The sequence below is a fragment of the Saccharopolyspora griseoalba genome (assembly GCF_042665275.1).
Lineage (GTDB): Bacteria > Actinomycetota > Actinomycetes > Mycobacteriales > Pseudonocardiaceae > Saccharopolyspora > Saccharopolyspora griseoalba.
In genome coordinates this window covers 229,054-286,724 of the sequence record NZ_JBHTCJ010000002.1, presented here as the reverse complement: position 1 = coordinate 286,724, position 57,671 = coordinate 229,054, and the positions used below count along the sequence as shown (strand labels likewise).

General features: G+C 71.8%; 50 protein-coding genes (2 of these 50 only partly in view). 39 read left to right on the top strand and 11 right to left on the bottom strand.

Annotated features, from left to right (window positions below; translation table 11 throughout):
- The 3 genes from ACFQRI_RS05460 to ACFQRI_RS05450 form a co-directional block, all read left to right on the top strand.
- A protein-coding gene (locus ACFQRI_RS05460; RefSeq protein WP_380665106.1) for a hypothetical protein crosses the window boundary here: on the top strand, positions 1-331 show its 3' portion. The gene continues 116 nt to the left of window position 1, outside the view; only the last 331 of its 447 coding nucleotides appear in the window; its start codon lies beyond the left edge, outside the window; the stop codon is at positions 329-331.
- Positions 332-401: 70 nt separating this feature from the next.
- Positions 402-2,630 carry an ATP-dependent DNA helicase RecG gene (gene recG, locus ACFQRI_RS05455; protein WP_380665104.1) on the top strand — a complete coding sequence of 743 codons (2,229 nt, stop codon included), beginning with the start codon at positions 402-404 and terminating at the stop codon, positions 2,628-2,630.
- 329 nt (positions 2,631-2,959) lie between these two features.
- Positions 2,960-6,337, top strand: a complete 3,378-nt coding sequence (locus ACFQRI_RS05450; RefSeq protein WP_380665102.1) for a pyruvate carboxylase — start codon at positions 2,960-2,962, stop codon at positions 6,335-6,337.
- A gap of 135 nt (positions 6,338-6,472) precedes the next feature.
- Here ACFQRI_RS05450 and ACFQRI_RS05445 read toward each other — a convergent pair whose 3' ends face one another.
- Both ACFQRI_RS05445 and araD read right to left on the bottom strand, forming a co-directional pair.
- Positions 6,473-7,375, bottom strand: coding sequence for a dihydrodipicolinate synthase family protein (locus ACFQRI_RS05445; protein ID WP_380665100.1), 903 nt, complete (start codon positions 7,373-7,375; stop codon positions 6,473-6,475).
- Positions 7,376-7,388: 13 nt separating this feature from the next.
- Positions 7,389-9,119, bottom strand: coding sequence for an L-arabinonate dehydratase (gene araD / locus ACFQRI_RS05440; protein WP_380665098.1), 1,731 nt, complete (start codon positions 9,117-9,119; stop codon positions 7,389-7,391).
- Between the two features lie 192 nt (positions 9,120-9,311).
- On the opposite strand from araD, the gene ACFQRI_RS05435 reads away from it, so the two are divergent.
- On the top strand, positions 9,312-10,055 hold the full coding sequence (locus ACFQRI_RS05435; RefSeq protein WP_380665096.1) for a ribonuclease activity regulator RraA: 744 nt from the start codon (positions 9,312-9,314) through the stop codon (positions 10,053-10,055).
- 3 nt (positions 10,056-10,058) lie between these two features.
- Positions 10,059-11,126, top strand: a complete 1,068-nt coding sequence (locus ACFQRI_RS05430; protein ID WP_380665094.1) for an Ldh family oxidoreductase — start codon at positions 10,059-10,061, stop codon at positions 11,124-11,126.
- A 38-nt stretch (positions 11,127-11,164) separates the two neighbouring features.
- Here ACFQRI_RS05430 and ACFQRI_RS05425 read toward each other — a convergent pair whose 3' ends face one another.
- On the bottom strand, positions 11,165-12,727 hold the full coding sequence (locus ACFQRI_RS05425) for a thiamine pyrophosphate-binding protein (protein ID WP_380665092.1): 1,563 nt from the start codon (positions 12,725-12,727) through the stop codon (positions 11,165-11,167).
- Between the two features lie 115 nt (positions 12,728-12,842).
- Between ACFQRI_RS05425 and ACFQRI_RS05420 the strand changes: the two genes are divergently transcribed.
- Complete coding sequence (locus tag ACFQRI_RS05420; protein WP_380665090.1) at positions 12,843-13,535, top strand: GntR family transcriptional regulator; 693 nt, start codon at positions 12,843-12,845, stop codon at positions 13,533-13,535.
- 46 nt (positions 13,536-13,581) lie between these two features.
- Here the strand turns inward: ACFQRI_RS05420 and ACFQRI_RS05415 are convergent, their stop codons facing one another.
- Together ACFQRI_RS05415 and ACFQRI_RS05410 are read right to left on the bottom strand one after the other, a co-directional pair.
- The gene (locus tag ACFQRI_RS05415) at positions 13,582-14,943 is read right to left on the bottom strand and encodes an MFS transporter (protein ID WP_380665088.1); all 1,362 of its coding nucleotides are present in this window, start codon (positions 14,941-14,943) and stop codon (positions 13,582-13,584) included.
- A gap of 226 nt (positions 14,944-15,169) precedes the next feature.
- Positions 15,170-17,230, bottom strand: a complete 2,061-nt coding sequence (locus ACFQRI_RS05410) for a HelD family protein (protein ID WP_380665085.1) — start codon at positions 17,228-17,230, stop codon at positions 15,170-15,172.
- A 168-nt stretch (positions 17,231-17,398) separates the two neighbouring features.
- Between ACFQRI_RS05410 and rsmD the strand changes: the two genes are divergently transcribed.
- The 12 genes from rsmD to ACFQRI_RS05350 all read left to right on the top strand — a co-directional run bounded on the left by rsmD (position 17,399) and on the right by ACFQRI_RS05350 (position 28,930).
- Entirely contained in the window at positions 17,399-17,959 is a 561-nt protein-coding gene (rsmD, locus tag ACFQRI_RS05405; protein ID WP_380665083.1) for a 16S rRNA (guanine(966)-N(2))-methyltransferase RsmD, read from the top strand.
- 68 nt (positions 17,960-18,027) lie between these two features.
- A complete protein-coding gene (gene coaD / locus ACFQRI_RS05400; protein WP_380665081.1) occupies positions 18,028-18,513 on the top strand; it encodes a pantetheine-phosphate adenylyltransferase in 486 nt (161 codons plus the stop codon).
- Between the two features lie 109 nt (positions 18,514-18,622).
- Positions 18,623-19,051: a guanyl-specific ribonuclease gene (locus ACFQRI_RS05395; protein WP_380665079.1), complete on the top strand. Its 429-nt coding sequence runs from the start codon at positions 18,623-18,625 to the stop codon at positions 19,049-19,051.
- Between the two features lie 257 nt (positions 19,052-19,308).
- Positions 19,309-20,040: a DivIVA domain-containing protein gene (locus ACFQRI_RS05390; RefSeq protein WP_380665549.1), complete on the top strand. Its 732-nt coding sequence runs from the start codon at positions 19,309-19,311 to the stop codon at positions 20,038-20,040.
- Positions 20,041-20,241: 201 nt separating this feature from the next.
- Positions 20,242-20,814 carry a YceD family protein gene (locus tag ACFQRI_RS05385; RefSeq protein WP_380665077.1) on the top strand — a complete coding sequence of 191 codons (573 nt, stop codon included), beginning with the start codon at positions 20,242-20,244 and terminating at the stop codon, positions 20,812-20,814.
- 2 nt (positions 20,815-20,816) lie between these two features.
- The gene (gene rpmF / locus ACFQRI_RS05380; protein WP_344134811.1) at positions 20,817-20,999 is read left to right on the top strand and encodes a 50S ribosomal protein L32; all 183 of its coding nucleotides are present in this window, start codon (positions 20,817-20,819) and stop codon (positions 20,997-20,999) included.
- Between the two features lie 14 nt (positions 21,000-21,013).
- Positions 21,014-21,814 carry a ribonuclease III gene (rnc, locus tag ACFQRI_RS05375; protein WP_380665074.1) on the top strand — a complete coding sequence of 267 codons (801 nt, stop codon included), beginning with the start codon at positions 21,014-21,016 and terminating at the stop codon, positions 21,812-21,814.
- Positions 21,815-21,856: 42 nt separating this feature from the next.
- Positions 21,857-22,738 carry a bifunctional DNA-formamidopyrimidine glycosylase/DNA-(apurinic or apyrimidinic site) lyase gene (gene mutM, locus ACFQRI_RS05370; protein ID WP_380665072.1) on the top strand — a complete coding sequence of 294 codons (882 nt, stop codon included), beginning with the start codon at positions 21,857-21,859 and terminating at the stop codon, positions 22,736-22,738.
- A 564-nt stretch (positions 22,739-23,302) separates the two neighbouring features.
- Entirely contained in the window at positions 23,303-24,547 is a 1,245-nt protein-coding gene (locus ACFQRI_RS05365; protein ID WP_380665070.1) for a bifunctional glycosyltransferase family 2/GtrA family protein, read from the top strand.
- On the top strand, positions 24,541-26,679 hold the full coding sequence (locus tag ACFQRI_RS05360) for a glycosyltransferase family 39 protein (protein WP_380665068.1): 2,139 nt from the start codon (positions 24,541-24,543) through the stop codon (positions 26,677-26,679). Before ACFQRI_RS05365 ends, ACFQRI_RS05360 begins: the two co-directional genes overlap by 7 nt.
- A 110-nt stretch (positions 26,680-26,789) precedes the next feature.
- Positions 26,790-27,494 carry a response regulator transcription factor gene (locus tag ACFQRI_RS05355; protein ID WP_380665066.1) on the top strand — a complete coding sequence of 235 codons (705 nt, stop codon included), beginning with the start codon at positions 26,790-26,792 and terminating at the stop codon, positions 27,492-27,494.
- Entirely contained in the window at positions 27,491-28,930 is a 1,440-nt protein-coding gene (locus ACFQRI_RS05350) for a sensor histidine kinase (protein ID WP_380665064.1), read from the top strand. The genes ACFQRI_RS05355 and ACFQRI_RS05350 overlap by 4 nt, the downstream gene beginning before the upstream one ends.
- A gap of 72 nt (positions 28,931-29,002) precedes the next feature.
- On the opposite strand, the gene asnB is transcribed toward ACFQRI_RS05350, so the two are convergent.
- The gene (asnB, locus tag ACFQRI_RS05345) at positions 29,003-30,832 is read right to left on the bottom strand and encodes an asparagine synthase (glutamine-hydrolyzing) (RefSeq protein ID WP_380665062.1); all 1,830 of its coding nucleotides are present in this window, start codon (positions 30,830-30,832) and stop codon (positions 29,003-29,005) included.
- A 327-nt stretch (positions 30,833-31,159) separates the two neighbouring features.
- Here asnB and ACFQRI_RS05340 point away from each other — a divergent pair, with 327 nt between their 5' ends.
- Genes ACFQRI_RS05340 through ACFQRI_RS05325 form a run of 4 tightly spaced genes read left to right on the top strand, consistent with a single transcriptional unit; the run spans position 31,160 to position 34,266 of the window.
- Positions 31,160-31,513: a hypothetical protein gene (locus ACFQRI_RS05340; protein WP_380665060.1), complete on the top strand. Its 354-nt coding sequence runs from the start codon at positions 31,160-31,162 to the stop codon at positions 31,511-31,513.
- Entirely contained in the window at positions 31,510-32,103 is a 594-nt protein-coding gene (locus ACFQRI_RS05335) for a DUF3558 family protein (RefSeq protein ID WP_380665058.1), read from the top strand. Before ACFQRI_RS05340 ends, ACFQRI_RS05335 begins: the two co-directional genes overlap by 4 nt.
- Before the next feature lie 8 nt (positions 32,104-32,111).
- A complete protein-coding gene (locus tag ACFQRI_RS05330) occupies positions 32,112-33,464 on the top strand; it encodes a PPE domain-containing protein (protein ID WP_380665056.1) in 1,353 nt (450 codons plus the stop codon).
- 1 nt (position 33,465) lies between these two features.
- A complete protein-coding gene (locus ACFQRI_RS05325) occupies positions 33,466-34,266 on the top strand; it encodes an ESX secretion-associated protein EspG (protein ID WP_380665053.1) in 801 nt (266 codons plus the stop codon).
- Between the two features lie 24 nt (positions 34,267-34,290).
- Here ACFQRI_RS05325 and ACFQRI_RS05320 read toward each other — a convergent pair whose 3' ends face one another.
- Positions 34,291-34,479 (bottom strand): hypothetical protein, encoded by a 189-nt coding sequence (locus tag ACFQRI_RS05320; protein WP_380665051.1) that lies wholly within the window; start codon positions 34,477-34,479, stop codon positions 34,291-34,293.
- Complete coding sequence (locus ACFQRI_RS05315; protein WP_380665049.1) at positions 34,479-34,979, bottom strand: hypothetical protein; 501 nt, start codon at positions 34,977-34,979, stop codon at positions 34,479-34,481. The genes ACFQRI_RS05320 and ACFQRI_RS05315 overlap by 1 nt, the downstream gene beginning before the upstream one ends.
- A gap of 156 nt (positions 34,980-35,135) precedes the next feature.
- On the opposite strand from ACFQRI_RS05315, the gene ACFQRI_RS05310 reads away from it, so the two are divergent.
- Positions 35,136-35,420 carry an acylphosphatase gene (locus ACFQRI_RS05310; RefSeq protein ID WP_380665047.1) on the top strand — a complete coding sequence of 95 codons (285 nt, stop codon included), beginning with the start codon at positions 35,136-35,138 and terminating at the stop codon, positions 35,418-35,420.
- A 170-nt stretch (positions 35,421-35,590) separates the two neighbouring features.
- Complete coding sequence (gene smc / locus ACFQRI_RS05305) at positions 35,591-39,232, top strand: chromosome segregation protein SMC (RefSeq protein WP_380665045.1); 3,642 nt, start codon at positions 35,591-35,593, stop codon at positions 39,230-39,232.
- Positions 39,233-39,277: 45 nt separating this feature from the next.
- On the opposite strand, the gene ACFQRI_RS05300 is transcribed toward smc, so the two are convergent.
- Positions 39,278-39,568 carry a zf-HC2 domain-containing protein gene (locus tag ACFQRI_RS05300; protein WP_380665044.1) on the bottom strand — a complete coding sequence of 97 codons (291 nt, stop codon included), beginning with the start codon at positions 39,566-39,568 and terminating at the stop codon, positions 39,278-39,280.
- Positions 39,569-39,728: 160 nt separating this feature from the next.
- Here ACFQRI_RS05300 and ACFQRI_RS05295 point away from each other — a divergent pair, with 160 nt between their 5' ends.
- Entirely contained in the window at positions 39,729-40,361 is a 633-nt protein-coding gene (locus ACFQRI_RS05295; protein ID WP_380665042.1) for a hypothetical protein, read from the top strand.
- Between the two features lie 52 nt (positions 40,362-40,413).
- Here ACFQRI_RS05295 and ACFQRI_RS05290 read toward each other — a convergent pair whose 3' ends face one another.
- Both ACFQRI_RS05290 and ACFQRI_RS05285 read right to left on the bottom strand, forming a co-directional pair.
- Positions 40,414-41,907 carry a sodium:solute symporter gene (locus tag ACFQRI_RS05290; protein ID WP_380665040.1) on the bottom strand — a complete coding sequence of 498 codons (1,494 nt, stop codon included), beginning with the start codon at positions 41,905-41,907 and terminating at the stop codon, positions 40,414-40,416.
- Positions 41,908-41,915: 8 nt separating this feature from the next.
- Entirely contained in the window at positions 41,916-43,067 is a 1,152-nt protein-coding gene (locus ACFQRI_RS05285; protein WP_380665038.1) for an anhydro-N-acetylmuramic acid kinase, read from the bottom strand.
- A 122-nt stretch (positions 43,068-43,189) separates the two neighbouring features.
- Between ACFQRI_RS05285 and ftsY the strand changes: the two genes are divergently transcribed.
- The 14 genes from ftsY to trmD all read left to right on the top strand — a co-directional run.
- On the top strand, positions 43,190-44,683 hold the full coding sequence (ftsY, locus tag ACFQRI_RS05280; RefSeq protein WP_380665036.1) for a signal recognition particle-docking protein FtsY: 1,494 nt from the start codon (positions 43,190-43,192) through the stop codon (positions 44,681-44,683).
- A 240-nt stretch (positions 44,684-44,923) separates the two neighbouring features.
- Entirely contained in the window at positions 44,924-46,141 is a 1,218-nt protein-coding gene (locus ACFQRI_RS05275; protein WP_380665034.1) for a CynX/NimT family MFS transporter, read from the top strand.
- 124 nt (positions 46,142-46,265) lie between these two features.
- A complete protein-coding gene (locus ACFQRI_RS05270) occupies positions 46,266-47,603 on the top strand; it encodes an ammonium transporter (RefSeq protein WP_380665032.1) in 1,338 nt (445 codons plus the stop codon).
- Positions 47,600-47,938 carry a P-II family nitrogen regulator gene (locus ACFQRI_RS05265; RefSeq protein ID WP_380665030.1) on the top strand — a complete coding sequence of 113 codons (339 nt, stop codon included), beginning with the start codon at positions 47,600-47,602 and terminating at the stop codon, positions 47,936-47,938. Before ACFQRI_RS05270 ends, ACFQRI_RS05265 begins: the two co-directional genes overlap by 4 nt.
- 522 nt (positions 47,939-48,460) lie before the next feature.
- Positions 48,461-49,042: a P-loop nucleotide/nucleoside kinase family protein gene (locus tag ACFQRI_RS05260; protein ID WP_380665028.1), complete on the top strand. Its 582-nt coding sequence runs from the start codon at positions 48,461-48,463 to the stop codon at positions 49,040-49,042.
- Positions 49,043-49,338: 296 nt separating this feature from the next.
- Entirely contained in the window at positions 49,339-51,075 is a 1,737-nt protein-coding gene (locus ACFQRI_RS05255; RefSeq protein WP_380665026.1) for a DEAD/DEAH box helicase, read from the top strand.
- 167 nt (positions 51,076-51,242) lie between these two features.
- The gene (gene ffh / locus ACFQRI_RS05250) at positions 51,243-52,793 is read left to right on the top strand and encodes a signal recognition particle protein (RefSeq protein ID WP_380665023.1); all 1,551 of its coding nucleotides are present in this window, start codon (positions 51,243-51,245) and stop codon (positions 52,791-52,793) included.
- Positions 52,790-53,866, top strand: coding sequence for a metal-dependent hydrolase family protein (locus ACFQRI_RS05245; protein WP_380665021.1), 1,077 nt, complete (start codon positions 52,790-52,792; stop codon positions 53,864-53,866). The genes ffh and ACFQRI_RS05245 overlap by 4 nt, the downstream gene beginning before the upstream one ends.
- Positions 53,867-54,131: 265 nt before the next feature.
- Positions 54,132-54,812 (top strand): CPBP family intramembrane glutamic endopeptidase, encoded by a 681-nt coding sequence (locus tag ACFQRI_RS05240; protein WP_380665019.1) that lies wholly within the window; start codon positions 54,132-54,134, stop codon positions 54,810-54,812.
- A 101-nt stretch (positions 54,813-54,913) separates the two neighbouring features.
- Complete coding sequence (locus tag ACFQRI_RS05235; RefSeq protein ID WP_380665017.1) at positions 54,914-55,663, top strand: CPBP family intramembrane glutamic endopeptidase; 750 nt, start codon at positions 54,914-54,916, stop codon at positions 55,661-55,663.
- A 183-nt stretch (positions 55,664-55,846) separates the two neighbouring features.
- A complete protein-coding gene (rpsP, locus tag ACFQRI_RS05230; RefSeq protein ID WP_380665015.1) occupies positions 55,847-56,305 on the top strand; it encodes a 30S ribosomal protein S16 in 459 nt (152 codons plus the stop codon).
- Positions 56,302-56,541, top strand: coding sequence for an RNA-binding protein (locus tag ACFQRI_RS05225; RefSeq protein ID WP_344134710.1), 240 nt, complete (start codon positions 56,302-56,304; stop codon positions 56,539-56,541). The genes rpsP and ACFQRI_RS05225 overlap by 4 nt, the downstream gene beginning before the upstream one ends.
- A gap of 7 nt (positions 56,542-56,548) precedes the next feature.
- On the top strand, positions 56,549-57,091 hold the full coding sequence (gene rimM / locus ACFQRI_RS05220; protein ID WP_380665013.1) for a ribosome maturation factor RimM: 543 nt from the start codon (positions 56,549-56,551) through the stop codon (positions 57,089-57,091).
- Between the two features lie 73 nt (positions 57,092-57,164).
- Positions 57,165-57,671 carry the 5' portion of a tRNA (guanosine(37)-N1)-methyltransferase TrmD gene (trmD, locus tag ACFQRI_RS05215; protein ID WP_380665011.1) on the top strand. The gene runs 294 nt beyond the window's last position, so 507 of the gene's 801 nt are visible here — the first part of the coding sequence; it begins with the start codon at positions 57,165-57,167; its stop codon lies beyond the right edge, outside the window.

The following is a 57,671-nucleotide window of genomic DNA, read 5'->3' as shown; positions in this document are numbered from 1 at the left end:
CGAGTGGTCGGTGGTGGGGGTGCCGGAGAGCTCCAGCTCGCTGCGGGATTTCCTGTTCGGCAAGGTCGTCTGGTGGGTCGTGGTCGCGGGGGTCTGGGCGGTCCTGGCGTGGCGTGGCGTGCTGCGCGGCCGCGGCCTGGCGCTGACCGGGGCGGTGCTGGCGGTGTTCGGCTGGGTGCTGCTGGGCACCGTCGTGCTGACCACGATCGCCAACCTGGACGCGCCGAGGTTCCGCGAGGCCTCCGAGCTCACCGGCACGGGCTGGCTGGCGCTCACCGCCGCGCCGATCGCCTGGTTCGGCTGGCGGATGGGAGCGCGGGCCGCCGACTGATCGGGTGTCGGTGCCGTTCGGTAGTTTCCCGGCGGCGTCGACCGGTGAAGACGCAGGCGGAGGACATGCAGTGACCACATTGGACGCGAAGCTCGATCGGGTGCTGGGCGCCAAGACCGGCAAGGCGTTGGAGTCGGCGCTGGGGCTGGTCACCGTGGGCGATCTGCTGCGCCACTACCCCCGCCGCTACGCCGAGCGCGGCGAGCTCACCGCCGTCGCCGGTCTCGAGCTCGGCGAGCACGCCACGGTGCTGGCGAAGGTCGACCGGGTCACCAAGCGCACCATGAAGTCCCGCCGCGGCACCATCGTCGAGGCCCGCATCACCGACGGGCACCGCTCGCTGAGCTGCACCTTCTTCAACCAGGCCTGGCGGGAGAAGGAGCTGGTGCCGGGCAAGCGCGGCATGTTCGCGGGCAAGGTCACCGCCTACCGCGGCCAGCTCCAGCTCGCCCACCCCGAGTACCAGCTCTTCGACGCCGAGTCCGACGTCGGTGCGGCCGCCGAGGAGTTCGCCGCCGCGCTGATCCCGGTCTACCCGGCCGCCCAGGGGCTGCCGTCCTGGTCGATCGCGCGCTGCGTCAAGCAGGTGCTCGACGTCTGGGACGGCACCGACGACCGGCTGCCCGCCGAGCTGCGCGACCGGCTGGGACTGACCAGCCTGGAGGGCGCGCTGCGCAAGATCCACCACCCGAAGGACTTCGGCGAGGTCGCGGCGGCTCAGGAACGCCTCAAGTGGGACGAGGCCCTCTCGGTGCAGCTGGCCCTGGCCCAGCTGCGCGGCGCGGAGACCGCCCACCCGGCGCCGGTGTGCGAGCCGCGCGACGACGGCGTGCTGACCGCCTTCGACCAGCGGTTGCCCTTCGAGCTGACCGCGGGGCAGCGGGAGATCGGCGAGCGCATCGCCGCGGACCTCACCGCCCCGCACCCGATGAACCGGCTGGTGCAGGGCGAGGTCGGCAGCGGCAAGACGGTGGTGGCGCTGCGCGCCATGCTGCAGGTCGTCGACTCCGGGCGGCAGGCGGCGATGCTGGCGCCCACCGAGGTCCTGGCCGCCCAGCACGCGCGCTCGCTGCGCGAGATGCTCGGCGACCTGGCCACCGCGGGCGAGCTCGGCGCGGCCGAGAACGCCACCCGCGTCACGCTGCTCACCGGTTCGCTGCCCGCCGCGCAGCGCAAGCAGGCGATGCTGGAGGCCGCCTCCGGCGAGGCGGGGATCGTGGTCGGCACCCACGCGCTCATCCAGGACAAGGTCTCCTTCGCCGATCTCGGCATGGTCGTGGTCGACGAGCAGCACCGGTTCGGCGTCGAGCAGCGCGACGCGCTGCGCGCCAGGGGAGGGGACGACGCGTCGCCGCACGTGCTGGTGATGACCGCGACGCCCATCCCGCGCACGGTCGCGATGACCGTCTACGGCGACCTGGAGACCTCGGCGCTGCGCGAGCTCCCGCAGGGACGTTCGCCGATCAGCACCAGCGTGGTGCCGGTGGCCGAGAAGCCGGCCTGGCTGGACCGCGCCTGGGCGCGGGTGCGCGAGGAGGTCGACGCCGGGCACCAGGTCTACGTGGTGTGCCCGCGGATCGGCGACGACGAGGAGACCGCGGCCAAGGGGAAGAAGGCCAAGAAGCCGGCCGTGGAGGACGGGGACGGGGAGGAGCCGCCGCCGGACGAGTCCGGTGATCAGCGGCGTCCGCCGGTGGCAGTGCTCGACGTCGCCGAGCAGCTGGGCGCCGGTCCGCTCGCCGGGCTGCGGCTGGGCGTGCTGCACGGCAGGCTCGCCTCCGACGAGAAGGACGCGGTGATGCGCGGGTTCGCCGCGGGCGAGGTCGACGTGCTGGTGGCCACCACGGTCGTCGAGGTGGGCGTGAACGTGCCGAACGCGACCGTCATGGTGATCATGGATGCCGATCGGTTCGGCGTCAGCCAGCTGCACCAGCTGCGCGGTCGCGTCGGTCGGGGCAGCGCGCCGGGGCTGTGCTTGCTGGTCACCGACGCCATGGGCGGCACGACCACCCGGGAGCGGCTGGACGCGGTGGCCTCCACCACCGACGGTTTCGAGCTCGCGCGGCTGGACCTGGAGCTGCGCCGGGAGGGCGACATCCTGGGTGCGGCCCAGTCCGGCAAGAAGTCCGGGCTCAAGGTGCTCTCGCTGCTCCGCGACGAGGACGTCATCGCGCAGGCCCGCGAGGAGGCCGAGCGCTACATCGGGGACGACCCCGAGCTGCGGGAGCACCCGGGCTTGGCCCGGATGGTCTCCGAGGTGGTCGACGAGGAGCGCGCGGAGTACCTCGAGAAGTCCTGACCCGGCTGCGCCGTCCCACTTCTCGGGAACCGACGCGTCGTCGGCGTGGCTGATCTTCGCTCGTTGACCGGGCGCGCCGGGCGGGTTCGTGCGACGGTTCCGGGGAATCGGTTCAGCGGGCGCCCGCGCATGACTCGAATAGGTGAGCGTTACTTCCCGGTAACGAAAAAATGCCACAAATTCTTTCGGTCGCTGCTTGTGCAGGGCGCCCGTTTGGGCTGGTCATAGCGCTCCGCGAGGTGTTCGTCACAACCGCGCTCTCCCGTTACGGGGAATTTTCGCGGTAGTGTCTGAGCACCGACCGACACCTGTACTCCGAGGGAGCCGGCATGTTCCGCAAGGTGCTCGTCGCCAATCGCGGCGAGATTGCGATTCGCGCGTTTCGCGCCGCCTACGAGCTGGGAGCGGGCACCGTTGCGGTGTTCCCGCACGAAGACCGCAACTCGCTGCACCGCCTGAAAGCCGATGAGTCCTACGAGATCGGCGAACCGGGTCACCCCGTCCGGGCGTACCTGTCCGTCGACGAGATCATCAAGGCCGCGCGCCAGGCGGGCGCCGACGCGGTCTACCCCGGTTACGGGTTCCTCTCCGAGAACCCCGAGCTGGCCAAGGCCTGCGAGGAAGCCGGGATCACCTTCGTGGGGCCCAGCAAGAAGATCCTCGAGATGACCGGCAACAAGGCGACCGCTGTCGCCGCCGCGCGCGAAGCCGGGGTCCCGGTGCTGGACTCCTCCTCGCCGTCGAAGGACATCGAGGAGCTGCTGGCGGCCTCCGAGCAGATGACCTTCCCGGTGTTCGTCAAGGCCGTCGCCGGCGGCGGCGGTCGCGGCATGCGCCGCGTGGACGACCCCGCGGCGCTGCGCGAGGCGCTGGAAGCCGCGATGCGCGAGGCCGAATCGGCCTTCGGCGACGCGACGGTGTTCCTCGAGCAGGCCGTGGTCAACCCCCGGCACATCGAGGTGCAGATCCTGGCCGACGGCCAGGGCAACGTGATCCACCTCTTCGAGCGGGACTGCTCGGTGCAGCGGCGGCACCAGAAGGTCGTCGAGATCGCTCCGGCGCCCAACCTCGACCCGCAGCTGCGGGAGCGGATCTGCGCGGACGCGGTCGCCTTCGCCCGCAAGATCGGCTACGTCAACGCCGGTACCGTGGAGTTCCTGGTCGACGAGCGCGGCAACCACGTGTTCATCGAGATGAACCCGCGCATCCAGGTCGAGCACACGGTCACCGAGGAGGTCACCGACGCCGACCTGGTGCAGTCCCAGCTGCGCATCGCCGGCGGCGAGTCCCTCGAATCGCTGAACATGACCCAGGACAAGATGCGCCTGCGCGGGGCCGCGCTGCAGTGCCGCATCACCACCGAGGACCCGGCCAACGGGTTCCGCCCAGACACCGGCATGATCAGCGCCTACCGCTCGCCGGGCGGCGCGGGCATCCGGCTCGACGGCGGCACCGCGTTCGCGGGCACCAGCGTCAGCGCGCACTTCGACTCGATGCTGGTCAAGCTCAGCTGCCGCGGTCGCGACTTCCCGACCGCGGTGTCCCGCGCGCGCCGCGCGGTGGCCGAGTTCCGGATCCGCGGCGTGTCCACGAACATCCCGTTCCTGCAGGCGGTCCTGGACGACCCGGACTTCGCCGAGGGGCGGATCACCACCTCGTTCATCGACGAGCGCCCGCAGCTGCTGACCGCCCGGCACTCGGCCGACCGCGGCACCCGCATGCTCAACTACCTCGCCGACGTCACGGTCAACCGGCCCAACGGCGAGCGCCCGAGCGCGGCGGACCCGAGCTTGAAGCTCCCGCAGACCGACCTGTCGGTGGAACCGCCGGCGGGCTCGAAGCAGAAGCTCACCGAGCTCGGTCCGGATGGCTTCGCCCGCTGGATGCGCGAGTCCACCAAGGTCGGCGTCACCGACACCACCTTCCGCGACGCCCACCAGTCCCTGCTGGCCACCCGCGTGCGCAGCAAGGACCTGCTGGCGGTGGCGCCGCACGTGGCGCGGATGACGCCCGAGCTGCTGTCCGTGGAGTGCTGGGGCGGCGCGACCTACGACGTGGCGCTGCGGTTCCTCGCCGAGGACCCGTGGGAGCGGCTGGCCAAGCTGCGCGAAGCCATCCCGAACGTCTGCCTGCAGATGCTGCTGCGCGGTCGCAACACGGTCGGCTACACGCCCTACCCGACCGAGGTGACCGAGCACTTCGTGCAGGAGGCCACCGACACGGGCATCGACATCTTCCGGATCTTCGACGCGCTCAACGACGTCGAGCAGATGCGCCCGGCCATCGAGGCGGTGCGCAACACCGGGAAGTCGGTCGCCGAGGTCGCGCTGTGCTACACCGCTGATCTGTCCAATCCGGACGAGAAGCAGTACACGCTGGACTACTACCTGCGGCTGGCCGAGCAGATCGTGCAGGCCGGTGCGCACGTGCTGGCCATCAAGGACATGGCGGGCCTGCTGCGCCCGCCGGCCGCGGCCAAGCTGGTATCCGCGCTGCGCCAGGAATTCGACCTGCCGGTGCACCTGCACACCCACGACACCCCGGGCGGGCAGCTGGCCACCTACATGGCGGCCGTGCAGTCCGGTGTGGACGCGGTGGACGCCGCGACCGCGTCGATGGCGGGAACCACCTCGCAGCCCGCGCTGTCCTCGGTGGTCGCCGCGACCGACTACACCGAGCGCACCACCGGGCTGGACCTGGATGCGGTGTGCGAGCTGGAGCCCTACTGGGAGTCGGTGCGCAAGATCTACAAGCCGTTCGAGGCGGGGCTGGCCTCGCCGACCGGCCGGGTCTACTCGCACGAGATCCCGGGCGGGCAGCTGTCCAACCTGCGCACCCAGGCGGTGGCGCTCGGGCTCGGCGACAAGTTCGAAGAGATCGAGAAGATGTACGCCGCGGCCGACCGGATCCTCGGCAGGCTGGTCAAGGTCACCCCGTCGTCGAAGGTCGTCGGCGACCTCGCGCTGCACCTGGTCGGCGCGGGCGTGGACCCGGCCGAGTTCGAGGCCGACCCGCGCAAGTTCGACATCCCGGACTCGGTGATCGGGTTCCTGCAGGGCGAGCTCGGCGAGCCGCCGGCGGGCTGGCCGGAGCCGTTCCGCACCCGCGCGCTGGAGGGCCGCACCTCGGTCCGCAAGGTCGCCGAGCTGTCCGCCGAGGACGTCGAGGGCCTGACCAACGACCGGCGGGCCACGCTCAACCGGCTGATGTTCGCCAAGCCCACCCAGGAGTTCACCGAGCACCGCGAGGCCTACGGCGACACCTCGCTGCTGCGCAGCAAGGACTTCTTCTACGGCCTGCGGCCGGGGGAGGAGTACTCGGTCGACCTCGAACCGGGCGTGCGGCTGCTCATCGGCCTGGAGGCGATCAGCGAGCCGGACGAGCGCGGCATGCGCACGGTCATGGCCACGCTCAACGGCCAGCTGCGGCCGATCCAGGTCCGCGACCGCTCGGTGGCCAGCGAACTGCCCGTCGCCGAGCGCGCCGACCGCTCCAACCCGGGCCACGTCCCCGCGCCGTTCGCCGGTGTGGTGACGCTGGCGGCCGGTGAGGGCGACAAGGTCGAGGCGGGCCAGACGATCGGCACGATCGAGGCGATGAAGATGGAGGCCGCGATCACCGCCCCGCAGTCGGGTCAGGTCAAGCGCGTGGCCATCGGCAAGGTCCAGCAGGTCGAAGGCGGCGATCTCATCATCGAGATCGGCTGAGCGTCCCGAAGCGGGCCGTCCCACCCCCGGGGCGGCCCGCGGAACTCGCAGTTTGGCCGGAAACCACACACCTCTGGGTGTGTGGTTTCCGGCCAAACTGCTTTGGTGACCGCCGCTCCGCGCGGAGCCGGTCGATCAGTAGCCGGCGTCGCGCCAGGAGTCCAGGATCTCGCCGACCTGCTCGCGCTGCCGATCGGTCAGCGCGCCCGCGGGCGCGCGCACCGCGCCGGTGCACAGGCCCTGCTGGGCCAAGGCCTCCTTGACCACGGCGACGTTGCCCGCCGTGGCATCGGCGGCGCGCAACTGCTCGAAGGGCGAGATCAGCGACCACAAGCGGCGCACCTCCGCGGCCGCGCCGGATCGCAGCGCCGCGAGGTAGTCCATGGACAGCTCCGGTGCGACGTTGACCCCGCCCGAGGTGAACCCGACCGCCCCCAGCGGCCAGAACGACGGTGCCCACCGCTCGGCCAGCCCGCAGGACCAGGCGACCCGCTCGGTTCCGACGGTCGCCACGATGTCGCCGAAGCGGAGCGGGTCGGGCACCGCGTACTTGATGCCCACCACGTTCGGGCAGGCGTCGAACAGCGAGGCCAGCGCCGCGGTGTCGATGCGGGCGTCCTTGACGTAGAGCACGAAGCCCAGATCGGGGGCGGACTCGGCGATCTCGCGGTTGTAGCCGACCCAGCCGGGCACCGACTGGTGCGGGTGCACCGGCTGGTGCAGCATGGCCAGCGGTGCACCGAGCCGGCGCACCGCAGCGGCCATGTCAGCGGCGGTGGCGACGTCGTAACCGATCCCCGGCATCACCACCGAGTCCCCCGCGGCCTCCACGGTGACCTCGTTGGCCCGCTGCCACTCGTCGCGGGTCAGCGAGTAGAACTCGCTGGTGTTGCCGTTCGGTGTTATTACCGGGACGTTCGCCTCGCCCATGCGCGCCACGATCGCCGCGTAGGCGGACCAGTCCGGCGCCCCCGCCTCGTCGAAGGGCGTCACGGTGATCGCCGTGACGCCGCGCAGCGCCCGTTCGTCCTCGCTCATCAGCTCTCCCGGGTCAGTGGATGGCCGGTTCCGGGGCGCCGCCGCTTCCCTCCAGGAAGTCGAAGTCGCAGCCCTTGTCGGCCTGGGTGATGTGCTTGCCGAACAACTTCCCGTAGCCGCGGGTGTAGGTGGGCTCGGGCGGCTTCCACTCGGTGCGCCTGCGCTCCAGCTCCTCGGGTTCGACGTGCAGGTCCAGCCTGCGCTCGGCGACGTCGAGCTCGACGACGTCGCCGTCGCGCACCAGAGCGAGCGGTCCGCCCGCGAACGACTCCGGGGCGACGTGCAGCACGCAGGTGCCGTAGCTGGTGCCGCTCATCCGGGCGTCCGAGATGCGCACCATGTCGGTGACGCCCCGCTGCAGCAGCTTCTTCGGGATCGGCAGCATGCCCCACTCCGGCATGCCCGGCCCGCCGAGCGGGCCCGCGCCGCGCAGGATCAGCACGCTGTTCTCGTCGACGTCGAGGTCCTCGGAGTCGATGCGGGCGTCCATGTCGTCGTAGTCGTCGAACACGATCGCCCTGCCCTCGTGCCGCAGCAGGTGGGGGCTGGCCGCGGTCGTCTTGATCACGCAGCCGTCCGGGGCCAGCGTGCCGCGCAGCACCGCGAGCCCGCCCTCGGCCGACAGCGGGTTGTCCCGGCGGCGGATCACGTCGTCGTCGTGGATCTCGGCGCCGTCCAGGTCCTCGCCGAGGCTGCGGCCGTTGACCGTGGTCGTGTCGCGGTGCAGCAGCTCGCCGAGCTCGGCCATCAGGCCGCGCAGCCCGCCGGCGTCGTGGAAGTCCTCCATCAGGTGCTCCCCGGACGGGCGGATGTTGGCCAGCACCGGAACCGCGCGGGCGAGCTCGTCGAAGGTCTCCAGCGGCAGCTCGACGCCGGCGCGCCCGGCCATCGCGATCAGGTGGATCACCGCGTTGGTCGAGCCGCCCATGGCCATCACCACGGCCACGGCGTTCTCGAAGGCCTCGCGGGTGAGCAGCTCGCTTGGCTTGACGTCCTCCCACACCAGGTCGACGATCCGGCGGCCGGTGGCCACCGCCAGCTGCGGGTGGTTCGAGAACGCCGCGGGCACCGACGAGCCGCCGGTGAGCGTCAGCCCCATGGCCTCGGCCGCGGCGGTCATCGTGGAGGCGGTGCCCATCGTCATGCAGTGCCCCGGCGAGCGGGCGATGCCGTCCTCGATCTCGCCCCACTCCCGCTCGCCGATGATCCCGGCGCGGCGCTGCGCCCAGTACTTCCAGGTGTCCGAGCCGCTGCCCAGGGTGGTGCCCTTCCAGCGGCCCTTGAGCATCGGTCCGGCGGGCAGGAAGATCGACGGCACGTCCACGCTGGCCGCGCCCATGATCAGGCCCGGAACGGTCTTGTCGCAGCCGCCCATCAGCACGCAGCCGTCGATGGGGTAGGAGCGCAGCAGCTCCTCGGTCTCCATGGCCAGCATGTTCCGGTAGAGCATGGTGGTCGGCTTCTGGAACGGCTCGGACAGCGACATCGCGGGCAGCTCCAGCGGGAAGCCGCCCGCCTGGTAGACGCCGCGCTTGACGTCCTCGGCGCGCTCCCGGAAGTGCGTGTGGCAGGGGTTGATGTCGCTCCAGGTGTTGACGATGCCGATCACCGGTTTCCCGGCGTAGTCCTCGGCGTCGAAGCCCATCTGCTTGGTGCGGGACTTGTGGCCGAAGGAGCGGAGGTTGTCGACGCCGAACCAGCGGTGGCTGCGCAGCTGCTCGGCGGTGAGCCTGGGACGGGCCATGCCGGCCTGCTCCTTTCCGGTAGCGGGTCTTCGCGGGTGAGCGGTCTTGCGCTGGCTCGCACGAGCGAGCAACGTCTCGACCGGCTCCCTTCGCGAAGGAACTGGAGCGATCACCGCCATGGTATATGATATCTCACGCGGTCACCAGGTCTCCGGGAGACCGCACCCGTCCGCCGAAGCGAAGGGCTGCCCATGGCCGAGACGCCGGAAACCGAACCGCTCGCCGAAGGAACGCTCAAGGCGCTGCGCTACGCCAGCACGGCGACCATCACCACGCAGCTGCTCTCCCGAGGGCTGCGCAACCAGCTCGTGCAGGGCCTCAAGCCGCTCAACCCCACGCGCGACAAGATGGTCGGCGTGGCCTTCACCCTGCGCTACATCCCGGCTCGGGAGGACCTCGACGAGCCGTCGGTGTTCCAGGACTACGACCACCCGCAGCGCAAGGCCGTGGAATCCGTGCAGCCGGGCCAGGTCCTGGTCATCGACTCGCGGCAGCAGCAGCGCGCCGCCTCGCTCGGGCACATCCTGGCCACCCGCCTGCTGCGGCGCGGTTGCACCGGCGTGGTCACCGACGGCTCGGTGCGCGACGCCGACGGGTTCGCCGCGCTGGACCTGCCGACCTTCGCGGCCAACCCCTCGGCCAACACCAACCTGATCCAGCACCACGCGGTGGACATGCAAGTCCCCATCGGCTGCGGCGAGGTCGCGGTGTACCCGGGCGACGTGCTGGTCGGCGACGTCGACGGGGTCGTGGTCATCCCGCGGCACCTGGTCGTCGAGGTCGCCGAAGCCGCCGCGCAGCAGGAGCACCTGGAGGTCTTCGTGCTCGACAAGATCGAGGCGGGCGAGGCGCTGCGCGGGGTGTACCCGCCGGACGAGCGCACCCGCGCGGAGTACCAGGAGTGGTTGCAGGACAACCCGCACCCCTGGAGGTGAGCCGTGCGAGTTCCCGCGCAGCGCCTCCGGCAGCTGATCGTCGACGTGCTCACCGCATGGGGGATGGACGCCGCCGACGCCGAGATCACCGCGGAGGTCATGGTCGACACCGATCTGGCCGGCATCGACTCGCACGGGGTGTCGATGCTGATGACCTACGAGAACTTCCGCGCCGAGGGGACCTTGCTGGTGGCCGAGCGGCCCGTGGTGCGCCGGGAGAACGCGGCGACCGCGCTGGTCGACGCCCGCCGGGGGCTCGGCCACCCGGCGAGCGCGACGGCCATGCGGATGGCCATCGACAAGGCGCGCTCCGGGGGCGTCGGAGTGGTGTCGGTGGTGAACTCGCACCACTTCGGGGCCGCCGGCTACTACGCCCAGATGGCCGCCGAGCGAGGCCTCGTCGGCCTGGTCACCAGCTCGGCGAACCTGCCGTGCTCGCCGCCGACCGGCTCGGTGCTGCCGCGGCTGGCCACCAATCCGATCGCCTTCGCCGCGCCCGCCGCGAGGAACCCCGACTTCCTGCTGGACATCGCCACCACCACGGCGGCGGTCAACAAGGTGAAGGTCCACGGATACCGGGGCGAACCGCTGCCCGAGGGGTGGGTCGTCGACGACGCCGGTGAGCCGGTGACCGATCCGGTGCGCGGGCTGCGCATCCTGCGGCACGAGGACGCCGGTGGCCTGACCCCGCTCGGCGGTTCGCCGGAGATGGGGTCGCACAAGGGGTACGGGTTGAGCATGATGGCCCACATCCTCGCCGCGACGCTGTGCGGCGGCACCTTCCCGGCGAGCCGGGATCCCGAGCGACCGCAGAACATCGGGCACTTCTTCCTTGCGGTGGATCCGACGTCGTTCCGCTCGCCGGGTCAGTTCGAGGACGACCTCGACGACGCGCTCGACGTGCTGCACGGAACTCCACCGCTCGACCCGGCGAAACCCGTTCTGGTGGCCGGAGATCCGCAAGACCGGGCGCGCCACGAGCGCGCCCGGGAGGGCATCCCGGTTCCGGGCCCGCTCGCCGAGCAGCTGCGGGAGCTGGCCGGGCGCGCTGGGGTGGACTGCGATTTGTAGTAGCGGGGCGGCGGTTTCGGCCGCCGCCCCGCAGCGGCTCACTCCTCCAGGAAATCGGCCAGGCGCGTGTCGGCGGTGAGCACGTCCGGATCGGTGCGCACGTCGAGCACGCACGGCCGATCCGACGAAAGCGCTTCGCGCACCGCCGGTTCCAGCTCCTCGCGGGTGTTGACCGTGCGCCCTTCGGCGCCCAGGCCGCGCGCCCAGCCCGCGAAGTCGATCGCACCGATGTCCACAGCGGACAGACGGAGGTCGCTCTTGGCCTGGTGCAGCGCGATCGTGCCGTAGAGCCCGTTCTGGAAGACCACGACCACGATCGGTGCGCGGTTCCGGACCGCGGTTTCGATCTCCTGGCCGGTCATCAGCGCGCCGCCGTCCCCGACTATCGCGATCACGGTGCGCTCGGGCGCGGCGAGCTTGGCCGACACCGCCGAGGGCACCGCGTAGCCCATCGCTCCGTTGCACGGGCCCAGCTGAGTTCGCGGCTCGGTGAAGCACCAGTAGCGGTGCAGGAACCCCGAGAAGTTCCCGGCGTCGTTGGTCACCACCGCATCGCGCGGCGCGAGCTCGCGCAGCGCGCGTACCACGTCGGTCGGGTGCACCGCGGGGCCGTCGTCGGTCTCCGGCGGGGTCATGTGCTCGCGGACCGCCTGGTGCGCGGCCGACCAGTCGCGCTGCCGCGCGGGCAGCGACTCGCGCAGCTCGCGCAGCACCTCCGCGGCGGCGGTGGGGATCTCCACGTGCTGCTGGCCGGGAAGCGGGAATCGGAAGCCCTGGCTGGTCACCTCGTCCAACCGCATTCCCGCGGTGATCACCAGGTCGGCGTCCTCCAAGGCCTTGCGCTGCGGGTCCGGCACGGTCAGCCCGAGGTGCCCGGCGTAGTTCGGGTGGTCCTCCGGGAAGGAGTCCTGGCGGCGGAACCCGGTGTAGACCGCCAGCCCCAGCGCCTCGGCCGTCGCGACCAGCTCGCGGTGCGCGGCGGTGTCCCGCGCACCGGCGATGACCACCGGGCTCCGCGCGCTCCGCACCTGGTCGGCCAGCTCCGCCACCGCCACCGGTTCCGGGGCTTCCGGCTGCGGGCGGGGGAGCTGGTCCTCGAACGGCTCGTCCCAGAAATCGCTGGGCACGGCGACCACCGCAGGCCCGGGGCGGGGGCCGGTGGCCCGGGCGACCGCATCGGCCACCGCGGCCGGCACCTCGGCGGCGGTCGCCGGTTGCACCGCCCAGCCCGCCAGCGGCCCGAACATCGCCGCGAGGTCGACCTCCTGGAAGCTCTCCCTGCCGAGCTTGCCGGAGGGGACCTGCCCGAGCAGCACCACCATCGGGGTGCGGTCCTGCCGCGCGGTGTGCACGCCGATGGACAGGTTGGTGGCGCCCGGGCCGCGGCTGGCCATCGCCACGGCCGGAACGCCGCGCAGCTTGCCGTGCGCCTCGGCCATGAACGCCGCACCGCTCTCGTGCCTGGTGGAGACCAGCGTCAGCTCGGGTGCCGCCTCGAAGGCGTCGAGCAGCCCGAGGAAGGACTCCCCGGGCACGGTGAAGCCGAAGCGGACTCCGGCGTCGGCGAGCACGCGGGTCACGGCTTGGGCGACCGTCCGCATGGTTGCACCTCCTGCGGGGCGACGATGTTGGTATATCATACACCACGAGCCGGTTCGGGTGGGAATCCGCTGGTCGCCCGGCCGGGGATCGCGGACTTGATATATCATGGGCGCCGTGACCGAGCTGGCGAGTGGTTCTTCCCGACTGCGTCCCCTGGGTGGGCCGTCCAGCCGCACCGACCTGGTCGCGGAGTCCATCCGCACCGCGATCCTCGCCGGTGAGCTGCAGCCCGGCGAGACGCTGGTCGAGCGCCGCCTCTCCGAGCTGCTCGGCGTGTCCAAGACGCCGGTGCGCGAAGCGCTGATCGGGATGGCGCACACCGGGTTGGTCACCGTCGTGCCGAACAAGGGCATCACCGTGCGCAGCCTCACGCTCGTGGACATCCGCAAGGTCTACGAGGTGCGCCTGCTGCTGGAGCCGTGGGCGGCGCGGATGACCGCGGGCAGCGCCGAGGTCGCCGATCGGCTGCAGCAGGCCCAGGAGGCGCTCAACGAGGCGGCCGGGCTGCTCAGCGCGGGCGACAACCACGAGCTGAGCATGGCCAACCGGCGCTTCCACCGGGCGCTGTACTCCGGGTGCGGCAACCGCCTCGTCGTCGACCAGCTCGACGACCTGCAGGACCTCACCGCGCTCGGCGTGGTCAACCTGCTCTGGGACCGCTGGCCCACCTGGCGCGAGGAGTTCGTCGAGCACGCCGAGATCCTCGCCGCGGTCAACGACGGCAACGCGGACGAGGCCGAGAACCTCGTCCGCAAGCACATCCAGCAGTCGCTGACCAACCTCTCCCAGGCCGAGGGCTCCGCCTGAGCGGGCCGCTGCCCGTCGCGCGCGACGGGCAGCGGCCGAAGGGGGATCAGGCCCGGCCGAACATCGGTCGCTGCTCGTCGAGGGGTTTGACCTGGACGGCGAACGCGTAGGTCAGGGCGCCCAGCACGCACATCGCCCCGGCGAACGCCAGCGGCCACACGTAGGCGAAGTCCCCGGTGCCGATCAGGAAGCCGATCGCGATCGGACCGATGATGCCGCCGAGCTGGGAACCGAAGTTCTGCACGCCGGTCAACGAGGCCACGTTGCGCGGCGTCGGCGCCACGTCGGCGGGCAACGACAGCAGCGCGCCGGTGGCCACCGCGGCGCTGCAGTAGGACACCGTCAGGCAGATCATCGCCACCACGGGGCTCTGCGCGATCGCGGCGAGCGCGATCGTGGAGGCGCCGAGCATGCCGATCACCAGCGGGATCTTGCGCGCCAGCGAGATCCGGGTCCCGCGGCGCACCAGCCAGTCGGAGAACAGGCCGCCCAACCAGTTCGCGACCATGGCCGCCAGGCCCGGGATCGCGCCGAACAGGCCGAGTTCCAGCATCGAGAAGCCCTGCTGGTTGACCAGGAAGTCCGGGTACCAGGTGATGAAGAAGTAGATGATCACACCGCGGCAGGTGTAGCCGGCCACCAGCGCCCAGGTGGTGGAGTAGCGGAACAGGTCGCGCCACTTCATCGGCTGCTTGCCGCCGTCCTCGAGCTCCTTCTCCACGGTGCGGCCACCGCCCTGCTCGATGTAGTCCACTTCGGCCTGGTTGGCCCGCTTGTGCTTGCGCGGGGAGCGGTAGAACGCCAGCCACACCACCACCCACACCACGCCGAGCGCGCCGGTGGCCACGAACGAACCCCGCCAGCCCACCAGCGCGATCAGCGCGGTCACCAGCGGCACCGACAGCGCGCTGCCGAACTCCGAGCCGGTGTCGAAGATGGACGAGGCGAAGGCGCGTTCCTTGCGCGGGAACCACTCGGAGACCACCCGGGCGTTGGCCGACTGGACCGGGGCCTCGCCGATGCCCAGCGCCAGCCTGCAGCCGAGGACGCCGGCGACGCCGCGGGTCAGCGCGGTCGCCGCGGTGCCGATCGACCACCACAGCACCGCGATCGCGTACAGCGCGCGGGGGCCGTAGCGGTCCACCAGCCAACCGCCGGGCAGCTGGAAGATCGCGTAGGTCCAGAAGAACGACGACAGCATGATCCCCTTGAACTCGTCGGAGAACTGGAGCTCCCGCTGCATGGATTCGCTGGCGACGCTGAGGTTGGCGCGGTCGATGTAGGCGATCGCGGTGGCCACCGCCACGAGCACGACCATCAGCCAGCGGACCTGGCTGCGCTTGGACTTCCGCTGCGTGCCGGCCTCCGCGGCGGTGCCGGGCTGCGCAGCGGGAGTGGGATCTTGCATGCCACCACCCCGTCGTGACGCATCATATATCAGACATCAACGTAGGTGACGCCGATCACCGCGGTCAATAGAACGCAGACCCCTCCCGCGTCCGCCGCCCGCCGACCCCGCCGCCGAATTCCAGGCGATTGCGCCGGCGAAGAACCCTCGAATTCCGCCCTCGAAATTCGAGGGCTTTTCGACGTTGGGCCGGTCGGGTGAGAGGAGTTCGGCGGGGTGGGGTGCGTCAGCGGGGTTCGAGCACGGTGAGCAGCTGGGTGGCGCGGCTGAGCGCGACGTAGAGCGCCCGGCGGCCGGTGCTCGACTCGGCGGCCAGGCCCTCCGGGTCCACCACGGCGACCGCGTCGTACTCCATGCCCTTCGCGTCGAGGCTTCCCACCACCCGCAGCCGCGGATCGCCGACACCGGAGAGCCACGACGCCACCTCGGCGCGGCGAGCCATCGTGGTGATCACCCCGACGGTTCCCTCGGCGCGCGCGAGCAGTTCGCGCACCGCCTCGTCGGTGACCCCGGCGAGTTCGGCCTCGGCCACCTCGCGCACCTCCGGCGCGACACCGGTGGTGCGCACCGCGCTGGGCAGGTCGCCGGGGACCACCAGATCGCGCACCGCCTCGGCTGCCACCTCGAAGATCTCGGCGGAGTTCCGGTAGTTCGTGCGCAGCGTGAAGCGGCGGTGCGAGTGCTGACCGCCGAGCGCCTCGGCCCGCGCGGTGTCGGCCTCGGCCGGGTCCGGCCAGGACGACTGCACCGGGTCGCCGACGATCGTCCAGCTCGCGTGCTTGCCGCGCCTGCCGACCATCCGCCACTGCATCGGCGAGAGGTCCTGGGCCTCGTCGACCACCACGTGGGCGTACTCGTCGTAGTTGAACGGGCGCCGCGGGGCCTCGGTCGACGGCTGCTCGGCCTCGGCGACCGGTTCCCGCCGCTTGGGCGGTGGGCCGGTCAGCACGCGCAGCTCGTCGACGAGCGCGATGTCGGCGACCGTCCACTCGGTCAGCTCCGCCCAGGACTTCGCCAGCAGGTCGACCTCCTCGGCCGACAGGAGCTTGCGGGCGGCCCTGGCCAAGCGCGCGGGGTCGGACAGCCAGCGCAGCACCTGCATCGGGTACAGCGCAGGCCACCAGGCGACCAGGAAGCGGTGGAACTCGATGCGCTCGCCGATCTCGGTGATCAGCTCCTCGCGGTCGGGCCGGAAGTGTTCGTCGGCGAGCTCGCAGGCCCGCTGCCACAGCGCTTCCAGCAGGGCGTCGGCGGCCTTCATCCGGTTCTTGTTCGGCGGCACGCCCTTGTTGTTCAGCCTGCGCCGGATCGCCCCGAGCTCCTCGGCGTCGAGCTTGAGCACCGCGCCCCGGTAGAAGATCCGCAGCTCCCCGGGTTCGTCCGGCGGCGGCAGGCGCAGCGCCCGGCGCAGCACCTTGACCATGCGGGAGGAGCCCTTGATCTCGGCGGTGCGCGGCTCGTCGACGCGGGCGGTGGAGATGCCGTCGAGCACCTCGCCGAGAGCGCGCAGCTCCACGTTGTGCTCGCCCATCGACGGCAGCACCCGCGAGATGTAGGACATGAACACCGGCGAGGGCCCGACGACCAGCACTCCGGGTCCGCCGAGCCTGCGCTGGTCGCGGTAGAGCAGGTAGGCCGCGCGGTGCAGGGCGACCGCGGTCTTGCCGGTGCCCGGGCCGCCGGTGATCTCGGTGACCCCGCCCTCGGGAGCGCGGATCGCGTCGTCCTGCTCCTTCTGGATGGTGGCCACGATGTTGCGCATCGTCTCGCCGCGCGAGCGGCTCAGCGCCGCCATCAGCGCGCCGTCGCCGATGACCTTCATGTCCTCCGGCGCGCGGTCCGGGTCGAGCAGGTCGTCGGAGACGTCGACGACCTGCTCCCGGGAGGAGCGGATCACGCGGCGTCGCACGACGTTCTCCGGGTGCTCCGGCGTGGCCTGGTAGAAGGCCGCGGCCATCGGGGCGCGCCAGTCGACGAGGAGGTTGTCGAACCGCTGGTCCCGGATGCCGAGCCTGCCGATGTGCACCGCGTCGCCGCTCGCGGTGTCCAGCCGTCCGAAGACGAGCCCTTCGGACTCCGCGTTGAGCGCCTGCAGCGTCCGGTTGGCGTGGTGCAGCATCACGTCGCGCTCGTTGAGCGCTTCCGGGGTGGCCTCGCGCCCGTACTCGTAGCTCTTGTCGCGCATCGCCGCTGCTTCGGCGCGCAATTCGTCGAGGCGGGCGTAGACCCGATCGACGTGGCGTTGTTCGAGCGCGATCTCGGCCTGCTTGTCGGAGCCTTCGGACACCTGTGCATTTCTCCCGGTCTGAGCGGTGGGCAGACCAAGGAGAATACGCTCGTGCCGACCGTCTCCTTCGGGTCCGGCCCAGGTCGGAAGGGGCGCGTGCGGGCCGTAAAATGGTCGGGGGCGGACCGCGGGAGCGCTGGTCCGGCCGGGTGCGCGACCATGGTCCGCGTGACTCGGATCGTTGCGGGAACTGCGGGTGGCCGACGCATCGAGGTGCCGCCGAAGGGCACGCGGCCCACGTCGGAGAAGGTGCGCGAGGCGGTGTTCAACTCGCTGGAGTCGCTCACCGAGCTCGACGGCGCGCGAATCCTCGATCTCTACGGCGGTTCCGGTGCTCTGGGCTTCGAGGCGCTCTCGCGCGGCGCCGGGCACGTGACGTTCGTCGAGTCCGACAAGCGCGCTGCCGGGGTCCTCCGCGGCAACGCCAGGTCCTTGGGCTTCCGCGACGTGCGCGTGGAGCAGGCCAAGGCCGAGACGTTGCTGGCCGCACCCGCTTCCGAACCCTTCGACGTGGTGCTCGCCGACCCGCCCTACGACCTGTCCCAGGAGCTGCTGCAGCGCGTGCTGAACGGCCTGGTCGCCGGCGGCTGGACCGCGCCGGGAAGTCTCGTGGTGGTCGAGCGCGCGGTGCGCAGCGGAGAACCGGAGTGGCCGGCCCCGCTGCGCGAGTTCCGGACGCGGCGCTACGGCGACACCGCGGTGCACTGGGCCGAGCACGACGACGCATGATCGACTCCCGGTGACCCGGGACACGTCGGACTGAGCGTTCGTTAACCGGGCTGCTAACGTCCCAGCACATGAGGCGTGCGGTGTGTCCAGGCTCTTACGATCCGGTGACCAACGGCCATCTGGACATCATCGAACGAGCGTCGAAGCTGTTCGACGAGGTCGTGGTCGCCGTGCTGATCAACAAGAGCAAGAAGAGCCTGTTCACCGTCGACGAGCGCCTCGAGATGCTGCGCGAGGTCACCGCCCAGTGGCCCAACGTCCGGATCGACTCCTGGCACGGCCTGCTGGTCGACTACTGCAAGGCCAACGAGATCGGCGCGATCGTCAAGGGGCTGCGCGCGGTCAGCGACTTCGACTACGAGCTGCAGATGGCGCAGATGAACCAGCAGCTTTCCGGGGTCGAGACGATGTTCATGTCGACCAACCCGCTCTACAGCTTCCTGGCGAGCTCGCTGGTCAAGGAGGTCGCCACCTACGGCGGCGACGTCTCGACCCTGCTGCCGCCGAAGATCGAGCAGCGGGTGCGCGAGCGCATCGCCGAGAACCGCGGTTAACCCGGTTCACACTTTCGGGTAACCTGCATTTCCGCTGATCGTCGGTGCTTCCCTTCGGGTTCTAGCCAGTCGCTCCGCGCCGCCGCGCGAGCTCGCTAGCGTGCTGGCCATGAAGCGGATCACCACCAAGTCAGTGCAGATCCTGCTGGCCTCTCTGCTCGCTGCGGCGGGGTTGGTCGGCTTCCAGTCCACCGCCTTCTCCGCCGCCCCCGCCCCGGCCGCGGTCGCCCAGGCGCCGTGCGGCGACACCTCCGGTTTCGAGCAGGTCGGCCTGTCCTCGCTGCCGCCCGAGGCCGCCGACACGGTCGAGCTCATCCAGCAGGGCGGCCCCTACCCGTACCCGGAGGACGGGCAGACCTTCGAGAACCGCGAGGGGATCCTGCCCGACTGCGAGACCGGGTACTACAAGGAGTACACCGTCGAGACCCCGGGCAGCGACGACCGCGGCGCCCGCCGCTTCGTCGTCGGCGAGGGCGGCGAGTACTTCTACACCGACGACCACTACGAGAGCTTCTCGCTGACCGACATCAACTCCTGACGCGCGGGTCGTCGAGAGGGGAACCTTCCCGCCACCGGTGTGGCGGGAAGGTTCCCCTCTCGACGTGGTGGCAGGAAGGTTCCCCTGCTGGGTTCGGGAGGGGAAGGATCGGTCCTTGACACGCGGGGAAGCGGATTTCCCCCGGTCGGAGCTTTGGTGCAGGCAGACTGTTGGTCGAACAGCCCGTGATCGGATGTCTCGGGGGTTCTGAGATGCTTGAGGCGGCGCGGCCGTTTTCGACTGCAGGGGAGGCCATGGTGTACCGGGTTTTCGAGGCCCTCGATGAACTGGTCACGATCGTCGAAGAGGCGCGTGGCGTTCCCATGACATCGGGCTGCGTGGTCCCGCGCGGCGACGTGCTGGAGCTGCTCGACGACGTCCGGGAGTCGATCCCGAACGAGCTCGACGACGCCCAGGACGTGCTCGACCACCGCGACGAGGTCGTCAACACGGCCCAGACCGAGGCGGAGAAGTCCCGGGGCGAGGCACAGACGGAGGCCGAGCGCACCCTGGCCGACGCCCGCGCCGAGGCGGAGCGGATGCTGGCCGAGGCCCGCGAGCAGGCCGACCAGATGATCTCCGACGCGCGCGGCCAGGCCGAGCAGACGGTCACCGCCGGTCGCCGCGAGTACGAGGACTACATCAGCAGCGCCCAGTCCGAGGCCGACCGCATGGTCCAGGCCGGCCGCGCCGCCTACGAGCAGTCGGTGCACGAGGGCAAGGCCGAGCAGGCCCGCCTGGTCACCGACACCGAGGTGGTCCAGGAGTCCAACGCCGAGGCCAAGCGCATCGTGGAGGAGGCCAACGAGGACGCCGAGCGCCTGCGCAGCGAGTGCGACGCCTACGTCGACTCGCGGCTGGCCGACTTCGAGGACCTGCTCAGCCGGACGCTGCGCACCGTCGGCCGCGGGCGCCAGCAGTTGCGCAGCCCGATGGGCGCGCCGTTCGACTACGAGGAATGGCAGCCGGGGAACACCGGTTCCAACTGATCCGAGCGCGACGCGCCCGCCCCCCGGGGCGCCGTCGTCGGTTGCCCCCCGGGGAAGGGGCAGGTCGGGTGTGCAGGGCCTGCTGTCGTCCTCGATGAGGTGTCACGTAGCCTGGGAAAGCTGGCTCGGTGCGGCCGCCGCTCGTGCGGTGAGCCATTCGCCGGAGCTTGAACCGTCCACCCATCGCGACTGAAACCTGTGATGTCTGAGAGCCACGAATCGCGCCCTGCGCAGGCCGGCCCCTGGGTCCTCGATACCCGGGAGATCGGTCAGCGAGCTGGAGCCAGCCGCTCCTACCAGCGCAACGCCCCGGCGCCCGCCGGGTTCGGCCTGGACATGATCAAGGTTCCGGAGGGCGAGCCCGTGGTGCTCGACCTGCTGGCCGAGTCGGTGGTGGAGGGCGTGCTGGTGTCCGGCACCGCCTCCGCCCGGGTGGCCGGTGAGTGCGTCCGCTGCCTGGACCCGGTCTCCGACGAGGTCGAGGTCGAGGTGCGGGAGCTGTTCGCCTACCCGGACAGCGCCACCGACGCCAGCACCGATGACGACGAGGTGGAGAGGGTCGTCGACGACCTGATCGACCTCGAACCGGTGGTGCGGGACGCGATGTTGCTGTCGCTTCCCTCCGCACCGGTGTGCTCGCCGGACTGCCAGGGGCTGTGCTCCGGGTGCGGCGTGAAGTGGGCCGAGCTCGCCCCCGAGCACACGCATGAGACCATTGATCCTCGCTGGGCCGCGCTGCAAGAGCGGTTCGGCGGTAGCGAAGAGGAGAAGTAGTCGTGGCCGTCCCGAAGCGCAAGATGTCCCGGGCCAACACCCGCACCCGCCGTTCCGCCTGGAAGGCTTCGGCGCCGACGCTGGTGCAGTGTTCGAACCGCTCCTGCCGTGAGCAGAAGCTGCCGCACGTCGTGTGCCCCGCCTGCGGTCAGTACGACGGCCGCCAGGTCGTCCAGCCCGCCTGAGTGGCGGTCGCGTAGTGGGGGGAAAGCAGTCACGGGCCCGGAAGATCGACCGGGCGCCGCTGTTGGCAGCGCTCGGCGTCGAACTCGACGCCGAGCTGCTCACCCTCGCTCTCACCCACCGCTCGTTCGCGTACGAGAACGGTGGCCTGCCGCCCAACGAGCGGCTGGAGTTCCTCGGCGATGCCGTGCTCGGCCTGGTGATCACCGATCACCTCTACAACGAGCACCCGGACCTGCCCGAGGGGCAGCTCGCGAAGTTGCGGGCCAGCGTGGTCAACATGCACGCGCTGGCCGGTGTGGCGCGCGGGCTCGGTGAGGGCGGTCTGGGTGAGTACCTGCTGCTGGGGCGCGGCGAAGAGCTCACGGGGGGTCGGGACAAGGCGAGCATCCTCGCCGATGGTCTCGAAGCCGTCCTCGGCGCCGTCTACCTGGAGAAGGGCATCGACGTCGCGCGCAGCGTGGTGCACCGGCTGTTCCAGCCGCTGCTGACCGAGGCGCCGCGGCGCGGTGCCGGTCTGGACTGGAAGACCAGCTTGCAGGAGCTGACCGCCTCGACCGGCATCGGCGTGCCCGAGTACCGGGTCGAGGAGGAAGGCCCGGACCACCGCAAGGAGTTCCGGGCGCAGGTCTCCGTCGGCGGCACGGTCTACGGGCGCGGTGACGGCAGCACCAAGAAGGAAGCCGAGCAGAAGGCCGCGGAGGCCGCTTGGCGCTACCTCGACGACCAGCAGCAGAACGCGGGCGTCGAGGCCGAGCAGCAGGCGAGCTCCGGCGACGAGCAACGAGCGGCCGTCGACGACACCCCGGCTTCCTGACCCGCCGGTCCTCGCTCGGCCCGCTTGGGACAGGATTGACCCGTGCCCGAGTTGCCCGAGGTCGAGGTCGTCCGCCGCGGTGTTGCGGAACACGCGGTGGGTCGCCCGCTGTCCAGCGTCGAAGTCCTGCACCCGCGTGCCGTGCGCAGGCACGTGCCCGGTCCCGAGGATCTCGCGAGCCGGTTGGCCGGTCGGGTGTTGACCGCCGCGCGGCGTCGCGGCAAGTACCTGTGGCTGGAGCTCGACGGGCTGCCGGAGACCGGTGGCGAAGCGCTCGTGGTGCACCTGGGCATGAGCGGGCAGCTGCTCGTGCAGCCCGCGGACGCGCCGGACGAGAAGCACCTGCGGGTGCGCATGCGCTTCGCCGACGGCGGTCCGGAGCTGCGCTTCGTCGACCAGCGAACCTTCGGCGGGGTGCACCTCGACGAGCTGGTCGTCGTCGACGGCGTCGCGCTGCCCAAACCGGTCGAGCACATCGCGCCCGATCCGCTCGAACCGGTCTTCGACCTGGCCGGGCTCACCGAGCGGCTGCGCGCGCGCCGCACCGGCATCAAGCGGGCGCTGCTGGACCAGAGCCTGGTCTCGGGGATCGGGAACATCTACGCCGACGAGGCGCTGTGGCGGGCCAAGCTGCACTGGGCGCGGCCCACGGCGACCATGACCCGGCCCAAGGTGCGCGAGCTGATGAGCGCGGTCACCGAGGTGATGGGTGCGGCGCTGGACGCCGGCGGGACCTCGTTCGACGCCCTGTACGTCAACGTCAACGGCGAGTCCGGGTACTTCGAGCGTTCCCTCGCGGTGTACGGGCAGGCCGGTGAACCGTGCCCGCGGTGCGGGGCGCCGATCCGGCGGGACGCCTTCATGAACCGCTCCTCGTACTCCTGCCCGGTCTGCCAACCCAAACCCCGCAACGCGCACGCCTAGCCGCCACGCGCGCCTCCGCGCACCGCGCCGCGCGGGAGGCCGTTCCCCGGCGGTCGTGGTGACGGGTCTCGGAGTCGGCCCCGCCTCCGTGGCCGTTGGCCTCGACGGCTCGGCAGTGCTGCGACCCAGGTCGTGGGGGCCTCCACGACCTGCGCGTCCACTTCGCAGCCCGTGCTCCGCACCCCGGAGAAACGCTGGTCCGGACGTAGCGGAGCCTGCCCTCGGCGATGTGCTCCCTCAGCTGTTCGACGGTCGGCCCCGGGGCGTTGTCGTTAGTAACCGCCGACGGTCATCGCCGGTGCCCGGCCCACTGCGCACTGCCCACCACGGATCTTCCCGCCACCTGGGCAACCGGCGCAGGCGTTCGGCTGCCATGAAGGTTCCCCTCCTCGTCCCGTTCTCCTTCCGGGCGTTCGCGGTGACCGGGTTCGCTGGGAGCTCCGCGTGCGTCGGCTGCGCTTCCGCTGGGAAGTCGGCTCCCAGCTGATTCCCAGCGAGCGTCAACGGCCCTCGCACCTCGGTTCGGCTTCATGGACGCCGAAGCCGGATGAGAGGTGGTGGGAGATGAGTGCCGTGCAGCTCGGCGCCGAGGAGACGCCCCGAACTCCGCGCCGGACGGCCAGCGTCGACGTGGTGGTGCCGGTGCACAACGAGGAACGCGCCCTTCCCGGGTGCCTGCAGGTGCTCGGCGAGCACCTCGGCGAGGACTGGCCGTTCAGCTGGACGATCACCGTGGTCGACAACGCCAGCACGGACGCGACCCTGCAGGTCGCGCAGGAGCTGGCCGATTCGATGCCCAACGTGCGGGTGCTGCACCTGGACCGCAAGGGGCGTGGTCTGGCGTTGCGCACCGCGTGGGCGCAGAGCGACTCCGATGTCGCGGTCTACATGGACGTCGATCTCTCGACCGGGCTCGACGCCTTGCTTCCCCTGGTCGCGCCCCTGGTGAACGGGCATTCCGACCTGGCCGTCGGTTCCCGGTTGGCGCCGGGTTCGCGGACCGTGCGCGGGGGTCGGCGCGAGATCATCTCGCGCTGCTACAACGCGATGGTCCGCTGGAGTCACGGTGCGCGGTTCTCCGACGCGCAGTGCGGTTTCAAGGCCGTCCGAACGGACGTGATCCGTCCCCTGCTGCACCGGGTCGAGGACGACTCCTGGTTCTTCGACACCGAGCTGCTGCTGCTCGCCGAGCACAACGGGTTGCGGGTGCACGAGGTCCCGGTCGACTGGGTCGAGGACGTCGACACGAGGGTCAACGTGGTCAGGACCGCGACCGACGACATCGCGGGGCTGGTGCGGGTGGCCCGCGCCAAGATCAGGGGAACCGCTCGCGTCGAGGGCCTGCCGCGGCGTCCCGAGCCGCGCGCCGCGCACCCGAGCGCGGTGCTGGCCGAGCGCGAGAACGGCTTGCTGTGGCAACTGGTCTCGTTCGGCGCGATCGGCGTGGTGTCCACGGTGCTCACCTCGGTGCTCTACGCGGTGCTGCGCACGTGGTGGCCGCCGCTGCTGGCGAACCTGGCGGCTCTGATCGCCACCACGGCCTGGAACACCGAGGCCAATCGCCGCTGGACGTTCCTGCAGCGCGGCACCTCGGGTCGAGTGCAGCTGCAGGGGCTGATCGTGTTCGCGCTGTACTACGTGGTGACCTCCGGCGCGCTGCTCGGGCTCCACCAGTGGGCGGGGGATCCGTCGCGCGGGCTCGAGGTCCTGGTGCTGGTGGTCTCGTCCGTGGTGGGAACCGCTCTTCGGTTCGTGCTGCTGCGGTCCTGGGTGTTCCGGGCCGGCGAAGGAAGGGAACCTTCATGCTGACCGTCGAGCAGACCGCCGCGGAGCGGGAGGAGGCGAACTCCGCTCCGCTGCTGAGAAGGCTGGCGCTGGTGGGAATCTGCGCGCTGGCTGCCGTGCTCTACCTCTGGGGGATCGGCGATTCCTGGGGGAACGGCTACTACTCCGCGGCTGTGAAGTCGATGTCGCAGAGCTTCGAGAACTTCTTCTTCGGCTCCTTCGACCCGGCCGGTGTGGTCACCGTCGACAAACCGCCGATGGCGCTGTGGCTGCAGGTCATCTCGGCGCAGATCTTCGGGTACGGCAAGTTCTCCGTGCTCTTCCCGCAAGTCGTGTGCGGCGTGCTGGCGGTGTTCGCGCTGCACCGCACCGTGCGCCGGTGGGCCGGTGAGCACGCCGCGCTGATCGCGGCGCTGGTGCTGGCCGTCAGCCCGATCACCGTGGTGATCAACCGGGACAACAACCCGGACACGCTGCTGGTGCTGCTGGTGCTGGCCGCGGCCTACGCGATGACGCGCGCCATCGAGACGCGGAGGTCGACGGGCTGGGTCGCGCTGGCCGCCTTCCTGATCGGCTGCGGATTCCTGACCAAGATGCTGCAGGCGTGGATGGTGCTGCCGGCCTTCGCGGCCGCCTACCTGATCTGTTCTCGCCACGGTTGGGTCCGGCGACTGGCCGACCTCGGCGTGGCGGCCGCGGTGCTGTTCGTCAGCTCGTTCTGGTGGGTCCTGGCGACGGAGATGTGGCCTTCTCCCAAGCCCTACATCGGTGGTAGCACCGACGGATCGGCGCTGGACCTGGTCTTCGGCTACAACGGCTTCGGCCGGATCCTCGGCGGCGAGGGCAACGGTGCCGGCGGCGGACCCGGGGGTGGAGGTCCCGGCGGTGGTGGCGCTGGGTTCTCCGGTTCGTCCGGGGTCCTGCGGATGTTCAACGACCAACTGGCCGGTCAGATCAGCTGGTTGCTTCCCCTGTGCGCGTTGCTGCTGGTCACGATGCTGGTCGTGGGCGTGCGGCACTGGCGCTCCGAGCAACCGCTGCAAGCCGGGGCGACCGCGGGCTGGCTGCTGTGGGGCGGTTGGCTGGGCGTGCTGTGGGTGATGTTCAGCTTCGCCCGGGGCACCATGCACCCCTACTACACGACGATGATGGCGCCCGCGATCGGAGCGATCACCGGTGCCGGGCTGGTCCGCTCGTGGGGCTGGTACCGGCAGCCGGGGAGGGCGTGGTTGCTGCTGCCCGCCGGCGTCGTGGTGACGGTCGCTTGGGCGATGTCCGTGGTGGCCAGGGATCTGACCTGGCACGCCTGGGCCGGGTATCTGGCGGTGGCCCTCGGCGGGGTCGTGGTCGTGGCGCTGGTGCTCGGCCGGTTCCGGGGTGGTGCGGCCCGCGCCGGGCTGGTGCTCGGGATGGTCGCGATGCTGACGGTGCCCACCACCTGGTCGGCCATCGGTGCTCTCGCCGGTGGGCGCGGCACGATGGGTGGCGCCAATCCGACCGCGGGCCCCTCGACGATGAGCGGCGATCCCGGTGGTGGCGGCCCTGGCGGGAACCTTCCGGGCAGTGGGGAGGGCCTGATGCCCTCCGGTGACCAACCGCCCGGTGAGGGCTCGGGCGGGCAGAGCGGTTCCGGCTCGAGGCCCGGGCCGCCCGGCGGCGTGGGCGGCGAGACGCTCAGCTCCGACCAGCAGAAGGTGCTCGAGCACGTGCGGTCGATCGCCGGTGAGAAGAAGGTTCCCCTGGCCATCGAGGGCGGGTCGATGGGCTCGGCGAGCTACATCATCAACTCGGACCTGACCGTGATCGGCATGGGCGGGTTCACGGGCTCCGACGATGCGCCGTCGGTGCAGCAGCTGACCGGGTGGAAGAACAACGGCGAACTCGGTTTCGTCGTGCTCGGCGGCGGGATCGGCGGCCCCGGCGGACGGGGTGGTGGCCCCGGTGCGCAAGGCGGCGGCTCCGGTGGCCAGGACCGGCGAGGCGAGCAGGCCCAGCGTCCGGAGGGAACGACCTCCTCGGCCGGAGACCGGATGCCTGGGGGCGGGCAGGAGCGCGACGAGCGCGAGCAGTGGGTCGAGGACAACTGCACCGAGGTCGATCCGGCCGCCTACGGTGCCACGCCCGACTCCGCTCTCGAGCTCTACAGCTGCTCCTGACCGGGCGGACGGGGCGCGACCGGACCGGGCGGTCGCGCCCTTCCGCAGCGACGTGCCGCGTTCAGGGCGCGCCCAGGAAATTCCCAGGGAGATGGACCAGAGTGGACGGCGTGGCGGGAAGTGCTGGTCGAGTGCTCGTCGTGGACGACGAGCCGAACATCCTGGAGCTGTTGAGCGCGGCGCTGCGGCTGAGCGGGTTCGAGGTGCGCGGTGTCGAGACCGGGGCGGAGGCGCTGCGGGCGGCCGCGTCGTTCGAACCCGACATCGTCGTGCTCGACGTGATGCTGCCCGACCGGGACGGTTTCGCGGTGGCCGGGGAGCTGCGGCGGTCGGGCGACGACGTGCCGGTGCTGTTCCTGACCGCGCGCGATGCCGTGCAGGACCGCATCGCCGGGCTCACCGCGGGCGGGGACGACTACGTCGCGAAACCCTTCAGCTTGGACGAGGTGGTGCTGCGGCTGCGGGCGATCCTGCGGCGGGTGCGTCCCGAGCGCACCGACGAGCCCACCTTGCGCTACCAGGACCTGGAGCTCGACGAGGACACCTACGAGGTTCGTCGGGGCGGGCAGCTGGTGAACCTCTCGCCGACCGAGTTCAAGCTGCTGCGCTACTTGATGATCAACGCGGAGAAGGTCGTCAGCAAGATCCAGATCCTCGACCGCGTGTGGGACTACGACTTCGGCGGGGACAGCCGGATCGTCGAGTCCTACATCAGCTACTTGCGCCGCAAGATCGACACCGGGTCGGCCACCCCGCTGATCCACACCATCCGCGGTGTCGGCTACGTCCTGCGACTGCCCCCGGAGCGGCGATGAGGGCCCTGCGCACGCTGCGCGGACGGCTGGTCCTGACGCTGCTGGGCGCGCTGGTCGTGGGCCTGCTGCTGATGGGGTTCACCAGCGTGGCGCTGCTGAACCGGTCGTTGATCGAGCGCACCGACGAGCGCCTGGTGGAGATGTCCCGGCCCTGGCAGGAAGGTCGTCACCCGCCGCCGGACCCGGAGCGCGACGACCCGCGGCCGCCGGACTCGAGCACCCAGCTGCCCACCGACTTCCGCGTGCTGGTGTTCGACCGGTCGGGGCAGCAGCTGGGCGACGTCATCGGCGCCACCCGGGGCGAACCCGGTGGCCCGCGGGTGCTCGCCCCGCTGCGCGGTCCGGAGTTCGCCACGGTCCCGGATCGCGGTCACGGCGCGGACTGGCGGGTGCGCCGGGTGACCACGCCCGAGGGAAGGGCCGTGGTGCTGGCGCTGTCGATGGGAAACCAGCAGTCGACCGTGCAGCAGCTGGTGCTCATCGAGCTCGCGGTGGGCGGGGCGGTGCTGCTGGTGCTGGCGATCGCGGCGGCGGGCACGGTTCGGTTGAGCCTGCGGCCGCTGGCGCGCATCGAGAACACCGCCGATGCCATCGCGGCCGGTCAGCTGGACCGCCGGGTGCCCGAGTCCGACCCGCGCACCGAGACCGGCAGGCTGGGCGAGGCGCTCAACACGATGCTGGGCAGGCTCACCGACGCGCTGGGCGAGCGGGAGCGCTCCGAGCAGCGCCTCCGCCGCTTCGTGGCCGACGCCTCGCACGAGCTGCGCACGCCGCTGACCTCGATCCGCGGGTTCGCCGAGCTCTACCGGCGCAGCGAGCCGCCCGATCCGCAGGACGTGCGGATGATGATGCGGCGCATCGAGTCCGAGTCGGTGCGCATGGCCGACATGGTCGAGGACATGCTGCTGCTGGCGCGGCTGGACCGGGAGCGCAGCGTCGACCTCGTCGAGCTGGACGTGGTCGGGGTGGCGCACGACGTGGTGCAGGACGCGCGGGCCCGCGCGCCGGAGCGCGAGATCGCCCGCGCCGGTGCCGAGTCGTTGCGCGTGCTCGGCGACGGGGCGCGGCTGCGCCAGGTGCTGACGAACCTGGTCAACAACGCCCTGCTGCACACCCCGGCGGGAACTCCGGTGTCGGTGGAGGTCGTGCGGTCGGCGGCGGGGGGATCGGCGGCGGCCGCCACCGGGGTCGAGCTCGCGCCGGGCACGCCGGTGGCGGCGGTTTCGGTCACCGACGCCGGGCCGGGCATCCCGGCCGAGCACGCGGCGCGGATCTTCGATCGGTTCTACCGGGTCGACGACGCGCGCACCGCCGGGGGAACCGGCCTGGGGCTGGCCATCGCCTCGGCCCTGGCCGAGGCGCACAACGGGAGGCTGGAGCTGCACGAGACCCCCGGTGGCGGCAGCACCTTCCGCCTCCTGCTCCCGCTGCCCTGACGTCAGCGGGACGTGCCTTCGCGCGGGAGGTTCCCGTCGCGCGCGACGGGAACCTCCCGCGCGAACCGGGTCTCAGAGCTTGACCGTCGGGTTGTGGATGTCGAACCACGCGGCCATGTCCAGGGCCCGCTCGAAGGTCAGGCGCGCGGCCGGGTCGACCTGGTCGGACGGCTGGGCCAGGGCCTGGTTCAGCCAGTTCTCGTCGAGCAGGGACAGCGCCGGGTTGCCGTCCTTGACCAGCTCGCGGACCTGGCTCTGCAGCTCCTTGGCGTAGTTCGGGTCCTGGGTGGACGGGTACGGGCTCTTGACCCGCTCGACCACCGACTTGGGCAGCGTGTCGGCGGTGGCGTGCCGCAGCAGGCTCTTCTCCCTGCCGTCGAAGGTCTTCAGCGACCACGGGGTGTTGAACACGTACTCGACCAGGCGGTGGTCGCAGAACGGCACGCGGACCTCCAGCCCCACGGCCATGCTCATCCGGTCCTTGCGGTCCAGCAGGATTCGCACGAACCGGGTCAGGTGCAGGTAGCAGATCTCGCGCATCCGCCGCTCCAGGCCGTCCTCGCCGTCGAGGTGCGGCACCTCGCCGATCGCGGTGCGGTAGGAGTCGTTGATGAACGCGGGGATGTCGAGGGCGTTGGAGACCTCGGGGGCGAGCATGTCGAACGGGTTGCCGCCCTGCGCCTGCATGGCGGCCAGCCAGGGGAAGATGTCGGCGTCCCGCGCGGCCGGGTCGTGGAACCACTTGTAGCCGCCGAAGACCTCGTCGGCGGACTCGCCGGACAGCGCCACCGTGGAGTGCTCGCGGATCGACTTGAACAGCAGGTACAGCGACTGGTCGAGGTCGCCGAGGCCCATCGGGAAGTCCCGCGCCTGCACCGCGGCGCGGCGCACCTCCGGGTCGGCCAGGGTCTGCGGGTCGAGCACGATGTTCTTGTGGTCGGTGCCCACGTGCTGGGCGACGTCGGCGACGTAGGGGCCGTCGGGGGTGGCGCGCATCGGGTCGGGCACGAAGTTCTCGGTCTGGCCGAGGAAGTCGACCGCGAAGCTGCGCACCTGCTCGCCGGAGTCCTTGAGGTGGTTTCCGGCGAGCGCGGTGATGGCGCTGGAGTCCAGGCCGCCGGAGAGCAGCACGCAGCGCGGCACGTCGGAGATCAGCTGGCGCGCCACGATGTCGTCGAGCAGCTCGCGGACGCGGCCGACCGAGGTCTCCTGGTCGTCGGTGTGCTCGACGGCCTGCAGCTTCCAGTAGGTGCGCTCGTGCAGGCCCTTGCGGTCGACGGTGACGACGGTGCCCGGCTCGACCTCGCGCATGCAAGCCCACACGGCCTGGCCGGGGGTCTTGACCATGCCGAACAGCTCGCGCATCCCGTCGGCGTCGACGACCTTCTCGGCCAGCGGGTTGGCCAGGATCGCCTTGGGCTCGGAGCCGAACAGCACCCCGTGCTCGGTGGGGTAGTAGTACAGCGGCTTGATGCCCATCCGGTCGCGGACGAGCAGCAGCTGGTCGTCGCGGGTGTCGAAGATGGCGAAGGCGAACATGCCGTTGAGGTGCTCGGCGACCTTCGCGCCCCACTCGAGGTAGCCGTGCAGGACGACCTCGGTGTCGCTGTCGGTCTCGAACCGGTGGCCGCGGCGGCGGAGCTCGTCGCGAAGCTCGGTGAAGTTGTAGGCCTCGCCGCTGTAGACGATGGTGACCCGGCCTTCCGGGTCGGTCATCGGCTGCGCACCACCGGGGAGGTCGATGATGGCCAGCCGCCGGTGGGCGAGAGCCGCGTGCGGGCTGACCCAGGTGCCGCCTGCGTCCGGCCCGCGGCAGGTCATCGTCTCGCACATGGCGTCGATCGTGGACCGGTGCTCGGTCAGGTCGCGCTGGAAATCGATCCAGCCGGAGATTCCGCACATACCGGGTGCGCTCCAGTTCCTCGGGTCTCGCGGTTTTCGGGGTGGGTGACGACGACCGCCCCACTGGTTAGCGAGATTAACGAAATCGTTGCATCGATGAAACCAACTGACCGAGTGAACTCGCCCACGCGCAAAGCGTGCGCGCGCGGCGAAAACGACGAATCCCCCGCACCTTTCGATCTCCACCGTCCGAACTGGACGTCCCGGTGGCCGGAACCGGCCGGGGTCGGGCCGCGGGATCTTCCCGAAGTCGGTGAGACGCGCCCCCGCGCGCTGCTAATCTGGCTCGCGGGATTGTGATCAGCCGCCACGACCTGGGGGTTCGCCGTGACGACGCCTGTGCAGCCGCCGGCCGGCGGGCAGACCATCACGGTCACCGAGGACAACGTGCTCGAAGTGCGCAGGACGATCCTGTCCGCGGCCGAGGAAGCGCTGCACCGGCTGCAGAGCATCGCGCCCGGGCTGCAGGTCACACCGCCCGCCACCGACGAGGTCAGCAGATCAGCGGCCGCGTACTGGACCGCCAAGCTGGTGGGTGCCGAGGACTCGCACTTCCAGCGGTTGCTGCAGTACGTCGACGACGTGATCGCGCTCGGCGAGCAGGTCGGCGAGGCGGCGCGGCAGTACGGCCACACCGACGAGGAGATCCAGGCCTCCTTCCAGCTGCGGCGGCAGGCATGAGGGCCACCGCGCGCGGTGCCCTCGCGGCGCTCGGAGCGGTCGCCGCGCTGTCCGGGTGCACCGTCAACGGGCCCGACCCGGCACCCGCCCCGCAGACCGAGCCCTCCGGGCTCGACCTGCCCCGGCGGCCCGGCGACCTGCCGGTGGCCGACAAGCAGCGCGACGAGATCTGCGGCTGGCTCACCCCCGAGGGCAAGGCGTCCATCCCGGTCGGCGAGATCTCCGGGCGGCCGCTGAGCAGCAACGGCGCCAACTACCCGGGCTGCGGTTTCCTCGGCCAGGACGGCCCGGCCAACTACGGCATCGGGGTCCGGGTGGTGCCCGAGCCGATCGACCGGTTCGTCGAGCAGGTCAACTCGAACCCGGACACCCGGCGCACCTACGAGCTCAACGGCTACGGCGCGGTGCAGAGCCAGGTCTGGGGCGCGGAGAACATGGGCTGCGACGCCTACGTCGACGCCGCCGAGGGCCGGACGCTGTGGATCAACCTGATGCTGTTCACGCCCGGTGGCCTCGACACCGACCAGATGTGCGGAAAGGCCCAGCTGGCCGCCAAGGCGGCCGTGGCGACCCTGCAGGTCCAGCGCTAGGGGGCGACATGACCAGTATCGATCCCATCCGCGACCTCCGGTTCGAGGGAATGGACATCCCGCAGCTGCGGGAGTGGATCAACCAGATCAAGCAGGGCGCGGGCACCGAGTCGATGCAGAGCGCGGTGCGGGCGCTGGAGGAGTGCGTGCAGGTCGTCACCGATCTCGACGACACGCTGCGCCGCGAGCTCGGCAAGCTGCAGATCAACTGGGAGGGCAACGCGGGCAGCCTCGCCGCCGAGGCGACCCGCCAGCGCGACGCGGTGCTGGCCGGAGCCGCGGACCCGCTGGCCCGTTCGGCCAGCAGCGTCGCGGGGCAGGGCGAGGGGTTCGAATCCGCGCGGCACGAGCTGCCCAACACCGACGAGCTGTGCCACCAGGAGTCGGAGAACTTCTTCGAGTGGGCAGGTGGCGGGTTCGGCTACGAGTCGGACTACGACGCCGAGGCCAAGCGCATCGACGCGCAGAAGAAGGCCGCGCAGGCGGCGCTCTCGAGCTACCGGGACACCTCGGTCGAGCACGCCGAGGCGCACCGCCCGCTGCCGACGACGCCCGCCGGGACGGTTCAGGCCGGCCAGCCCTCGGGTTCGGTGCCGAGCGCGGGGATCGGGCCGATGCCCTCCGGTTCGGACGCGGGTGGCGCCGCGGTCGGGGGTCTCGTCGGCGGAACCGCGGGGCGCAGCACCGCCGGCGGCGCGAATCCCGGGACCGCACCGGTTCCCGGCGCTCGACCGGGCGGGAGCACGCCCGTCCCCGATCGGCGGCGCAGCGGCGAGGACCGCGTCGGTGCCGGCGAGCGGAAGCCGGGAGAACCGGAAGACCCGCAGCGGCCTGACGACCCGCGGCGCCCGGACGAGCCGGGGCGCCCGGACGAGCCGGGGCCTTCCGAGCAGCCCGAGGAGCACGTCGCGCAGCTCGGCGAACGGCAGGACGACGACGGCGGGATCGGGACCGGCACCGCGCTCGGCCTCGCCGCTGGTGGTGCGGCCGTGCTCGGCGGCGGGGCCTACGCGGCCAAGCGGCTGCTCGGCGGGAAGGGCGCCGCGACCAAGGGCGGTCCGGCCACCGGGGGTGAGGCGAAGAACGCCGCGCCGCGCGCCGGTTCCTCGACCGGGGTCGCACCCGGCGACGTCGTGGCGGGCAAGACCGCGGGCAGGACGCCCGGCAGCCGCCCCGCGCCCGGGTCGGTGCTCTCGCCGGCGGCCACGCGCGGGGAGGGGACCGAGGACGGCGAGCACGAGAACGACTACGCCGTCGAGGAAACCCCGTTCGACGACGAGCGCCTCGTCGCGCCCGCCGTGCTCGGCGAGCAGGGCGAGGACGCCGACGAGGACTCCGACGAGCCCGAGAAGCGGGACTGACGTGCGCCCCGGAGCGGAGGCGGACTCGATCTACCTGTCCGCGCTGGAGTTCGACGTGGCCTGCGAGGCCGAGAAGCTCACCGACCGGCGGCACATCGTCCTGGACGTGCCCAGCCCCGGCGCCACCCACACCGAGCGCGCGCGGCTGGTCGCAGGGGCCTGGGACGAGCTGCGGCGGCGCGGGTTGGCCGAAGCCGCCAGGGATCGGCTCGACGTCGAGTTCGCCGACCTGCTGGCGCTGCTCGACCGCCCCGAGCGCGGCATCGACCTGCGGATCTGGGCCGACCGCTCGATCCGCGCGCTGGCCTGCGCGAGCGCGGGAGCGGGCGTGCTGGTGATCGTCGACGGCGACCTGGTCGAGATCGCCCCCATCCGCGGCGGTTCATTGGCCGCGGCGGCGGTGTCGGTCGCGGGCGAACTGCCGCCAGGTCCGGGGCGTGCGGTCAGCCTGCCCAACGACGTGCTGCGCGAAGCGGCGAAGGTCAGCGGAACCGCCGATCAGCTCGCGCTGACCGACGAGCTGCGCGCGCTGGGCGTCCCGCACGGCGACGCGGCCGACGTGGCGAACATGTCCGCGGGCATGGCGGTGCGCGGTCAGCTCGGCGCCGAGGCCAACCCCGGGCGCGGCAAGCCGGAGCGCGCCGGGCGGGTCGTGGCCTTCCACGACACCGACCGCGGCCGCTACCTGCACGTGGTGCGCCGCACCGGCGACGGCCGGGCCTGGAGCACCATCGCCCCGGCAGACAGCGCCCGCCTGACCGAGTACGCGCGGGAGCTGCTCGCCGAGGTGTGGTCCGACTAGCCGAGCGGCGCCGACCGGTCGGCCTCAGCGCTCGCGGAGTTGGGCCCGGACGTCCTCCGGGATCCGGCCGGTGTGGTCGATCGGCGTCCACGGCTCGCTGCGCACCCACTGCGAGCCGCACCCGCGGCAGGCCAGCAGGGGGAGACCGTCGACCAGCCGGGGAGTGCGGTGCCAGGAGCACAGCGATCGGCACGCGTGCGCGGCCAGCTCCATCAGCCGGATTCCTGGGTCGTGCTGCTGCGCGACGTGCTCTCGCCGGTCTCCGGCGGGGAGGAGCTGGTGCTCGACGTCGTCGGCGGCGAGCTGGACGTCGGGGTCGAGCTGGTCGGCCTCGGCGGCACCGTGAAGGTGTTGCCCGGGTCGTGCGTCGGGCTCGGCCGCTCGGGCGGCGGAGCGGGTGCCTCGGTGCTCGTGGGCATCTCGGAGTCCTCGGTGGTGCTCCGCGTCGTCGTCGCCGAGGAGGAGCCCGCCGAGCTGGTCGGCGGCGGTGGTGGCGGTGGCGGGTGCATCGACGGGGTCGTCGAGGAGGTGTGCGGTCGGGAGGTGGAGGTGGGCTTCAGGGTGAAGTCGGGCGTGGCCACGTCCTGCTTGGCCGCGCCGGCCACCACCGCGGCGGTCGTCGCGAACACGGTGGCCGCTGCGATCCCGGAGGCGGCCAGGACTACTAACCGCTTCGGCCGGGCGTCCGGGTCTTCGTCGAAGTTCGGATCCATCGGTGCCCCACTGGTAGACGGTCGGGCGGCCGTGTCGGATGCCCCCGAATCATCCGGCATGCGCCGAGCTGGGCGGATCATACCGGCCCGTGATCGTCCCGCCTCGCGCCGCCGGGGGATGTGCCCTCCGACCGGCGGCGCGGCATCATCTCGCACGTGACGGAATCGGAGCAGGCACGACTGACGGCATGGGTGCACGGATACGTCCAGGGCGTGGGTTTCCGCTGGTGGACCAGGTCCCGGGCGCTGGAGCTCGGGCTCGTGGGCAGCGCCACCAACCTCCCGGGGCGGCGCGTGGAGGTCGTCGCCGAAGGCCCCCGGCGCGCGTGCGAGCAGCTGCTGGAAGCCCTGCGCTCCGGCGACACGCCGGGACAGGTCGACCACGTCGCCGAGCTCTGGAGCACGCCGAAGGGCGGTCTCGCGGGCTTCGTCGAGCGCTGAGGGCTTCACCGGGGGCCGCCTGGGCATTTCGGGCGCGAGGCTCCTGCGGTTCCGGTCGAAACTGCGCGCAACCTGCGGTTCTGCGTTGTCGCTGCGGGCTCGACCGGTAGGCTCTCCCGACGACGCAGTCGGAGATCCGCCACGCTTCGCAGGAAAGGTCGATCGCAGCCGTGCATCTCAAGAGCCTGACGCTGAAGGGGTTCAAGTCCTTCGCCTCGGCCACCACGCTGCGCTTCGAACCCGGCATCACCTGCGTGGTCGGCCCGAACGGCTCGGGCAAGTCCAACGTGCTCGACGCGCTGCGCTGGGTGATGGGCGAGCAGGGCGCCAAGGACCTGCGCGGCGGCAAGATGGAGGACGTGATCTTCGCCGGCACCGCGGGCCGCGCCCCGCTGGGCCGCGCCGAGGTCACGCTGACCATCGACAACGCCGACGGCGCGCTGGCCATCGACTACACCGAGGTCTCCATCACCCGGCGGATGTTCCGCGACGGCGCCAGCGAGTACGAGATCAACGGCAACACCTGCCGGCTGATGGACGTGCAGGAACTGCTGTCGGACTCGGGCATCGGCCGCGAGATGCACGTCATCGTCGGTCAGGGCCAGCTCTCGTCGATCCTGCAGGCCAAGCCGGACGAGAACCGCAGGCTCATCGAAGAGGCCGCGGGGGTGCTCAAGCACCGCAAGCGCAAGGAGAAGGCGCTCCGCAAGCTCGACGCGATGCAGGCCAACCTGACCCGGCTCACCGACCTCACCAGCGAGCTGCGCCGCCAGCTCAAGCCGCTGGGCAAGCAGGCCGAGATCGCCCGCAAGGCGAAGACGGTGCAGGCCGACCTGCGCGACGCGCGGCTGCGCCTGATCGCCGACGAGCTGGTCACCGCCCGCGCCGACCTCGCGCGCGACGAGGCCGACCAGGAAGCGGCCCGCGCCAAGCGCACCGAGGTCGAGCGCGCGCTGCAGCACGCGCAGTCCGAGGAGAAGACCCTCGAGGAGCAGGTCGCCGCCGACGCCCCGCGGCTGAACAAGGCGCAGGACACCTGGTACCGGCTCTCGGCGCTGGAGGAGCGGCTCAACGGCACGCTCCGGCTGGCCAACGAGCGCTACCGGCACCTGACCGCCGAGACCGAGGAGCACCGCCCCGGCAAGGACCCCGACCAGCTCGACGCGGAGGCCGAAGAGGCCGCCGAGGAGGAGATCGAGCTGCGCGAGCAGGTCGAGCAGGCGCGCGAGGCCCTCAACGAGGTCGTGCAGCACCGCTCCGACCTGGAGAACCGCTTCAAGCAGGCCGAGCAGGCCCACCTCGCCGCGGTGCGCGCGATCGCCGACCGCCGCGAGGGCGCGGCCCGCCTGTCCGGGCAGGTCGAGTCGCTGCGGAGCAAGGTCAGCGACAGCGCCAACGAGATCGAGCGGCTCGACGAAGCGCTCGAGGAGGCCACGGCCCGCGCCGAGGAGGCGCAGGGCCAGCTGGCCGACGCCGAGGAGGAGTCCGGCGGGCAGGAGTCCGACGACGCGGGCCTGCAGGAGCGCCGCAACAACGCGGCCGAGGCCCGCAAGGCCGCCCGCGCCCGCGTCGAGGAGCTGGTCAAGGAGGAGCGCGCCGCCGAGCGCGAGATCGCTTCCTGGAAGGCCCGGGTCGAGGCGCTGTCGATGGGCCTGCAGCGCAAGGACGGTGCGGGCGCGCTGATGTCGGCCGGTGACCGGGTGCCCGGGTTGCTCGGCACGGTGGCCGCGCTGCTCAGCGTCGAACCGGGTGCCGAGGCCGCGCTGGCCGCAGCGCTCGGCGCGGTCGCCGACGCGGTCGTGGTCTCCGGGGTCACCGACGCGGTGACCGCCCTGGAGGTCCTCAAGTCCGACGACGCGGGCCGCTCCGGGGTGGTGATCGGCTCGGCTGCCGACGTCGACCGCGCCAGCTGGCCCGCGCTGCCCGATTCGGCCCGCTGGGCGGTCGACCTGGTCACCGCGCCCGACGAGCTCGCCGGCGCGGTGCTCTCCGCGCTCGACCAGGTCGCCGTCGTCGACACCCTCGACCAGGCCCGGGACCTCGTGCGGGCCAATCCCGGCGTGCGCGCGGTGACCTCGGCAGGTGACGTGCTGGGCGCGCACTGGGCATCCGGCGGCTCGGACGACCAGCAGAGCATCATCGAGGTGCGCGGCGCGGTCGACGAGGCGGAGCGGGAGCTGGCCGCCGCCGAGCGCCGCCTGGAGCAGCACTCCGCGGCGCTGGAAGGCGCGCGCGCCGAGGAGGAGGCGCGGCGCGAGGAGGTCCGGGCGGCCGAGGAGCAGATCAACGAGGCCAAGGTCGCCAGGGCCCGCAGCACCGAACGGCTCTCCAGCCTGCAGAAGGCCGCCCGCAGCGCGACCTCCGAGGCCGACCGGATCCGCGAGCAGCGGGCCAAGGCCGAGCAGACCCGCGAGCAGTCCTTGGCCAAGCTGGCCGAGCTCGAGGAGCGGCTCGCGGTGGTCAACAACGAGCAGGAGGAGGCCGACGAGCCCGACACCGAGGAGCGCGACCGCCTCTCCGGCGAGCTCACCGCGGTGCGCCAGCAGGAGATGGACGCCCGGCTCGCCCAGCGCACCGCCGAGGAACGCGCTCGCGCCGTGCAGGGCCGCGCCGACCAGCTGCGCCGCGCCGCCCGCCACGAGCGCGAGGCCAGGGCGCGCGCCGAGGCGGCCCGGCAGGCCCGCGAGCGCGCCGCGCGCGTGACCAGCGCGGTCATCGACGGCGCCGAGACCGCGCTGGGACGCGTGACGGTCTCCCTGCAGGCGGCCACCGAGGAGCGCGACCAGGCGCAGGCCAAGCAGGCCGAGCACGAGCAGGCGCTGGGCAACATCCGCGCGCGGGTCCGCGAGCTCTCCGGCGAGCTGGAGAAGCTGGTCGACGCGGTGCACCGCGACGAGGTGGTGCGCGCCGAGCAGCGGCTGCGCATCGAGCAGCTGGAAACCAAGATCATCGAGGAGTTCGGCATCGGGCTGGACGACCTCGTCGAGGAGTACGGCCCGACCGTGCCGGTGCCGCCGGGCGCGGCGGAGATGGCCGAGTACGAGGCGGCCAAGGAGCGCGGCGAGGACGTCAGCGCCCCGCCGTCGGTGCCCTACGACCGCGACACCCAGGAGCGCCGGGCCAAGCGCGCGGAGAAGGACCTGCAGCTGCTGGGCAAGGTCAACCCGCTGGCGTTGGAGGAGTTCGCCGCGCTGGAGGAGCGCTACAAGTTCCTGTCCACCCAGCTGGAGGACCTCAAGGACAGCCGCCGCGACCTGCTCAGCGTGGTCAAGGAGGTCGACGAGAAGATCCTCGAGGTCTTCAGCTCGGCCTTCGAGGACGTGGCCAAGGAGTTCGAGACGGTCTTCAAGGTGCTCTTCCCCGGCGGTGAAGGGCGCCTCACGCTCACCGACCCCTCCGACCTGCTCACCACCGGTGTCGAGGTCGAGGCGCGGCCGCCGGGCAAGAAGGTCAAGCGGCTCTCCCTGCTCTCCGGCGGCGAGAAGTCGCTGACGGCGGTGGCCATGCTGGTGGCCATCTTCCGCGCCCGCCCCTCGCCGTTCTACGTGATGGACGAGGTCGAGGCGGCGCTGGACGACACCAACCTGCGGCGCCTGATCACCCTGCTCGACCAGCTGCGCAGCACCTCGCAGCTGATCATCATCACGCACCAGAAGCCGACCATGGAGATCGCGGACGCGCTCTACGGCGTGACCATGCGCGGTGACGGCATCACCCAGGTCATCTCGCAGCGCCTCCGCGCCGAGTCCAAGCCGGCCGAGGGGGATGAGGGCGTGCCCGAGGAGGGCGACGTCGCCGCGGTGCTGGACTAGGAACCGAACGCCGACGGGCGGGCGGGTCGCGGGCTCGAAGCGCGGCTAGCTGGTCAGCGCGAAGACGACGGCGCTGGTCACCAGCGCGACCACCAGGGCGACGCCCAGCGCGAGCGTCCACAGCGGGGCGGTGGTGCGGGCGGGGTGCCGCGGGTGCTCCGGGTCGATGCGCTTCGGGGCGGCGCGGTTGAGCAGTTCCGGTCGTCGCATCTCGGCCTGGCACTGGGCGCACTCGGCCAGGTGGGTGCGCACCATCAGCCACTCGACGTCGTCCAGCGCGCCGGACTTGAATCCCGGCAGCCGGTCCTGGAACTCGGTGTGATCCGTGTCGTGCATGCCCCGTCCTCGAACGCCTACGTGATCGAGATCGGTCGTGAGAGGCTCGTGCTGAAGGATGGTCCGCTCGATCGGGGCACCCGCAAGTCCGGTGTCGGGACCGGTCGCGGGGTGCGCGAGGATGTGCGGAGCCGGAGTCCAGGCAGGCATAGGAGATTCGATGACCAACCCGTACGGCCCGCCGCCGGGGCAGCAGCCGTATCCGCAGCAGCCGATGGCGCCCGGCTACCCGCAGTCCGGTCATCCCCAGGCGGGCCCGATGCAGTCCCCGCCGCAGGGCTACCCGCAGCAGGGCGGTTCGCCGCAGGGGCACCCGTCGGGTCCGATGCCGCAGCAGATGCCCCCGCAGGGCATGCCGCCGCAGCAGCAGATGCCCCCGCAGCCCCCGATGGCTCCGCCGCCGCCCGGGATGGGCCGGCTGCTCGTCGACTGCTCCTACCACTGGCTGACCTGGCTGTTCATGTTCTTCAAGCCGCAGGTCACGATCAACGGGCAGCCCGGCCCGAAGCTGGAGTGGGGCAAGAACCCGATCGACCTGCCGCCCGGGCAGCACCAGATCCAGGTGCACGTCAACTACCTGTGGAAGGTCGGCGAGACCACCGCGTTCATCCCGGTCAACCAGGGTCAGAGCCAGGACGTCTTCTACGCGGCCCCGACCCTGGTGTTCCTGCCCGGAGCCATGGGGCCGACGCCGCAGGAGGCCCCCGGCAAGACACCCGCCCTGGTCATCAGCGCTTGCGCGGTCGCGATCGTCTTCCTGTCGTTGCTGATCAACCTGATCGCCCTGGGCTGACGCGCGCGCACCGCTCGGGCCCCGGATCCCGCGGGATCCGGGGCCCGAGCCGTCAGGGAACCGGGTCGCCTTCGCGCTCCTCGGTGCGGTGGCGCAGCGAGAGCAGACCGCCCACCGCGAGGGTGACGAGCACCCCGAGCGGGGTGTACCAGGGGAACGCCAGGCTGGTCCGCCCGCCTTCGCCGTCCGGGAAGGTCACGCCGAACACGAAGAACAGCACGACCACCAGGGTCGCGGCGAAGGCGATGATCGCGTCGGTCTGGCGGGCCCGCTTGACCAGCAGTCCCAGCAGGAACGCGCCCAGCAGCGCGCCGTAGGTGTAGCTGGCGATGCTCAGGCCGACCTCGACCACCGGGTTCTCGGTGCTGGTGAACATCGAGGCGAAAACCACGAACACCAGGGCCCACACCAGCGTCCAGATCCGGCCCATGCGCAGCACCGCGGAGTCGTCGCCGCGCTTGGTCAACCGCTGGTACAGGTCGCTGACCGTCGAGGTCGACAGCGAGTTCAGCGACGATCCGAGCGTGGACATCGCCGCGGCCAGGATGCCGGCGATGAACAGGCCGGACAGCCCCGGCGGCAGGTCGTTGACGATGAAGCGCGGGAACAGCTCGTCGGAGCTGGCCATGCCCAGCTGGTCGGGGGAGGCGCCGCGGAAGAACGACCACAGCATGGTGCCGATGAACAGGAACAGCCCGAACTGCAGGCCCACCACGACACCGCTGGTGATCAGCGCCTTCTGGCTATCCCGCAGGGTCCGGCAGGCCAGCAGCCGCTGCACCATCAGCTGGTCGGCGCCGTGCGAGGCCATCGCGAACACCGCGCCGCCGAGCACCGCGGTGAAGAACGCGTACTGGTCGGTCACGATCGACGAGCTGAAGTCCAGCAGCTGGAACTTGCCCTCGGCCAGCGCGTGCGAGAACCAGTCCGAGGGGAGCTTCCCGGCCAGCACGACGCCCGCCAGGATCGCCCCGCCGATGTAGACGACCAGCTGGATGGCGTCGACCCACACCACCGCCTTGATCCCGCCGAGGTAGGTGTAGACCACGGTGAAGGCCGCCAGCAGCAGCACGATCTGCCAGTAGGCCAGGTCGACGCCGAAGGCCAGCAGCATCACCTTCACCGGGATCGCGGTGGCGAACAGCCGCAGCCCGTCGGCCAGCAACCGGGTGATCAGGAAGGTCACCGAGGCCGTGCCCTGCAGGGCCGAGCCGAACCGCTGGCCGAGGAAGGCGTAGGCGCTGACCAGGTTCCCGGCGAAGTAGCGGGGCAGCAGCACGAAGGCGACCACGATGCGCCCGATCAAGTAGCCGAGGGCCAGCTGCAGGTAGGTGAAGCTGCCCAGGTAGGCCACCGTCGGCACGCTGATCACCGTCAACGTGGAGGTCTCGGTGGCCACCACGGAGAAGCACACCGCCCACCACGGCAGCCGCCTGCTGCCCACGAAGTAGTCCTGCGAGCTCTTCTGCCTGCCGCTGAGCAGGATGCCCACAACCGGCATCGCGATCAGGTAGACGCCGATCACGACGAGGTCGAGCGCTCTCATATGTCCTCCTAGGTCAGCACGCGCAGCCGGGTCGGTCGGCGGGTGGCGGGTTCGGGCAGGCGCAGCGGGCCGGAGCCGGGGGTCAGCGAGCCGAGCACGCGCGGGCCGTCGGCACCCGTGGTGCCCGGCGTGTTCCCCGGCAGCGAGTGCCAGGTGAGGAAGCCCAGCAGCGCGGTCAGGAGGGCTTCCTTGTCCCCTGCCGGCAGGCCGAGCTCGTCGCTGACCAGCACGGGGACGTCCAGCAGGCGGCGCAGCGCGGCCAGCAGCACCGGGTTGCGCACGCCGCCGCCGGAGACGACGACCTTGCTCGCCCGCTCGGCCCGGCAGGCGTCGGCGATGGTGCGGGCGGTCAGCTCGGTGAGCGTGGCGAGCAGATCGGGCTCGGTGATCGCGGGTCCGACCGCGCGCTCCAGGTAGTCGGCGTTGAAGTGCTCCTTGCCGGTGGACTTCGGCGCGGGCCGGGAGTAGTACTCGTCGGCGAGCAGCTCGGCGAGCAGGTCTTGATCGACGCTGCCCGCCGCGGCCAGCGCGCCGTCGGTGTCCTGCTCGCGGCCGCTCCGCCGGGCGGCGGCGTCCAGCAGCGCGTTGCCCGGTCCGGTGTCGTAGGCCCGCGGCCGCGGCCCGCCGACGACGGTGATGTTGGCGATGCCACCGATGTTGACCGCTACCGCCACGCCCGGCTCGTCGGCCAGCCACAGCGCGTCGAGGACCCCGGCCAGCGGGGCCCCGTGCCCGCCCGCGGCGACGTCGCCGGTGCGCAGGTCGGAGACCACCGGCAGCCCGGTGGCCTCGGCGATCCAGGCCGGCTGGCCGATCTGCAGGGTGCCCAGCGCCCGGCCCTCGGAGACCCAGTGGAAGATCGTCTGCCCGAGCGTGGCGATCAGCTCGGCTCCGCCGGCGAGCTCGACGCCCAGCCGCGCCGCCTCGGCGAAGCGCTGCCCGACCAGGGTGTCCAGCCTGCAGAGGGTCTCGGCGTCGCAGCGGCCGGGCGGCAGCGCGGCCAGGAGGTCCGCGCGCAGCTCCTCGGGGTAGTCCAGGGTGCTGGTGCCCAGCGGTCGCAGCTCGATCGCGTCCTCGACCAGGCGCAGCTCCGCGGCGGCGACGTCGATGCCGTCCATCGACGTCCCGGAGAGCAGGCCGATCACCCGTGACCACCCCATACCTGTGGTCTATTGCACAGCCGCAGGAAAAAGCAAGCACTTTGCCCCCTTTGTTGGTGAATTGCTCACCAGCCGCGGCAGGCGCCTCGGGGAGCGATCGGGCCAGGTGGGAGGATGGTTCGGTGACCACCTCAACCCTGATTTCGATCATCGTCGTCGTCGCGGTGGTGCTGGCGGTCGCCGTGGTCGCCGGTGTGGTGCTGAACCGCCGTCGGCGGATCAGCCTGCGCGAGAAGGACGAGACCCCCGCGGCCAAGGGCGGCGGGTACCAGGCGGGCAGCGGCATCAGCCTGGCCAGCGGCGGTGGCAGCACGGCGGCCCCGCCCGAGCATCCCGTGGACGACCGCACCGAGGTGGAGGGCCAGCCCGGGATCGGCGATGACGCCGCGGTGCCCCGCGACAGCGAGAAGCGCGGCATCGTCGACGTGGAGCTGCCCGACGGCCCGGCCACCGCCGCTCCGGAGGTCCCGGAGCAGGCCGCGGCCGAGCCGGAGGCCCCCGAGGCACCAGCTGCGCCGGAGGCGCCCGCAGCGCCCGAGGCACCAGCTGCGCCGGAGGCGCCCGCAGCGCCCGAGGCACCAGCTCCGGAGAAGCCCGCCGAGCCCGAGGCGCCCGCGGTTCCGGAACGGCCCGCCGCCCCGGAACCCGAACCTGCCGAGCCCGAGCAGGTCGAGGAGATCGAGCCGACTGCGGGCAGGCTGGAGCGGCTGCGGGGCAGGCTCTCGCGCTCCCGCACGACCTTCGGCCAGAGCCTGCTGGGCCTGCTAGGCGCAGGTGACCTCGACGAGGACTCCTGGGAGGAGATCGAGGACACGCTGCTGATGGCCGACCTCGGCGCGGCCACCACCACCGAGATCACCGAGCGGCTGCGCTCGGAGGTCGCCTCCCGCGCGATCCGCACCCCCGAGGAGGCCAGCGCGCTGCTGCGCGAGGTGCTCGTCGACGCCCTGGGCGCGGACATGGAGCGCTCGGTGCGGGCGCTGCCGCACGGGGACCCGGCCGACGGCGGCAAGCCCGCGGTCGTGCTGGTCGTCGGCGTCAACGGGACCGGGAAGACGACCACCACCGGCAAGCTCGCCCGCGTGCTGGTCGCCGACGGGCGCAACGTGCTGCTCGGCGCCGCCGACACCTTCCGCGCGGCGGCCGTGGAGCAGCTGACCACCTGGGGCAGCCGCGTGGGTGCCGAGGTCGTGCGCGGCAACGAGGGCGCCGACCCGGCCAGCGTGGCCTTCGAGTCGGTCAGCCGGGGCAGCGACACCGGCGTGGACGCCGTGCTGGTCGACACCGCGGGCCGGCTGCACACCAAGACCGGGCTGATGGACGAGCTCGGCAAGGTCAAGCGGGTCGTGGAGAAGAAGGCCCAGGTGGACGAGGTCCTGCTGGTCCTCGACGCCACCACGGGGCAGAACGGCCTGATGCAGGCCCGGGTGTTCTCCGAGGTCGTGGACGTCACCGGCATCGTGCTGACCAAGCTCGACGGCACCGCCAAGGGCGGCATCGTCTTCCAGGTCCAGCGCGAGCTCGGCGTTCCGGTCAAGCTGGTCGGCCTGGGCGAGGGCCCGGACGACCTGGCCCCCTTCGAGCCGGGGGCCTTCGTCGACGCTCTGCTGAAGTGATCGCGTCGCTCATCGGCCCCCGTCTCCGTGGGAGGCGGGGGCCGATCGCTGCGCGCTCGCCGCGGCGCTGACCGCCGCGCCGCACGGTCGCGCGAATTGTTTTGTGCGGAAAGTTACGGGCCGGAGCGGTGTCGGCCGGCGGTGCGGAGTGGTTGGGTGGTCGGGGCCCGGCCGGGTGATCGGCGGCGTTCGAGCCGGTGGCCGGGGGAATCTTTCGTCATTCGGGAAGGGAACGCGTCTGTGGACACCGAGGTCGGGGAGTCGCGGCAGATCAGCAGGCTGGCCGCCGCGATGACCCTGGTCGTGGTCGTGCTGGTGGCGCTGGCGCTGCGACCGCCGTTCACGGCGGTCGCGCCGCTGCTGGAGAGCATCCAGCGGGACCTGGGGGTGTCCGGGACCTTCGGCGGCGTGCTGACCACGTTGCCGGTGGTGTGCCTGGGGGCGTTCGCCTTCATCGCGCCCCGCCTGCGGCAGCGCTTCGGCGACGAGCGGGTGCTGCTCGGCTGCCTGGTGGTGCTGCTGGTCGGCAACTCGCTGCGCGCCCTGGGCGGCATCGGCACCCTGCTGCTGGGCACGGTGATCGTCGGCGCGGGCATCGCGGTGGCCAACGTGGCCGTGCCGGGCCTGATCAAGCGCGACTTCCCGCACAACGTCCCGACCATCACCGCCGTGTACACGATGTGCCTGACGCTGGGCGGCGCGATGGCGGCCAGCGTCGTGGTGCCGATCGGAGCGGCGCTGGGGTCGCCGTGGCAGGCGCCGCTGGGCCTGCTGGCGGTGCCGGTGGGCGTCGCCCTGGTGATCAGCCTGGTCGCGGTGCGGCACAGCTCCGGTGTGCCGCCCCTGCCCGCCAGCCCCGGCCGGCTCTGGCGCAGCCCGCTGGCCTGGCAGCTGACCTTCTTCATGGGCTTGCAGTCCTCGCTGGCCTACGTGGTGTTCGGCTGGCTGCCCACGATGCTGCAGAGCCGCGGCATGAGCCCCGAGATGGCCGGTCTGGCGCTGGGCGCGCAGGCGGCCATCCAGGCGACCGGCTCGCTGAGCATCCCGGTGCTGTGCCGCCGGATGCGCGATCAGCGGGCGATGATCGTCGTGCTGTCGCTGCTGCTGATGCTCGGCTTCAGCGGCATCCTGCTCGGGCCGACCGCCGGTCTCTGGCCCGCGGTGGTGGTGCTGGGCTTCGCCCAGGGCGCCGCATTCGGGCTCGCGCTGACCCTGCTGGGGCTGCGCGCGCCCGACAGCGACACCACGACCGCCTTGTCCGGTATGGCGCAAGGTGGGGGATATCTCATCGCGGCGGCCGGGCCGCTGCTCGTCGGTCTGCTGCACGACCTGACCGAGGGCTGGACGGTCCCCTCGGTGCTGATTCTCGGCTGCGCAGCGGGCTGGTTGGCCTTCGGCCTCTCGGTCGGGCGGCCGGTCCAGGTGCCCTCCGTGGTGGGCGGCGTAACGCGGAATTGACACGGCAACCGGCGCGTAACCGCGCTGCGGCGATCTTTCACACCGGCGTAATGGTGCGAAGGCGCGTCTGAAACAGCGGTTCCCCAGGATGCGGCGCAACTCGGTCCGCACGCGGGGAGGCATTGTGAATTCAGGCGACACCGCATGGGTGCTGGTATGCGCCGCACTGGTCTTGCTCATGACGCCAGGTCTGGCGTTCTTCTACGGTGGCATGGTCCGCTCGCGCGGCGTGCTGAACATGCTGATGATGAGCCTCGGCGCGATCGGCGTGGTCGGGGTGCTGTGGGTGCTGTTCGGCTACTCGATGGCCTTCGCCACCGACGTCGGCGGGTGGGGCCTGCTGGCCGACCCGTTCGAGAACTTCGGTCTCGCCGGCCTGCTCGGCGAGGACTCGTTGTCCGGCACGATCCCGTCGCTGGCCTTCGTCGGCTTCCAGGCGATGTTCGCGATCCTGACCGTCGCGCTGATCTCGGGCGCCATCGCCGATCGCGCGAAGTTCGGCTCCTGGATGCTGTTCGCCGCGCTGTGGGCGACGGTGGTGTACTTCCCGGTCGCGCACTGGGTCTTCGCCTTCGACGAGACCGACGACGCGGGCAACGTGACCGCGGTCGGCGGCTGGATCGCCAACCGCCTGGCCGCCATCGACTTCGCCGGCGGCACCGCGGTGCACATCAACGCCGGCGCGGCCGCGCTGGCGCTGGCGCTGGTGCTGGGCAAGCGCAAGGGCTGGCCCAAGGACCCCGGCAAGCCGCACAACCTGCCGTTCGTGGTGCTCGGCGCGGGCCTGCTGTGGTTCGGCTGGTTCGGGTTCAACGCCGGTTCGGCCTTGGCCGCCGACGGCGTCGCGGCCTTCGCGGCGGTCAACACCCTGGTCGCCACCTCGGCGGCGATGCTGGGCTGGTTGCTGGTCGAGCGATTCCGCGACGGCCACGCCACCACGCTGGGCGCGGCCTCGGGCATCGTGGCCGGTCTGGTCGCGATCACCCCGGCCTGCTCCTCGGTGACCCCGCTGGGCGCCATCGCCGTCGGTGCGATCACCGGGGCGATCTGCGCCCTGGCGGTGAGCCTGAAGTTCAAGTTCGGCATCGACGACTCGCTCGACGTGGTCGGCGTGCACCTGGTCGGCGGTCTGCTGGGCACGCTGCTGGTGGGGCTGTTCGCCTCCGACGTCGCCCCGGCCGGGGTCAACGGCCTGTTCTACGGCGGTGGTTTCGACCAGCTGTGGCGGCAGGCTGTCGGCGCGATCGCGGTGCTGGTTTACTCCTTCGTGCTCAGCCTGGTGCTGGCCCACGTCGTCAAGGCGATCGCCGGCTTCCGGGCGAGCGCGGAGGACGAGGCCGCCGGCATCGACGAGGCCGAGCACGCCGAGGCCGCTTACCACTTCGGCGACGACCGGTCGGCCCGCCGCGCCTCGGTCGCCGCCGACGCCGATGACCGCAAGCTGGAGGGCAGCCGCGCATGAAGCTGGTGACCGCGATCGTTCAACCGTCCAAGTTGGACGACGTCAAGGACGCGCTCGGCAAGCTCGGCGTGCTGGGCATGACCGTGAGCGACGTGCAGGGCTACGGCAGGCAGAAGGGCCACACCGAGGTCTACCGCGGCGCGCAGGTGTCGGTGGACTTCATCGAGAAGCTGCGGGTCGAGGTCCTGGTCGACGAACCCGACGCGGGCCGGGTCGTCGACGGCATCGTCGCGGCCGCCCGCACCGGGGCGGTCGGCGACGGCAAGGTCTGGGTGACCTCCGTGGACAGCGTGACCCGGGTCCGCACCGGCGAAACCGGGGTGGAGGCGATCTGACCCCCGCCGCGGAGCGGCCTGCTGCCCGAGATGTCCCCGTCATGCCCGGTCATGGCGGGGACATCTCGCGCTCGAGGCCCCGCGCACCCGGCGCCTGCGTGGGATGCCCGGTCGCAGGATGCGTAGGACTACGCAGCCGCACTCGCGGGGGTTCACGGTCTCGCGCAGCCCGCGCGATCGGCAGACTTCTAGGTGCGACGCGGTGATCGGGGAGGACCGGGGAGCTCCGCCCGCACTGGGGGTCGGGCGGGATCCGCGGGGATCGGGCGTCGCGCGCGAGGGGGCGCGTGGGCGGCGGGGCAGTGCCGCCCACGCGGGGAGAACCGGGTGCGGTACCCCGTAACGCACCGGGAACGAGCGGGAAGCGGTCCGCGAGGGGGACGGGCCGTTTCCCGTTTTCGCGCCAGGCCGCTGTGGTCGGCGCCGCGAGATCCGATCCCGGGACGGCGCGCTGCGCTGCCGGGGACTTCTCGCCCGTTTGCGGCGGACTCAAGATCACCGGGCGCGTAATCTGGGAACGTCGTGGACTTACCAGAGGTCTCCCCAGTCGACGCGGGCGAGCTGCCCGCGATGGTCATCGCCAGGCGCACGCTGGTGGTGCTCGCCGGGCTGCCCGGAGCCGGGAAGAGCACGGCGCTGGGCAAGCTGAGCGCCGAGGCCGACGTGATCCGGCTGGACTCCGAGCAGGTCCGCGCGCGGATGCGGGCGGCGCTGCCCGGCGTGCCCTACCGCTGCTACCGCCCGCTGGTGCACCTGCTGCACCGCAGCCGCATCGCGCTGGCCTGCGGGTTCGGTCGCGGCCCCGTGGTCGCCCACGAGCCCGCGACTCGGCCGAGCACCCGCGCGCTGCTGCGGCTGATGGCCCGCCTGACCGGGCGGGAGCCGGTGCTGCTGTGGCTGCACACCGACGCGGGCGCGGCCCTGCGCGGCCAGCACGCCAGGGGGCGGCTGATCCGCTCGCGCTCCTTCCGGCGGCACGTCCGGCGGGCCGAGCGGGTGCATCGCGAACTGCTCGCCGGCGACCTCCCGCCCGGTTGGTCCCGAGTGCGGTTGCTCACCCGCGAGGACGTCGCCGGCGGCCTGCGGCTGGAGGTGCGCACGTGACGTGCGTCCCGTTGGGGCGGGGCGGGGAAGCCGCCGGAGATCTCGATCGCTAGGCTGGACAACCGGTGCTGCGGCAAGGAGTCGCCGCACCTGGCTGAGAATCATCGAGCTGCGGGTCACTGGCTACAGGGTGTGCGTCGGGTGGAGCGCGCGGTTCGAAGCGCAAGCGGAGCCCTGGCCGGGCATTCAACCGAGTCCACGCATCGCCCCGGAACACCGTGCGGGCGCGGTCGTGCCGGGCCGTTCCGCGTCATCAGCCCGACCGTCGAACCCAGCTAGGGAGACCCGCTTTCCGCATGCCTACTTTCGCCGAACTCGACCTCGACCAGCGCGTCCAGCAGACGCTGACCGAGATCGGCTACGAAACCCCCTCGCCGATCCAGGAGCAGACCATTCCGCTGCTGCTGGAAGGGCGCGACGTCCTGGGGCTGGCGCAGACCGGCACGGGCAAGACCGCCGCGTTCGCGCTGCCGGTGCTGTCCAACCTCGACCTCAAGGCCACCAAGCCGCAGGCGCTGGTGCTGGCGCCGACCCGCGAGCTGGCCATCCAGGTCTCCGACGCCTTCCAGAAGTACGCCGCTAACCTGCCCGGCTTCAACGTGCTGCCGATCTACGGCGGCACCAGCTACGGCCCGCAGCTGGCCGGCCTGCGCCGCGGCGCGCACGTCGTGGTCGGCACCCCCGGCCGGATCATCGACCACCTGGACAAGGGCTCGCTGGACCTCAGCGGCCTGCGGAACCTGGTGCTCGACGAGGCCGACGAGATGCTGCGCATGGGCTTCATCGAGGACGTCGAGAAGATCCTGCAGTCGGTGCCCAGCCAGCGCCAGGTCGCGCTGTTCTCCGCGACGATGCCCCAGGGCATCCGCAAGATCACGCAGAACTACCTCAACGACCCCGCCGAGATCTCGGTCAAGACCAAGACCAGCACGGGCACCAACATCCACCAGCGGTACGTGCCGGTGCGCGGCGGCAACAAGACCGATGCGCTGACCCGCATCCTCGAGGTCGAGCCGTTCGACGCGATGATCGTGTTCGTGCGCACCAAGCAGCTCACCGAGGAGCTGGCCGACAAGCTCAAGTACCGCGGCTTCTCGGCGGCGGCGATCAACGGCGACATCGCCCAGGCGCAGCGCGAGCGCACCATCGGGCAGCTGCGCGACGGCAAGATCGACATCCTGGTGGCCACCGACGTGGCGGCCCGCGGCCTCGACGTCGAGCGCATCTCGCACGTGTTCAACTACGACATCCCGCACGACACCGAGTCGTACGTGCACCGGGTCGGCCGCACCGGCCGCGCCGGCCGCAGCGGGGAGGCGATCCTGTTCGTCTCGCCGCGCGAGCGGCACCTGCTGCGCAACATCGAGCGGGCCACCCGCCAGCAGATCGAGCAGATGGACCTGCCGTCCATCGAGGCGGTCAACGAGCGCAGGCTGGCCAAGTTCGCGCAGACCATCACCGACACGCTGGCCAACGGCGATCTGGACGTCTTCCGCAACCTGGTTCGGGAGTACGAGCAGAACCACGAGGTGCCCGCGGCCGAGATCGCCGCGGCCCTGGCCGCGATGGCCCAGGGCGACCGCCCGCTGCTGCTCGAGCCCGAGCCCGAGCCGCAGCGCCGCGACGGCCCGACGTTCCAGCCCAGCGGCTCCGACACCGAGACCTACCGGGTCGAGGTCGGCAGGCGCAACCGGGTCACCCCGAGGGCGCTGGTCGGTGCGCTGGCCAACGAGGGCGGGGTGCCCAGCAAGCACATCGGGCACATCGACATCCGCAACGAGCACACGCTCATCGAGCTGCCCGCCGACCTGCCCGAGGAGCTGCTCGGCAAGCTGCGCAACACCCAGGTGGCCGGTCGCGGCCTGAAGATCAGCCGCGCCGACGGCGAGATCATCAGCCGCCGTCCCCGCAGGCCCGCCCGCGGTGACCGGGACAGCAAGCCGCGCCCGCACCGCAAGGGCGGTCAGACCCGCGCACCGCAGGGCCGCACCAGCAGCGGTCCGCGTCGCGAGGTCCGCCCCTCCGGGGCCTGACCGCTCCGACGAGCTCGTTCCGCGCGGCCCGTGCCCTCCGGTCGGGGGCTCGGGCCGTTCGCGCGAGCAGGGTAGGCTGGGAGGTCGTTTCGCGGCCGTCGCCGGGGCTCGCACCCGGCCGGTTACCCTCGCTTAGGTACACCCATCGACTTGGAGCCCGTGAACCCGTGTTCGACACTCTTTCCGACCGGCTCACCTCGGTCCTGACGAACCTGCGCGGCAAGGGGCGGCTGTCCGAAGCCGACATCGACGCCACCGCGCGGGAGATCCGCATCGCCCTGCTCGAAGCGGACGTGGCGCTTCCCGTGGTGCGCGGCTTCATCAAGGGTGTCAAGGAGCGGGCCAAGGGAGCCGAGGTCTCCCAGGCGCTCAACCCGGCCCAGCAGGTCGTCAAGATCGTCAACGAGGAGCTGATCGGCATCCTCGGCGGGGAGACCCGCCGCCTGGAGCTGGCCAAGAACCCGCCGTCGGTGATCATGCTGGCGGGTCTGCAGGGCTCCGGTAAGACGACGCTCGCGGGCAAGCTCGCCAAGTGGCTGTCCGGCCAGGGCCACACCCCGCTGCTGGTCGCCTGCGACCTGCAGCGCCCGAACGCGGTCAACCAGCTGCAGGTCGTCGGCGAGCGCGCCGGCGTGCCGGTCTACGCGCCGGAACCGGGCAACGGCGTCGGCGACCCGGTGCAGGTCTCCAGGGACAGCATCGACGAGGCCAAGCGCGCGCAGCACGACATCGTCATCGTCGACACCGCCGGTCGGTTGGGCGTCGACGAGGAGATGATGAAGCAGGCCGCCGACATCCGGGACGCGATCAGCCCGGACGAGGTCCTGTTCGTGCTCGACGCGATGATCGGTCAGGACGCGGTCACCACCGCCGAGGCCTTCCGCGACGGCGTGGGCTTCTCCGGCGTGGTGCTGACCAAGCTCGACGGCGACGCCCGCGGTGGTGCCGCGCTGTCGGTCCGCGAGGTCACCGGCCAGCCGATCATGTTCGCCTCCAGCGGCGAGAAGCTGGAGGACTTCGACGTCTTCCACCCGGACCGGATGGCCAACCGGATCCTGGGCATGGGTGACATGCTCACCCTCATCGAGCAGGCCGAGCAGGCCTTCGACCAGGAGCAGGCGGAGAAGGCCGCGGAGAAGCTGGGCACCGGCCAGCTGACCCTGGAGGACTTCCTCGAGCAGATGCAGGCCGTGCGGCGGATGGGCCCGCTGCAGAACCTGCTCGGCATGCTGCCGGGCGCCGGTCAGATGAAGGACCAGCTGGCCAACTTCGACGAGAAGCAGCTGGACCGCATCCAGGCGATCATCCGCGGCATGACGCCCGCCGAGCGGGAAGACCCGAAGATCATCAACGCCTCGCGCCGCCAGCGCATCGCGCGCGGTTCCGGCGTGAACGTCAGCGACATCAACGACCTGGTCAACCGCTTCTTCGAAGCCCGCAAGATGATGCAGCGGATGGCCGGCCAGTTCGGCGGCGGCGCAGGCGGCGGCAGCAAGAACCGCAAGGGCAAGAAGGGGAAGAAGGGCAAGAAGGGCAAGGGCCCGACCCCGCCGAAGGGCATGAAGGGCATGCCCGGTGGCCTGCCCGGGATGCCGCCCGGCGGGATGGGCGGGATGCCGCCCGGAGGCCCCGACCTGTCCAAGCTCGATGGCGGGATGAACCAGCTGCCACCTGGTTTCGACCCGTCGAAGCTCAACTTCGGCAAGAAGGACAAGTGACGGCGCTGCACCTGCGCGCCGTGGTGCTGCCCGACGGCGTGCAGCAGGACCTCTGGATCGTCGACGGCCGGATCAGCCTCGAACCGGTCGCCGGCGCGGAAACCGTCTTCGACGGCGGCTACGCGCTGCCCGGTCTCGTCGACGCGCACTGCCACGTCGGCATCGGGCCCGACGGCCCGGTCGACCTCGACGAGGCCGCCGCGCAGGCCGAGACCGATCGGGACGCGGGCACGCTGCTCATCCGCGACTGCGGCGCGCCGATCGACACCCGGCCGCTGCAGCAGCGCTCCGACCTGCCGCGGATCATCCGCGCGGGCAAGCACCTGGCCCGGCCCAAGCGCTACATCCCGAAGCTCTCGGACGACCTGGACGACGAGACCGACCTGCCGGCCGCGGTCGCCGAGCAGGCGGCCTACGGCGACGGCTGGATCAAGCTCGTCGGCGACTGGATCGACCGCTCGGTGGGCGACCTCGCTCCGCTGTGGAGCGATGAGGTGCTGGCCGAGGCGATCAGCACGGCCCACCGGCTCGGCGCGAAGGTGACCGCGCACGTGTTCGGCGAGGACGCCCTGCCCGGGCTGATCAACGCGGGCATCGACTGCATCGAGCACGGCACCGGCCTGACCGACCGCACCGTCGAACTGATGGCCGCCCGCGGCACCGCGCTGGTGCCCACGCTGATCAACGTCGAGAACTTCCCGTCGTTCGCGGCGGCGGCCACCAAGTACCCGGACTACGCCGCGCACATGACCGAGCTCTACGAGCGCGCCGACGCCACCGTCGCCAAGGCCGTCGAGGCGGGCGTGCCCGTCTACGCGGGCACCGACGCGGGCGGCGGCATCCCGCACGGGGCGCTGGCCGACGAGGTCCGCGCGCTGCACCGGGTCGGCATGTCGGCCGAGCAGGCCCTGTCGGCGGCCTCCTGGGGCGCCCGCGAATGGCTCGGCTGGTCGGGCATCGAGCACGGCGCCCCGGCGGACCTGGTCTGCTACGACGCCGACCCGCGCAAGGACCTCGCGGTCCTCGGGGATCCGAAGCGGATCGTCCTCAACGGGACCGTCTTCGGCGTCTGAGCGCGCGCTCGTCCCCGCCGCGGCGGAGGCGTCGGTCGGTCCGGCGGCGCGAGGCGGGGCGGAGACAATGGAATTCACAACCGTTCTCGCGTTCCACACGGGATCGGCACCGGCCCCTGCGAACAATTAGGGTGAAAAGTGTCGAGGGGAGCGTGCCGTGGGGGAGCAGCCGAACCGTGGGCCGTACCGACCCGTGGGTCCGGGAACTCCGCAACTGCGCCCGACGTTCTGGGAAGCTGACTGGGAGGCCGCCAGGCGCGGCACTTTGGCCTGGGGATTCGCGGCCTTCTTCATCGGCTACGGCGGCTACTACGCCGTCGGCCTGATCCTCGGAGCGCTCAAACCCGGCGGGGGCGGCGGGTTCGACCCGTCCGAGCCGCCGGACACCGGGCCGCTGCTGCTGCTCGCGTTCGCGCCGAACATCCTGCTCGGGTTGGTGCCCGCGGTGCTGTCCTGGTGGCGCGGCCACGGCCTGCGCTCGGACTTCGGCATCCTGCCCAAGCGCCGCGACTTCCGGGTCGGTCTCGTGTGCGGGCTGTGCGCCCTGTTCGGCTCCTGGGCGGTGACCATGGTGATCATCGCGGTGAACGGGCCGCCGCCGGAGAGCGCTCTGACGCGGTTGATGGAGGGCGACCGGACGGTCTGGCTGTTCCTGTTCGCGCTGTTCGCCTTCCTCGGCGCGCCGCTGACCGAGGAGCTGCTGATGCGCGGTGCGCTGTGGGGCGCGCTGGAGCACTACCGCGTGCCCCGCTACGTGATCCTGGGGTTGACCGCGCTCGTCTTCGCGCTGATCCACCAGGAGGCCTGGCGCACGCCGGTGCTGCTGGTCGGGGGACTGGCCATCGGCACGGCCCGCATGCTCACCGGGCGGGTCGCCGCCAGCATGATCGCCCACGCCACCAACAACTTCCTGCCCGCCCTGCTGCTGTTCGCCGTGGCGCGGTGAAGACCCGGAGTCGGCGCGGGCCGGGGTAACCTGGCGGCTTCGCCGGTGTCCGCCGACATCGCCGGTGGGCCTGCCCGCCGCCCGGCATCACGGAGGCGCTCGTGTCCACTCCGCAAACGTCCGAGACCGAACCGCGGCCGCCGAGCCCGTCCTGGGCGGCGCCGCCGCAGGTGCGCACGCACCGCTGGGGGCTCGGCGCCTTCCTGTTCGCCGAAGGCGTCTTCGTGCTCACCTCGGTGGTGCTGGCCGCGTTCTTCGGCAGCCCGGGCACCGCCTCGATCGTGCTGATGCTGGTCCTGCCCACGGTGCTGGCGGGACTGGTGGCGGTGACGATCACCGTGGTGCGCGGCAACGGCCCGCGGCTCGACTTCGGTCTGCAGTGGCGCTGGTCGGACGTCACCACCGGGCTGGCGATCGGGGGCGTCGGGCTGGTCACCACGACGGTGGCCACCGCGCTGTGGGTGCACTGGGCCGGGCCGGGCGCGACCTCGACGGTCAGCAGCGTGCTCGACGGCGTGCGGCTGCCGCCGGTGCTGGCGGTGCTGGTGTTCCTGCACATCTGGCTGATCGCCCCGGTGTGCGAGGAGCTGCTCTACCGCGGGCTGCTGTGGGGTGCCATGGAGCGCATGCGCTGGAGCCAGCTCAACGTGTTCCTGCTGAGCACGGCGCTGTTCGCGATCGGGCACCTGGAACCCTCGCGGACCTGGTTGCTGCTGATCATCGCGGTGCCGATCGGGCTGGCCAGGATGGTCACCGGACGGCTGACCGCCAGCGTGGTGGCCCACCAGGTCAACAACTTCCTGCCCGCGGTCGGCGTGCTGCTGCTGTCGCTGGGCTGGATGCCCGCCTGAGCCCCCGGGGGAGCGCCCCCGCAACCGCTGCTCGGGCGGGATCTGGCAGAATGAGTTGCTGTTCGCCGCGAGGGGACCCTCTCACCGCTTGTGGCCCATTGACGTACGAGCATTCCACACCGCTGCCCCACGCGGTCGCGGCATGCTCACCCACGAACGAGAGTCTGAGGAGCACCAGCACCCGTGGCTGTGAAGATCAAGCTCGCGCGGATCGGCAAGATCCGCGAGCCGCACTACCGCATCGTGATCGCCGACGCTCGCACCCGCCGCAACGGCCGGGTCATCGAGACGATCGGCCAGTACCACCCGAAGGAGAACCCGAGCGGCATCAGCGTCGACTCGGAGCGGGCGCAGTACTGGCTGGGCGTCGGTGCGCAGCCGACCGAGCCGGTGCGCAGCATCCTTGAGGTCACCGGCGACTGGCAGAAGTTCAAGGGCCTGCCGGGTGCCGAGGGCACCCTGAAGGCCGCCGAGCCGAAGAAGTCCAAGCAGGAGCTGTTCGAGGAGGCCCTCAAGGCCGCCGAGTCCGAGCCCACCGTCGAGGCCACCACCCCGAAGAAGAAGGGTGGCAAGAAGGCCGAGGAGAAGGCTGAGGACAAGGCCGAGGACGCCTCCGGCGAGAAGACCGAGGACCAGGCGTGACCGTCCTCGCGGACTCGCTGGAGCACCTGGTGCGCGGCATCGTCGACAACCCCGACGACGTCCGCGTCCAGCTGCTCACGACTCGGCGCGGTCGCACCCTCGAGGTGCACGTGAACCCGGACGACCTGGGCAAGGTGATCGGTCGCGGTGGTCGCACCGCGACCGCGCTGCGCACCGTGATGACCGGGATCGGTGGTCGCGGCATCCGGGTCGACGTGGTCGACACCGACCGCTGAGGCGGCCATGAGCGCGAAGCCCGAGGCCCTCGCTGTGGGGCGCGTGGTGCGCCCGCACGGCGTGCGGGGCGAACTCGTCGTCGAGGTGCTCACCGACAGCCCGGAGCTGCGATTCGCGCCCGGTTCGGTACTGGGGACCAGGCGGCGAGGCCAGCGCAGCGGGGCCGAGGGCGCGCAGGAGCTCACCGTGGTAGCCGCCCGGCAGCACGCCGGGCGGCTACTGCTGCGCGCGGAGGGCGTGAACGGCCGGGAGTCGGCCGAGGACCTCCGCGACGCCCTGCTGACCGTCCCGGCCGATGCCGCCGAGCCGGGCCGGGACGACGACGAGTTCCACGACACCGAGCTCACCGGCCTGCGCGTCGTGCAGGCCTCGGGCGAGCAGGTCGGCGAGGTGCGCGACGTGCTGCACGGCCCGGCGGGCGACCTGCTGGAGGTGCGCACGCCCGACGACCGCGAGGTGCTCGTCCCGTTCGTGGCCGAGATCGTCCCGGAGGTCGACCTCGAGGCCGGCACCGTCACGATCGACCCGCCCGAGGGTCTGCTGGACTGAGCGGCGCGCCGCTCCGCCGAACCACCCGCCCGCAGCCGTCCGGCGCGGGCGTTCCTTCTTTTCCGAGGGCCCCATGCGCATCGACGTGATCACCATCTTCCCCGACTACCTCAACCCCCTGCGGGAAGCGCTGCTGGGAAAGGCGATCGAGAGGCAGCGGATCTCGGTCGGCGTGCACGACCTGCGCGAGTGGACCCACGACGTGCACCGCGCGGTCGACGACAGCCCCTACGGCGGCGGCCCCGGCATGGTGATGAAGCCCCAGGTGTGGGGGGAGGCGCTGGACGCCGTGTGCGGTACGCCGGAGCGGCCCGCCGAGCACGGCGTGCCGCGCCTGGTCGTGCCCACGCCCGCGGGCAGGCCGTTCGACCAGCGGACCGCGGTGCGCTGGTCGCAGGACCCGTGGCTGGTGTTCGCCTGCGGCCGCTACGAGGGCATCGACCAGCGGGTCTTCGAGGACGCCGCCGAGCGGATGCCGGTGGAGGAGGTCTCCATCGGCGACTACGTGCTCGTCGGCGGCGAGGTCGCCGCGCTGACCATGATCGAGGCGGTGGTCCGGCTGCTGCCCGGCGTGCTGGGC

Coding starts and splice junctions, on each gene's coding strand:
- ACFQRI_RS05450 (WP_380665102.1), top strand. CDS start 2,960: ATGTTCCGCAAGGTGCTCGTCGCCAATCGCGGCGAGATTGCGATTCGC.
- ACFQRI_RS05445 (WP_380665100.1), bottom strand. CDS start 7,375: ATGAGCGAGGACGAACGGGCGCTGCGCGGCGTCACGGCGATCACCGTG.
- araD (WP_380665098.1), bottom strand. CDS start 9,119: ATGGCCCGTCCCAGGCTCACCGCCGAGCAGCTGCGCAGCCACCGCTGG.
- ACFQRI_RS05435 (WP_380665096.1), top strand. CDS start 9,312: ATGGCCGAGACGCCGGAAACCGAACCGCTCGCCGAAGGAACGCTCAAG.
- ACFQRI_RS05425 (WP_380665092.1), bottom strand. CDS start 12,727: ATGCGGACGGTCGCCCAAGCCGTGACCCGCGTGCTCGCCGACGCCGGA.
- ACFQRI_RS05415 (WP_380665088.1), bottom strand. CDS start 14,943: ATGCAAGATCCCACTCCCGCTGCGCAGCCCGGCACCGCCGCGGAGGCC.
- coaD (WP_380665081.1), top strand. CDS start 18,028: ATGAGGCGTGCGGTGTGTCCAGGCTCTTACGATCCGGTGACCAACGGC.
- ACFQRI_RS05395 (WP_380665079.1), top strand. CDS start 18,623: ATGAAGCGGATCACCACCAAGTCAGTGCAGATCCTGCTGGCCTCTCTG.
- ACFQRI_RS05385 (WP_380665077.1), top strand. CDS start 20,242: ATGTCTGAGAGCCACGAATCGCGCCCTGCGCAGGCCGGCCCCTGGGTC.
- ACFQRI_RS05365 (WP_380665070.1), top strand. CDS start 23,303: ATGAGTGCCGTGCAGCTCGGCGCCGAGGAGACGCCCCGAACTCCGCGC.
- ACFQRI_RS05360 (WP_380665068.1), top strand. CDS start 24,541: ATGCTGACCGTCGAGCAGACCGCCGCGGAGCGGGAGGAGGCGAACTCC.
- ACFQRI_RS05350 (WP_380665064.1), top strand. CDS start 27,491: ATGAGGGCCCTGCGCACGCTGCGCGGACGGCTGGTCCTGACGCTGCTG.
- asnB (WP_380665062.1), bottom strand. CDS start 30,832: ATGTGCGGAATCTCCGGCTGGATCGATTTCCAGCGCGACCTGACCGAG.
- ACFQRI_RS05335 (WP_380665058.1), top strand. CDS start 31,510: ATGAGGGCCACCGCGCGCGGTGCCCTCGCGGCGCTCGGAGCGGTCGCC.
- ACFQRI_RS05330 (WP_380665056.1), top strand. CDS start 32,112: ATGACCAGTATCGATCCCATCCGCGACCTCCGGTTCGAGGGAATGGAC.
- ACFQRI_RS05320 (WP_380665051.1), bottom strand. CDS start 34,479: ATGGAGCTGGCCGCGCACGCGTGCCGATCGCTGTGCTCCTGGCACCGC.
- ACFQRI_RS05315 (WP_380665049.1), bottom strand. CDS start 34,979: ATGGATCCGAACTTCGACGAAGACCCGGACGCCCGGCCGAAGCGGTTA.
- ACFQRI_RS05300 (WP_380665044.1), bottom strand. CDS start 39,568: ATGCACGACACGGATCACACCGAGTTCCAGGACCGGCTGCCGGGATTC.
- ACFQRI_RS05295 (WP_380665042.1), top strand. CDS start 39,729: ATGACCAACCCGTACGGCCCGCCGCCGGGGCAGCAGCCGTATCCGCAG.
- ACFQRI_RS05290 (WP_380665040.1), bottom strand. CDS start 41,907: ATGAGAGCGCTCGACCTCGTCGTGATCGGCGTCTACCTGATCGCGATG.
- ACFQRI_RS05285 (WP_380665038.1), bottom strand. CDS start 43,067: ATGGGGTGGTCACGGGTGATCGGCCTGCTCTCCGGGACGTCGATGGAC.
- ACFQRI_RS05265 (WP_380665030.1), top strand. CDS start 47,600: ATGAAGCTGGTGACCGCGATCGTTCAACCGTCCAAGTTGGACGACGTC.
- ACFQRI_RS05255 (WP_380665026.1), top strand. CDS start 49,339: ATGCCTACTTTCGCCGAACTCGACCTCGACCAGCGCGTCCAGCAGACG.
- rimM (WP_380665013.1), top strand. CDS start 56,549: ATGAGCGCGAAGCCCGAGGCCCTCGCTGTGGGGCGCGTGGTGCGCCCG.